This window comes from Burkholderia sp. AU44665 (assembly GCF_030504405.1).
In the GTDB taxonomy this organism is placed as follows: Bacteria; Pseudomonadota; Gammaproteobacteria; order Burkholderiales; family Burkholderiaceae; genus Burkholderia; species Burkholderia semiarida.
Window position 1 is genome coordinate 1 of record NZ_JAUJRI010000026.1, and the last position, 56,800, is coordinate 56,800.

The following is a 56,800-nucleotide window of genomic DNA, read 5'->3' on the forward strand; positions in this document are numbered from 1 at the left end:
CAGGGTTCTCGTCACTGTCGACGTCGACCGCTCAAACGGTCAGCAGCCTGTCAACCGGCGCGGCCAGCGCGATCGGTTCGTTATCGACCGGGACCGCGCAGGCTGTCACGTCGCTGTCGACGGGCCTTGCAAGCAACACGGCCAGCATCACGAGCCTGTCGAGCAGCTCGGCATCGGGCTTGGGATCGCTCTCAACCGGTCTGTCCGATATCGGCACGACGGTCGCGAGCTTGTCGACGAGCACGGCTGCAGGGCTCTCGTCACTGTCGACGTCGACCGCTCAAACGATCGGAAGTCTGTCGACAGGCACGGTCAGCGCGATTGCTACGTTGTCGACTACGACAAGCCGATCGATCTCGTCTCTTTCGACTGGCCTGGCTGACGACGGCGCGACACTCTCGGCAATGCAGTCCGGTCTGGCTGCAGGGACCGTTGGTCTGGTTCAGCAAGCAGGCGGTGCCGGCACGGGCGCGATTACGATCGGCGCCGGTACCGGCGGTACGATGCTCAACGTCGCCGGCAACGCGGGCGCGCGGCAGGTCAAGGGCGTTGCCGCGGGCACCGACGGCACCGATGCGGTCAACCTGCAGCAGCTGCAGAGCGTGGCGGGCCAGACGGGCGCGATCGGCGCGAGCGCGGTTAGCTATGACGATGCGTCGCATACCCGCGTCACGCTCGGCGCATCAGGTTCGCCCGTGACCCTGACCAATCTCGCGGACGCCTCGTTGAACGCGAGCAGCACCGACGCTGTCACGGGTCGGCAGCTCTATGCTGCCCAGCGGGCGACGAACGCAAACGTCGGCGCGATCGCTGCCCTGTCCACGTCAACGCTGGCGGCAGCGTCCTCGCTTTCCACGGGCATCGCCAGCAACGTCGTCTCGATCGCAAGCCTGTCGACCAGCGCGACCACGGCGCTTTCTTCCCTCTCGACCGGCGTCTCCCATGGCCTGGCGTCGCTGTCGACCGGCTTGTCCTCGGCCAACGCCGGCGTTTCAGCCCTCGCGTCCAGTCTTGGCGTCGGGACAGTCGGGCTGGTTCAGCAGTCCGGCGGCGCCAGCGCCGGCACGATTACGATCGGCGGCAGCACCGGCGGCACCGCGCTCGACGTCGGCGGAACTGCGGGCGCGCGGCAGATCAAGGGCGTAGCCGCGGGCACGAGCGCCACCGACGCAGTCAACCTCCAGCAACTACAGGGCGTAACGGCCGCTGTGGGTGCCGTGGGCGCCGGCGCAGTCTCCTATGATGACCCGACGCATTCGCGCGTCACGCTCGGCGTCCCCGGCACAGGCTCGCCCGTCCTGCTCACCAACGTCGCAGACGCGGCACTGACGGCCACCAGCACGGACGCGGTGTCTGGTCGGCAGCTCTACACCGCCAACCAGGCGATCAGCGCCAACGCGGTCTCGATCGCAACGCTGTCAACGTCGACGGGCTTCGCCGTGGCCTCGTTGTCCACCAGCGTCGCCAACGGCGGGGCGACGCTTGCCGCGCTTCAGTCTGGACTGACGGCCGGCACGATTGGCCTGGTGCAGCAAGCCGGCGGTGCCGGCACCGGCACGATTACGATCGGCGCCGGCACCGGTGGCACCGCGCTCGACGTCGCCGGCACCGCGGGCGCGCGCCAGATCAAAGGCGTGGCCGCCGGCACGGACGCCACCGATGCGATCAACCTCCAGCAGCTGCAGGGCGTGGTGTCTCAGGCCGGGGCGCTCGGCGCGAGCGCGGTCGTCTACGACGATGCCTCGCATACGCGCGTCACCTTCGGCGCGGCAGGTGCGCCCGTCACCCTGACCAACGTCGCTGATGCGGCCTTGACGGCGAGCAGCACCGACGCGGTCTCGGGCCGGCAACTGTATGCGACGAACCAGAGCGTCTCCGCCCTGGCTGGCCAGCTCGCAACGGGTACCGTCGGGCTCGTGCAGCAACACGGCGGCTCGAGCGCCGGCGCCATTACGATCGGTGCCGGCACAGGCGGCACCAACATCGACGTCAGCGGCCTGGCTGGCGCGCGCCGCATCTCCGGCGTGGCAGCGGGTGTGAACGCCACCGACGCGGCCAATGTCGGCCAGTTGAACCAGGTGATCGGTACGGTCAATACGATCGCCGGTAACGCACTGTCTTACGACGATCCCACGAAGCTCAGCGTGACGCTTGGAGGGCTCGGAGCCGGGGCGGCCGTCACCATCCATAACCTAGCGCCCGGCGCGTTATCAGCAACGAGCGCCGATGCGGTCAACGGGGCTCAGCTCTTCGCCACGAATGCGAACGTCGCCGCCAATACCAGCGCGATTGATGCACTTTCTGCCCGACTTGGCGCGATCCTTCCGTCGAGGTTTAGCCAGAGCCTCCCCGAGCCCGGCCAGGGCAGCCTCAAATATGCTGCGTTCAACAGCACCGGCGCCGGTTCAGTTGCAACCGGCGCGGATGCGACGGCTATCGGCAGCAATGCGGTGGCCACCGGCGATCGCAGTGTTGCACTCGGTGTGGGTGCCGTTGCCCAAGGCAGCGGCTCGATCGCGGTCGGCAGCGGTGCGAGCACAACCGGCGCCAATGCCGTGGCGCTGGGCGCCGGTTCAGTGGCTGATCGCGACGATTCGGTGTCGATCGGCAACTCGGCGACCGGTACGACACGAACACTGGCCAATGTCTCGGCCGGAACGGCCCCGACCGATGCCGTCAACGTCCAGCAGCTGAACGACTCTGTGACGAACCTGAGCAACCGCATCGAACACGACCGACGTGACGCCAATGGCGGCATCGCCGCGGCTGTCGCGATCGCCAGTCTGCCCCAGGCGCCGGCGCCGGGAAAGAGCATGGTGGCCATCGGGGGCGGGACGTACGGCGGGCAGTCCGCCATGGCGCTCGGCATTTCAACGTATGCCGGCCACTGGATTCTGAAGGCGAACGGCTCGACCGATACGCGCGGCACCGTGGCCGCCGGCGTAGGCGCGGGATTTGTCTGGTAACCAAGGAGACCACGATGAATTCGAAGCTTCCTGCTGGACCGGACGTGGCAACGGGCATCGGTCTGCGCAATCCCGACGGGTCGATCGCGTTCGAGCGCGCGCTGCAGGCTCGCGTCGACTACGCGATGGCGATCTGCACCACCGATGAAGGATCCGAAGCGCGGGACGCACTCCTGAAACGGGCACGCTATGGGGCGAGCGATCTTGGCCGAGACCTCGTCTTGGTCGGGGCCGACGACCTCGGTTGCTCGCCGTTGCTCGCCGACGTGCCTGTGTTGCGAGACGCGTTCGAAAGTGCCGTCAACTGGGCCCATGTCGACCAAGCCAACGCGGAAGCTGAGCTGGCTGAGGCCTTGGCTGAAGCCGAGAACGAGCTGGCGCGAGAGAAAGCGGCCGACGAGCGACGTGCCAAAACGAAGGCGGCAATCGAAGCCGGCGATTGGCCGGCGCTGGATCTTCCAACGCCCGAAGCGTTCGTGCACGCGCTGACCGCGGGCAAATCGGTCGACGTCGACGGCCACTCGTTCGACTTCGTCAGCGGCGAAGGTCTGTGGTGTACGAATCCGTATGGCGTCGATGCCTATTTCGGAGACGCCATACCGTCGGTTACATACGCCCGTGAACTGCTCGGTGCGATCGCGCTCGGCACCGTATTCGGCGACGTCCCGCCCGACAGCGATTGAGCCACCCCCATCCCCATACCGGAGCTACCCATGACCGATCAGGTGTTTCGAAGTGGCAAACCCGTGACCGCACACAGCATCGTGTCGGCGGCGATCGCCGGCGACATGACGGCCGACGAGGCCGTGGAACTCGTCCAGTTGCTGATCGAGGCCCGCGCGCGCGGCCTGGATGTCCGAGAGGCGGAGCCCCGCTCTGCCAAAGCGCCCTCGAGGGGCTTGGCGAAGCGCTCAGCCGCCGTTTAAACCAGGAGATCTGGCATGCAGAACTTTGAATTGGACGGGTTGGAATATGAGGCGGGAAGCAATAGTTTCCTTGCGAAGCTGCCAGCTGCGCACGAGGCGAAGACACGTCCGCTCTGCCTGTGCTCGACCCCGCCGATTCCGATGTACATCGCACGCTTCGAGGGGCGCTATCAGGTCAAGCGTATGCCTGGTACCGGCGCGAAGCACAAGCTCGGCTGCGACTCGTACGAAACGCCGCCCGGCCTGAGCGGTTATGGCGATGTAGAGGGATCGGCCATCGTCGAGGATCCGGAGTCCGGGGAGGTCACCCTTAAGTTCGGTTTCGCGTTGGCGAAAGGCGCGGCGCGGGAGATGCCGGAGCCCTCTGGCGACGAGCCTGACAGCATCAAGACGGATGGCAAGAAGTTGACCTTACGGGGTTTGCTGCACTACCTCTGGGAACAGGCCGGTCTGAATCGCTGGTCGCCGGCCATGGCCGGCAAGCGGAACTGGTCGGTGATCCGCAAGTATCTGCTGTTGGCCGCTGCGGGCAAGAACGCGAAGAAGATGAGCCTCGAGGACATGCTGTACGTCCCCGAGATGTTCGTCGGCGACCAGAAGGACCGCATTGCCCAGCGACGCACGGAGCATCTCGCCCGGATTTCTGTTTCCGAGTCCGGGAAGCCGCGCTTCGTGCTGGTGATCGGTGAGCTCAAGGAAATCGCAACCGCTCGCTTTGGCTTCAAGCTGGTCATCAAGCATCTACCCGACTATGGCCTGATGGTCGACGAGAAGACCAAGAAGCGGATCGAGAAAGTCTTCGCGTCGGAGCTCGAGATCTGGGCGGCCACGGAAGGCACCCACCTCATGGTCATCGCCACCGCGAGCCTGTCAGCGGCCGGTATCGCCACCGCCCAGGAGGTATCGATGATGCTGACCAACGAATCGTGGATCCCGTTCGAATCGCTCGCCGATATCACGCTGCTGAAGGCCTTGGCCACTCGTCGGTACCAGAAGTGCCTGCGGTACAACCAGACCGCGAAGCATCCAATCGCCACGGCGTTGTTGACCGACGCCGAGCGCGGTACGGCGCTCTACGTTGTGCCGGCCGACGTGTCGTCCGCCTACCAGTCTGAGCTCGACGCGCTTATCGCGGAGTCGGAGCTGGATTCATGGATCTGGCGGCCGGGGACCGAAGTGATGCCCCCGCTTCCCCTGACCGCCTTCGACGCGGCACGCAAGGCCCAACGGCAACCGCGGCCGCTCGCATTGTCACCGGCCACCAATGCCGTAGCGGCACCGAGGCCCGCGACTGCGCGCGAGCCCGAAAACAGAACGCCCGCGGCGGTTAAGGCGCCCGAAACGGAGCCGGATTCGACTCGGCTGTTCGCCGAGCCTCCGGTCGTCGATGAGCCGCCCCCGATGTTCGATGAAGATCCGCCCTATACCGATGAGGATCGTCCGGCGAACTGGTTGTGAGTGCAACTGGTTATGGAGTTGCCCGGTTCCGCTGGACTGAAAGCGATTCTTTTGGAATGTTGTGTATCGCTAACAAATACGGAGGAGTGGGTAGACAAGCCAAAAAAACGCCCCGATTGCACTCGGGGCGCGACTAAGACGACGTACGACAGGGACCTTCAGCGTCGCAGGCGTCACACGAGAAGTTTCGGATTCTAGAACAGAAGCGTGCCCTGTCAAGCGTCATCTATGTGACAGCAACTTAACGAATCAGCACATCAGATGATGATCCAGAACAACATTGGCCGTATTGCCGGTGAGGCATTGAAAACAGATGCAACGGCGCTGCCGCTCCGCTCCGTGGTAGCGGCCGGCGTCGACCCGGATAACCAAAATTCGAGGGTATCGGGTACGGACTGAACCAGCTCATGACTCGGCTGATTCCCGGTAAGTCGCCGATTCTGGCGCACGCTCCGATGAATCCGACCTGTCCAGCCGCCAGCGACGACTGGATGGCTGCGCCTACGCACGCCCCCAGTCGACGCATGGCGCTGCCTGCGCGCGTTTGGCCGGCGGATATTCCGTGTCCGGCGCCAGCGAACAGCCCTCGGCTGCTGCGCGAGTTGAAGTTGCGCCTCGGCCGATATCTCGAAACGCCGCAGGCCTGGTTGCCGGCCCTGAACGCGGCCAACGGAAGCCGCCGCCAGCAGCGCAGCGAGCGCCGCATCGCGTGCGTGCAACTGGTGCGAGCGCTCGTCAAATTTTGTGACGTCTCGACGTTGCGTATCGCAGTGCCGGCGCGGAGCGGTTGGGTGGATTTCACCCTGCCTTACCTGGCCGAGCAGGCGGGTCTCTCGGTGCGCCGTGCCGAGCGCGCGCTGCGCGACCTGGTCACCGCACGGCTGGTGAAGAGCCGGCCACAATGCGAGGTTGAGGTCAGCGACGAAGGGCCGCGCTATCGCGGGTTGGCGGCGATTCGATACGTCACGCCCGCGTTATTCGAACAATTCGGCCTGGGCAAGTGGTTGCGGCACGAGCGCACACGTGCTCACTTGCGCATGCAGCGCCGGCGGGACGCCGCGCGCAAGCGGGAGCGGAAGGTAGGCGCCGGTGGGGGCCAACTGCTCGCGCAGCTCACCGACACGCTTGCGGCCGCTCGGGCTAAGGCTGCCGCCCGAGGGACGCTCTCCGAGAGTGACCGTCGCGCCGAGCTCGAGCGCGCGGTCATGATCCGCGCCGGCGAACTCAAAGCTACCTATCCCGACTGGGATCGCGACCGATGTTTCCGGGTCGCGCGTAACCAGCTCGCTCCACCCGCCTAGCACCTAAGCGGTTCCCTCTCTCTCTCCATCGCTACCGCGAGGCCCGCGCTCGTGGGAATCGTGGGCAATGGCGTTTGTCGCTGGTGTTTTGTAGCGGATGGGCGGGCTTGCGGCACTGATTCTGGCGACGCGGCGCTGTGCTACCACCTACAGCTGTGAATAAGTGCATTTATCTGTCGGGACGGCTCGCCGTTAAGTGTCGGGGCTTAGTCAGGACCTATCTCTACCTATACCCCATATCGACCCGCGGCAAGCCGCGGCTTCACGCGGGCCTTGCCCGCTTGCCTGACTAACCCCACCGAACCATACACGCTGTCCTCCGGCAGGCCGTAAGCGCTACGGCGGCCGACGGCCGCCGCACCGCTAACGGCGCGACAAAAGATTTCGGGGCGCGTCAAAGCCGCACCCCGAAATCAGCGCGCGCGCGTGCGCGCCCGGCTGCCCGCAAGCACCATCGACTATCCTCTGCAGCTTAGCTTTCAGAGAGGGGGCAATCCATAAATGCAACTAACGGTCAAGCGTATCACCTCCGCCAAAAATTACCCCCGTGCCACTCCACACCCCCATGTCTACAAGAACGAGGCCGCCCGCCAACCCTAGTGGAATCCGCACAACTCCTGTTCGGCCCGTGCCCGAGCGCGATACTCTGTCGAAAGACCAACGGTTATGGGAGACGACGATGTGCTACTCGGCCAAGATCCAGGCGAACTATCGAGAGTACGTCCGGCGTTACGGCGCCGACATGGACATCGACACATTCCGCCGCCTGTTCTTCGCGCGCGCGGCCGGGAACGACATCAAAATCCCGAAGGCAGTCGACGCGGCGTTCGCCGGTGTCGAAGACGACATCTCGGCGGCGATCGCCGCGTATCGAAGCCAGCGAACTCGAAAGCTGGAGACGGATCTGTTCGAGCAGCGCACGCGGCTCGCCGGGGCCGAGAAGAAGCTCGCCGTAAAGATCACGAAGAAGGCCAGCGAGGACGTCCGGATCGCCGCCGACAAGATCGCCGCCGCGACGCGCGGGCTCGACGATCTGCATCGGCGCGACCTGCAGGAAGGCGATTCGCGGATCTTCCCCGGCTGGTATGCCCCCGTGCTGATCGAGCTCGGCGGCAAGCGCCTGGTCGTGCCCATGCGCTATCGCTGCCGGATTCCCGGGTGGACCGAGGCGGACGAAAAACAGAAGCCGTCGACGTACAACGCGCGCTCCGACTCGCTCGCCACGGCCTGGCGCAAGGTCTTCGGCTTCACGCACGGAATCATGCTCGCCGACTCGTTCTTCGAGCACGTCGACCGAGACGGGAAGGACGTCGTACTGCGTTTCGATCCAACGCCACCGCAGCAGATGCAGCTCGCGTGCTTGTGGACGCGCACCGAGATTCCGGGTACCGATGACCTCTGGTCGTTTGCGGCGATTACCGACGATCCGCCGCCCGAAGTCTCGGCCGCAGGGCACGATCGGTGTGTGATTCCGCTGAAATCCTCGAACGTCGACGCATGGCTGGCGCCGGATCCTTCCCGGCGTGCGCAGCTGCGCGAGATCCTGGCGGACCACGAGCGGCCGTACTACGAGCACCAGCTCGCAGCGTAAACGCGGGGGTTGGAGGGGCGGTTATCTCTGTCATATGTCGCGGTAGGAATGCCCATCACTGGACACCCCCCGCACAGATCCCGGCGTGCGCGATTCGCGCACCGGGCTCCTGCCTCGGGTGTTTGGCGTCAAACCGCACGACCGGCCAGGGGTGAAGGATGCGAGCCTTGGGTATCCACTGCTTCGCGAGCCGTTGCATCTTTGCCCACGTGGTGTCGTCCTTTTGGCTGCGGCGCCGAAGCGCCAGCCTCCAGAGGTCGATCACGCGCGCGCGGAAGGCCTGCAACGCAGTGAAGTTGGTCGGCACCGCGTGGTAGTTGCAGTAGCCTTGGACCACGCGGCGTAGCCAGTCCCCTTGCTCGGGAATCGACTGGTGCCATCTGTGCCGCAACTCATCCTTGATCCCCTTCAGCGCTGTGCGAAGTCGGTCGCTCCGCGTCTTGCGCATGAGCATGAATCTGCCGTCTTTGGCACGGCCACTGATGTGGGTGAATCCAAGGAAGTTGAACGTCTCGGGTTTGCCCAGCCCTCGGCTAGCCCGGTTCCGGGCCGCAAAGCGCCCGAACTCGATCAGCCGGGTTTTCTCCGGGTGTACCGACAGCCCAAACTGCTCCAGTCGTTGTTGCATGGCCCGCCTGAACCGCTTCGCATCGTGTGGTTTATCGAATCCAACCACGACGTCGTCGGCGTATCGGACGATCACGACGTTTCCCTCGGCATGGCGCTTGCGCCATTGATTTGCCCAGAGGTCGAAGACGTAATGCAGGTAGATGTTCGCCAGCAGCGGCGAGATGACAGACCCTTGCGGCGTCCCCTCGTCAGTGGGCTCGATCACCCCGTCTTCCATCGCTCCCGCCTTCAGCCATTTGCGGATCAGTCGGATCACGCGCTGGTCGCCTATGCGATGCTCCACGAAGCGGATCAACCAATCGTGGTCGACCGTATCGAAGAACCTGCTGATGTCGGCGTCCAGTATCCAGCTCACGCTCGTGCGAGCGATTCCCGTCGCAAGTGCATCCAGCGCATCGTGCTGGCTGCGTCGCGGTCGGAAACCGTATGAGAATCCCATGAAGTCCGTCTCGTAGACAGCATTGAGTACCGCCACCAGTGCACGCTGGACGATCTTGTCTTCCAGCGCAGCAATGCCCAGCGGTCGCTGTTTGCCATCCGCCTTCGGTATGTACCGCCTGCGACTGGGCAGCGCCCGGTAGGCCTGCCGGCGGAGTCTGCCATGCAGGTCTTCGAGATTTCGATCAAGGTCTTGCTCATAGTCGTGCCACGTCATGCCGTCAACCCCAGCCGCCGCCTTCCGTTTCAGCCAGAAGAACGCCGTCGCCAGAAGATCGAGGTCGATCAAGTGGTACAACGCCGTGAACTTCTCCTTCTTCCTTTGCCTTGCGGCTTGGCGCACACGGTCCAGCCTCTGGGACACGCTTATCCGGCTCTGCGTCCGGCGCGTGCGCGACCATTCCGTGTTCCCCTTGGCCCCGCCCCTTCGCTCCACCGACTCCGCGTCCGGTTGCCCGGATTTGTTCGCCAGCTTCTTCGCTACTATGGGCGAGTCCGACTTCTCCCATCCGTTCGTCATCGGCTTCGGCTCCTCGCCTTCCCGATGCGGACCGCGTGGCGACACCTCCGTCCGCGGCCAAATGGGAGATCTCCCGGTTCCCGTGTAGAGATCGTACTGACATGCCAGGGTCTTAGACCGCGCCGAGTCCACAGAGCGCTTGCGATGGCGCGCCCTGTGGTGTTGCCTTCCGCATACAGTAGTACGTCAGCACTCGGGAATGTATCCATTTCGTGGCTCAATGGCTGGCCTATCAGCACCCCTGTCAACGCTTCGCAGCCCGCCTCGCGGCTGACCACGCATGACTCGGGGACATCGTGAATCGCTAGTTCTTGCGATGTCGGGGACTTTCACCCCTTGATCTCTACCGGTCTCCCGGCGCACACTGTACAAACATACAGTGTTTTGCGTAACCGACCCCATGCACCCCGCCCTCGCCCATCCTGAAGCCATACATCCGGCCCTTTGGCGCTCCAGTCAGCTGGCGCGCTCGAGCGTGCGCGGCGTCGACACGGGCCATCCGAAACTGACGGCCGAACTGCCCGGCGGCGGCTGGCCGGCCGGCGCGTTGATCGAACTGCTCGCGCCGCAGCCTGGAATCGGCGAGCTGCGGCTGCTGGCGCCGGTGCTCGCGCGCGCGGCCGGCAAGCCGGTCATGCTGATCCAGCCGCCGCATGCTCTGCAACCGTTGGCGCTCGCGTATTGGGGCATCGACTCGTCCGGGTTCGTGACGCTGCCGGCGCCGCGCACGGCTGACGCGCTGTGGGCCGCCGAACAGGCGCTGCGCGCCGGCACGTGCGCTGCCGTGCTGCTCTGGCAGTCGCATATCCGTACGGACGCATTGCGGCGGCTCAACCTGGCCGCACAAAGCTGCCAGGCGCTGTTTTACGTCTTCCGGCCGGCGGCCGCCGCGCGCGACGCGTCGCCGGCACCCTTGCGGCTCGCGCTGGCGCCCAAGCGCGACGGCATCGACGTCACGTTCGTGAAGCGCCGCGGACCGGCACGCGACACGCCGCTGTTCGTTCCCCTGTCCCCCTCGCCGATTTTGTTGAACCGCCATGCAAGTTTGGATCGGCGTGCTGCTGCCCCACGTCAACAAAGAAGTGTTCCGTCCGCGATCGCCGGCGCCGTCGCCTGACGATGCGCGCGGGCTCGTCGTGCTCGAGGGCGGCCGCGTCGTGGCGCTCGATCCCGCCGCGCGCGCGCTCGGCGTGGTCGCCGGCATGCGCCGCGGTGGCGTGCTGTCCCTCGCTCCGGAGGCGCAGATCCGCGAGCGCGACGCCGCGCGCGAGCGCGAGCTCGTGCTCGGGGTTGCATATGCGCTCCTTCAATTTACGCCGTGCGTCGTCGACGCCGACGAAGCCGTGGTGTTGCTCGACGTGACGGCGAGCCTGCGCCTGTTCCACGGCATCCGCGCGCTGCGCCATCGCGTGCGCGACGTCGTCGCGTCGTTCGGCGTCACCGCGGCGATATCCGTGGCATCGTCGGGCCCGGCGGCGTGGATGGTCGCCCGCGGCCTGCGCGGCGGCCTCGCGCTGTCCGCGCGATCGCTGCGCCGCGCGCTCGCGCGCGTGCCGCTCGTCGTGGCGCCGGACGCCCGGCGCTACGCGAACTGGTTTGAGGATCTCGGCTGCGAAACGCTGGCCGATCTGCAGCGCTTGCCGCGCGCCGGATTGAAGAAGCGCTGCGGCACGCAGCTGCTCGACTGGCTCGACCAGGTCGCCGGCACCGCGCCGGCCGCCTACGACTGGCTCGAAATGCCGCCGTCGTTCGACACGCGCGTTGAACTGATGGACCGCGTCGAGCACGCCGAGGCGTAGACCAAAGCAAAGTTGTCACCGTTTGCGAAGTAAAAATGTCACTTCGCCGATCGGCATCGACTGGGAAACGGAAAACTGCCGCAAATTCATCGGCTTGAGTGTCGCGCAATAAAGTCGTCACCGGTCCCGGCGTTGCGAAGACAGGTGTCACCTCGCCCGGGACGCACTTGCACCGCCGGCAGTCGCGGTCACGCGTTCCACGGAGCCCGAGTTTGACTGGGCAGTCATGCTGTCGTGATAAGAAGGCTTATCTCGTTACCAGGACGTTCGGCGAGGTCGGCAAACAAGCCCGTGCGCCGTCGAGCGGCCGTTCTGGAGCCGTGCGAGAGGCGCTTCGCGACCCACTGCAGCCCTTCGACGCCGCCTGAATCAACGGCAGCTTGCGAGGTACAACGGCTATTCCCGCCATCGTCCACACCGGCGAAAGTTGGGACCTTACCTGCGGTTCACGCCTTCGTGATAATCATCCAACTTCCGAGCCGAACCCCGGAAGTGAGATGAGCGAAACTGACCGAAAGGAAGCCCTTGGCTTGCAGGCACCTCGGAAGGCCGCCAGACGACAAACCGGTTGAGAACCGCTTGAAGTTTTTGCAGGCGCCGAGTTGTCTGGGGTCAACGCGTCAATCGCCCCGCCTCTTGATACCGCCGGTCAACAATGAGATCGCGGTACCCAGTAGATCGTCGATGTGATCGACATCCAGTCGAAGGCTATCGGGGCGCCACATCAGGCTGATAACGCCATTCATCATGGCCCACAGCGCCGTCGAGGCGTGTTCCGGCTCAACGTCTGCATGCACCCACCCTTCGTCGATACCTCGGCTGAGCAATGTGGCCAATTTGGCGTTTTGCTGTCTGATCAGGGCAGCGATGCGCGCGAGCGCCTCCGGCTCATTCGGTGGTTCGACAAGGATACGGAACTGGTGCGGGCGCTCCTTGGCGAACCGCGCGTAAGCAGCTGCCACGCAACGCAGTTTCGTCTCGACATCGCCCTCGGACGCATAGGCCACGTCCATGTACTCGCGGTTTTCTTCCAACGCGCGCTCTGCCACGGCAATGAGCAGTGCGGAACGGCCACCGACACGGTTATAGAGCGTCTGCACTGCGACATCCGCCCGGGTCGCCACCGCTTCAGGCGTGACCGCCGCTAGTCCGCCCTCCGTCAGCAAAGTCTCGGCGGCTTGCAGGATCGCCAGGCGGGTCGCGGCAGCCCGACGCTGAGTTCTCGATTCCATACGGGGGTTTACCTCACTAGATGGATCGCATTACAAAGTTAGAATGCGTTACAACATTGGATCGAAATCTATTCTCGCACACCTTGGGGGACACATGGCCGGGCGAAAAAATGTCGAGTTCGTAGCAGGCGGCCGCGGAGAACATTGCCGTGGCTGGCTGTACGAGCCTCGCGGGACGGGCCCGTTTCCTGTCATCGTGATGGCGCACGGGCTGGGTGGAATCAAGGAAATGCGGCTCGATGCCTATGCGCAACGCTTTTGCGCGGAGGGCTACGCGTGCCTCGTGTTCGACTATCGACATTTCGGTGCGAGCGACGGCTCCCCTCGTCAATTGCTCGATATCGATCGGCAACTGGAGGACTGGTCGGGTGCGATCGCTTTTGCACGCGGGAACCGCAATCTCCGGCCGGATCAGGTGGTCCTGTGGGGGACCTCCTTCGGCGGCGGTCATGTGATTCTCTCCGCAGCACGCGACCGGACTCTTGCCGCGGCCATCGCGCAATGCCCGTTCACGGACGGCGTCGCATCGTTGTTCGCGTTGAACTGGCGTAGCGCGCTCAAGGTCACCGCGCTCGCGCTATGCGATGTCCTGCTATCCCTCGTCGGCAGGGCGCCGGTGATGGTGCCGACGGCGGGTACTCCTGGTTCTGCCGCGTTGATGACTGCACCGGATGCCCTGGATGGCTATCTCGCGCTTGTCCCTGACGGTACTGCATTTCGCAACCACGTCGCGGCACGCTTCGGCCTGAACATCGTTCGGTACCGCCCCGGTCGCAAGGCAGCCGACATTTCCTGCCCGATTTTGTTCTGCGTTTGCGAAGCCGACTCCGTCGCTCCGGCGGGGCCGACGAAACGGTATGCCAGGCGCGCTCCCAAAGGGGAAGTGCACGCGTATCAGGCAGGCCACTTCGATATCTATGTGGGCAAGGACTTCGAACAGGTGGTCGCCGACCAGCTGGCATTTCTGCACCGTCACGTTCCAGCGAAGCAAGGAGACGCGCATGTCGACTTATAAGCTGGCAAACAAGGTGGTGGCCATTACCGGTTCCACCGGCGGCCTGGGATCGGCCTTGGCCGAAGCGCTGCACGCACGGGGCGCGCGTCTCGCACTTTTCGACCTGGATGCAGACAGACTCACGGCACAGACTCGCAGCTTCGGCCGCCCCTCGGACGTTCTTGGCTGGACCGCCGACGTCCGCGATTTCGAAAGCATCGAAGCCGCAATGGCCAAGGCGGCGTATCACTTCGGTCAGATCGACGTGGTCATCGCAAACGCTGGCATCGACACCATGGCCCCGATGGCCACCCTCGACCCGGCCGCGTTTGATCGTGTCATCGACATCAACCTCAACGGCGTGTGGCGTACGTTCCGTGCCGGCTTGCCATTCGTCCAGCAACAGCGCGGGTACATGCTGGCGATTTCGTCAATGGCCGCGTTTGTACATTCGCCGCTACAGGCGTCCTATACGGCAAGCAAGGCGGGCGTGTGGGCGATGTGCGACAGCATCCGTCTGGAGCTTCGTCATCTGGGTATCGGGGTCGGCAGTGCGCACCCGACGTTCTTCCCGACGCCACTGATGGACGATGTCGTTGCCGATCCGGCTGGCCAGGCATTGTGGGGAGGCAACGATCGCGGCTTGTGGAAGATGATCCCGCGCGAGCAGGTCGTTCGGGACATCGTGGCCGGCATCGAGCGACGCGCGGACATGATCGTCGTACCAAAGATCAACACGATCGTGGCCAAGGCGCCGGGCTTCTTCAGGCGCTTCGTCGAACGCGCCGGCTTTCGCGGCGAGGACATTGAACGCGCCATCAGTCTGGCGTCGGCAACTGGCTGGAACGATTCGGCCGCGAACGCTCCAGCGAAATGAATGGCAATCCGGTGGCCGCGGGAACCGATCGGCTTCGCATGATCAGCGGACCCAATGGCCCGGCATCCATCGCCCCTCGTTTGCGCAGCAATGGAAATCCAATAGCAGAGGAGCAGTACAAAGTGGCTTACGATCTTCAGGAAAAAGTCGTGCTTATCACGGGTGCTGCAGGCGGCATTGGCGCTGCGACCGCGCGTGCGTTGCATGCATGTGGAGCACGACTCGTTCTAACCGATGTGACGCAGGCTTCAGTGGACCGCCTCGCCGCGGAGTTTGACGCCGAGCGCACGCTCGCCCTGGCGCTCGATGTCACCGATGCTGCCGCCACCAAGGCGGTCGTGCAACGCGCCGTCGATAGATTCGGTCGCCTCGACATTGCGTTCGCCAATGCTGGCATCTCGTGGCACGATCTACCCGCCACCATGTACAGCTGCGATGAACAGGAGTTCGAGCGAATCGTCGAGGTCGATCTGCTCGGGGTTTGGCGCACGGTCAAGGCCGCATTGCCGGAGATCCTGCGCAATCGAGGCCAGGTCCTGGTAACCTCCTCGGCCTACGCGTTCGTGAATGGCATGGTCAACGCGCCTTACGCAGCGTCCAAAGCCGCAGTCGAGATGCTCGGACGTTCACTCCGCGCCGAACTTGGCGGCACCGGGTCGACGGCAAGCGTGCTCTATCCGGGATGGGTGGCTACAGCGATTGCCAAGGTCGGCTTTGGCGGCAATGCGCTCGCGACGAAATTAATTGAAAAAGGGTTTCCTGCACCGTTGCGTCGACCGATACAACCCGATGAAGTCGCCAAGGCCGTCATCAAAGGGCTGCGAGCCCGCCAACCGCGCATCGTTGTCCCGTTCCGATGGGCACCGTTTTCGTGGACGCGAGGCTTCTTCAACATCGTGACAGACTGGCATCTCGGGCGACAACATGAAATGCACAAGTTGATGCGCGAGCTTGAGCGCTGTCGGGACCGACAAAGCTAGCGCACGTTGTGAGCGGCATGTTGGGTGCGCCGGCGAACCGCTATCCGTCTGAAAGAATGGCTGTTGCGCGCTAGCGTAAGACTCCCGGCAACCGAGAGGATCGGATTGCTTCCAAATGGCCGATTGCTAGCGCGGAACGGACGTCCAAGCGCCCGAGTGGCCGTGCCGGGGACTGACGCCTCATGGCCGACATCTGCCCGACGCGATCGGCCGTCCCCGACCCTCTCCGATCATAAGTGGCGGCGTTGGCACGACGGCCGTATCCAGCGCACAGCGGCCATCCGCGCTGTGCTGCCGACTGCTCCTTACCCAGTCCTACCGGCTATCCGTAGTGCCGGTGTTGCCTGATTGATCGCGCACGCATTATCTCAGCCGCCGGAGGACCACCTCGGCCGTACCGCCGCTCGAAGCAGGCGTCATCCACTTGAGTTGGTCTCCATTGATGGTGAATGGTCGCTTCTGCTCGACGCCGTTCCAGTTCGGAAACGAACTGGTGGCGACATGGAAAGTGATTGTCTTGTCGGCCTCGTTCACTGTGTAGGTGCCGAAGTGAGCGATCATTCCTTGCACGACTGCCTTGTTTTCCTCGGGCGTGCCCTCCGTCCGGTTGGCGGACGCAAACTTTGCAATATCGGCGCGAGATGTCATCAGGATATAGTGACCACTCCCATCGAACACCGCGAGCCCTTGCGGATTGGTGCCGTACATGGGTTTCCGACTGCCGTCCGGTCGCACGGTATCGACCGAAACGTAGGCCCACGTTCCGACGACCTGTTCCTTCAGCGTCCCTGTTTGAGCAGCCACGTCCGTGTATGAAATCGCCATGCCCAGCAACACCGCCAAAGCATGACCGGCAAAAATTCTCATTTGTCTCATCACGCCTCTCCACTAGCGGAATTTTGAACACGGTTCGCCGCGCCGCGCTATCGAATTGTTTCGGATACGGAAAGTCCGCTTGGCGATTTCTCCAGAAGGTTACTTTGCAACATGTCCAGCGACTAGGCTCGTTTTCCTGCATTAATGTGAGCGTTCGATGAGCCTGCCATCCAGCGCCTGCTTGGCGCTCTACGCGCACGCGCGGTCATTCGCTGCGCACGGAACGCAACCGACGCGAAGACCGCAGTGACCGAGGACTCGCCTACCGTGATCGGCCGGCGAAAGTCCGTTGTCTCGCGCGAATCCGACGTTCGAATGTCGGTCACCGTCCAAGGTCGACTGACCGGTTATGGCGGAAGCCGTCAGTAGCGGCTGAGCCGCCACCGCCCATGCAGTCCTCCAGGGCGTGTCCGGGGCGGGGCGTCGCGACTGAACGATTCGCATACCGAGAATCGTATATAAATCATGCCTCTACGGTCGTTCAGGGCAGCGTACGACGCGAATTGACGACTTTGCTTCGGACATAGACGAAGTGACGACATTATTTCGGTGAGATTGTCGATAATGTCGTCAACTCGGGCGCGAAGAGCCACGTGCGACGGACACCTCGAATTGACATCTTTGCTTTGCTCTACGCGAGGCGCTGCTGTTCGTCGCGCGGCGCCTCATCCTGCAGTTGACCGGCTGGTTGACCGCGAAGCAGCTGGACGTCGGCGCGTTCGCGCTGCTGCTCGAGCACGAGCGCGGCCGCGACGCGATCGCGCCGACCGAGATCGAGATCGCCTTGGGCGCCCCCACCAGATTCGAGGAACACCTCACGCGGCTCGTCAAGGAGCGGCTCGGCCATGTCGAGCTCGCCGGCCCTGTGATCGCCGTGCGGCTCGTCGCCCGTCGCGTGCAGGAAGCGGCCGCACCGAGCGACTCGCTGTTTCCCGAGCCCGGCGGCACGCCGCAGGATCACGCGCGGCTGCTCGAACTGCTGACTGCGCGGCTCGGCGCCGAGAACGTGCTCGTCCCGGCTCCCATGGCCGACTACCGTCCGGAGCCGGCCGCCCGATGGGTGCCGATGCGCGACGCGCCGAAGCCGGCGCCGCTGCCGGCGGATCTGCCACGCCCGGCCTGGCTGCTTGCCAAGCCGGTGCCGCTGCTCACGCGCCAGCATCGACCGTTCTACGGCACGCCGCTGCGCATTGTGTCGCCCGGCGAGCGCATCGAAGGCGGCTGGCATGACGGGCAAACCGTGACGCGCGACTACTTCGTCGCAGAGGACAGCCACGGCGTGTGCTACTGGATCTACAAGGAGCGGCCAACGGCCAGCGACGAGAGCGAAGCGCGCTTTTTCCTTCACGGCCTCTTCGGCTGATCGTCATGGACGCCGGCAGTTTCGGCGCCCTGCCCGCGTACGCGGAACTTCAGGTCGCCTCCGATTTCTCGTTCCTGCACGGTGCGTCGCGTGCGGAGGAGTACGTCGCGCGCGCGGCGCAGCTCGGCTACAGCGCGATCGCGATCACCGACGAATGCTCGCTCGCTGGCGTCGTGCGCGCGCACGTCGAAGCGAAGGCGGCGAACATGCCGCTGATCATCGGCTCGCACTTCCGGCTGACGGCCGCCGACGGCTCGCCCGCGCTCGCCTTCACCGCGCTGGCGATGAATCGCGACGGTTACGGCAATCTCTGCGAGTTCATTTCGCTCGGTCGCATGCGCGGTAAGAAGGGTTCGTATCGACTCGCGCCGCTCGACGTCGACCATCCCGAAACACCATACGAACACCTGCGCGGCTTGCCAGATTGCCTGGCGATCCTGTCGCCTGACTTCCCCGCCAACGAGCAACGCCTCGACGCACAGGTCGAATGGTTCGCGCGCGCGTTCGGCGATCGCGCATGGGTCGCGCTGACACTACACGCTCGCGCGATGGACGACATTCATCGCGGCGTGGTCGAGCGCGTCGCCGCGCGCCACGGCGTGCCGGTGGTGGCCACCAGTTGGCCGCTGATGCACGTGCGATCGCGCAAGCCGCTGCAGGACGTGTTGACGGGAATTCGCGTCGGCCGACCGGTAACGGAGTGCGGGTACGAGCTCGCGCCGAACGCGGAGCGTCACCTGCGATCGCGTCTGCGCCTGGCCAACCTCTATCCCGCCGGCGCGCTCGAGGAAACAGTGCGTGTCGCGCGGCGCTGCACGTTCTCGCTCGACGACCTGAAGTACGAATATCCCGACGAAGTTGTCCCGGCCGGCCACGATCCGATGACGTATCTGCGTGAGCAGACGTACATCGGCGCGCGCGAACGTTACCCCGCCGGCATTCCGGTTGACGTCCAGGCGCAGATCGAGCACGAGCTCGAATTGATCGATGAGCTGAATTACGCGCCCTACTTCCTGACCGTCTACGACATTGTGCAATTCGCGCGCAGCAACGGCATTCTCTGCCAGGGGCGTGGCTCCGCCGCGAACAGTGCGACGTGTTTCTGCCTTCACATCTCTTCCGTCGATCCCGCTCGCTCCAACCTCCTGTTCGAGCGCTTCATCAGTCGGGAACGCAACGAGGCGCCCGATATTGATTTGGACACGGCTAACGATCGCCGCGAAGAGATCGTCCAATATCTGTATCGCAAGTACGGGCGCGATCGCGCCGCGCTCGCGGCGGCAGTCACGACCTACCGGCCGCGCAGCGCACTGCGCGAGGCTGGCAAGGCGCTCGGCGTCGATCCGGCGATCGTCGACCGGGTCGCGAAAAGTCACCATTGGTTCGACTCGCGCGCGGAGCTGCTGAAACGCTTTGCCGAAGCCGGGCTCGATCCCGACGCGCCGCTCAATCAGCAGTGGGCCGCGTTCGCCGCTCAGCTGCTCGGCTACCCGCGTCATCTGTCGCAACATCCCTGCGGTTTCGTACTCAGTCGCGGCAAGCTCACACGACTGGTGCCAATCGAGAATGCCGCGATGGAGAACCGAAGCTGCATCCAGTGGGACAAGGACGATCTCGAAGCGCTTGGCCTGATGAAGGTAGACGTGCTCGCGCTTGGTATGCTCGCGGCGCTCGATCGGGCCTTCGCGATGATCTCCGAAAAGCGCGGCGAGACATTTGAATTGCAGGACATTCCGGCCGAGGACAAGGCGACCTACGACATGCTCTGCGACGGGGATAGTATGGGCGTGTTCCAGGTCGAATCGCGCGCGCAGATGTCGATGCTTCCGCGCCTGCGGCCGCAGTGCTTCTACGACCTGGTGATCGAAGTGGCGATCGTGCGGCCGGGCCCAGTGCAAGGCGGTATGGTTCACCCGTTCCTGCGCCGGCGCCAGGGGGTGGAACCCGTCACCTATCCGTCGCCGGACATCGCCACCGCGCTCGAGCGCACGCTCGGCGTGCCGATCTTCCAGGAACAGGTGATGCAGGTCGCGATGCTGGCGGCCGGTTTCTCCGCCGGCGAGGCCGACCAGCTGCGCCGCGCGATGGCGGCTTGGAAGCGGAAGGGCGGCTTGGAGCCGTATCACGAGCGCCTGGTAAGCGGCATGCTCGAACGCGGCTACGACCGCGACTTCGCCGAGGCGATCTTCGCGCAGATCAAGGGCTTTGGAGATTACGGCTTTCCGGAAAGCCACGCGGCCAGCTTTGCCCTGCTCGTCTATGCGAGCGCCTGGCTGCGCCGGCACGAGCCGGCCGTGTTCCTCACCGCCCTGCTCAACAGCCAGCCGATGGGGTTCTATACGCCATCGCAGCTGCTGCAGGACGCGCAACGTCGCGGCGTCGAGGTGCTGCCGGTCGACGTGACCGTGAGCGGATGGGATTCCGTGATCGAAGGGCCGACGACATCGGCACCAGTGCGCCTGGGCTTTTCGTTACTGCGCGGCATGCGCGCCGATGCGGCCGGCCGCATCGAGCTCGCGCGCTCGGTACGACCATTTGTCGACGTCGCGGACCTAGCGCGCCGAGCGCGGCTCGATCGGCACGACCTGGAGGTGCTCGCGCGCGCGAATGCACTTCGCTCGCTCGCCGGCAATAACCGACGCGACGCGCTCTGGCTGGCTTCTGCCGCGGTGCCTGATCGAGATCTGCTGCGCGGCACCGAACGTGACGACGCGGTGCCGGCATTGCCTCAGGCATCGGAGGGTCACGAGATCGTGACTGACTATCGCGCGATGGGCTTCACGCTTGGCCGGCATCCGCTGGCGCTGCTGCGCGATCGCCTCGCGCTGGATCACCTGCAGTCGGCCGAGCAGCTGGCGACGTTGCGCAGCGGCCAGCTCGCGCGCGCGTGCGGACTGGTGACGGTACGGCAGAGGCCGGGCACGGCGAATGGCGTGCTCTTCATGACGCTCGAGGACGAGACCGGCCAGGTCAACGTGATTCTCTGGCCTGGTCTGTTGGAGAAGTTTCGGAAGGAAGCCCTCGGCGCTGCGCTGCTGGCTGTGTACGGCGTATGGCAGGCTGAAGGGAAAGTGCGACACCTGATCGCGAGCAAGCTCGTCGACAGGACCGAATTGCTCGGCGCATTACCGACGACGTCGCGGGAATTCTGCTAATAAATTGTCACCAAACTAGAAGTCGCCTCACTGGCCGACGAACACCGCCTCTATTTCAGGCCGCAATCGCGCCACGCGACGACGCACGCACGACATGCACCAGGTCGTTCTTGTCAATCGTCCAGCTGACCAAGAAGCCCTCTTTCACGAGTTCGTCGAGCGCCTTCTTCAAGTTCGCGCGAAAGTGGAACAACTCTTTCGTCTGCGAACCGCACTGACGATGAAGGAAACGTACAGAATGCGCGAAAGGCACTGCATGGGTGTGGTAGTACGTATGCAACCATTTCGACAACTCGTATCGCAGTCGCTGACGCTGCTCGCGCGCCAGCCGCGTGTAGTCGTCGTCAGAGAATAGCGCGACGATTTCCGGTTCGACGTACGCCACCCACCGCGTCTTGCCGTCAGTTCCCGTTTCGGTGCCTTCCTTCCACAGGAATTTACGGATCAACGACCCGACGAACCCCTTTTTGTTGCCCGTGAAGCGAACCTTGACTTGCCCCGCTTGCAACCGCTCCAGCGTCGTCACGAGCCTGTCGTAACACTTTACCGACGTGCCCCAGCCAAGCGACTTCAACACGCTGTAGCCTGTGAATTCCACCTTCTCGTTCAGCTGAGTATCACGGGCCAGGTGAAGCACTTCAAGAAAGACGTCCGCGTCGTCCTGTCTAAGCTCTTCCCCGCTAAATGAAATCTCGACGCCGTCAACGCTTGCGATCAGCGCCTTCTCCATTCGGCTACGCGGCGCATTCGATTTGTTCACGTTGAACAGTGCCGAGCGCGCGAGTGCGTTTGGCATCCCGCGAACGTTCGCCGGCCACAGTGGAATCTGTGTTGGATGAGATTGCGTTTCCACACCCGCGCTGCTAGCGCGCGCTGCGATCGCTTTCACCTGGTCGACGATGGAATTTGCCATGTGAGAAGTATAAGTACGTGAATTTCGCCATCAAGACCCTCGTCTCGTCTCTCCAGCGATGGTTCAGCAAAAAAGCTACGGGACTATCGTTCCTCCAGCGAGGTATCACGGTGCATTCGTCACTGCAGCGATGTTCCTCGTTCCTCCAGCGTGATACCCCTATCGTGCTTCCAACGTGGTCAATCGTGCCTCCAGCGAGGGAACCCTCGTATCGCCAGCGATGCCACTATCGTTCTTCCAGCGAGCGAGCCTTGCAAAAAACATCTTTGTAATCAATCGGCTACCGCTGTTGTCCACAGCGCCTAATCTTCTTTTAATCTTTTTCTAATCGACCTATCCATCGTTGTAAGCACGATACCTCCGCGCCAACAGAGCCGCGTCGGAACGGCGAATCATCGCTGGATGAACGACAGTGCTGGACATAGTGGTCCTCCCAACCATCGCTGGAGAGACGACCCCGCCCTGTCAGCATCGCTGGAAGAACGAGACAATACCGTCAGGCTGCCGCGTTGCAAGGTGAGTACCCACTCTCGCGCTCGTGCCCGCCCTGTATAGATCATCGCTGGAAGAACGTCACCCTCCATCGCTCCAGAGACGAGTCCAAGCTACTAGGCGACGCTAGCTTCCATCGCTGCATAAACGATAGTCGTGTACCCTGCTCGGTCGCGTGAGCAATGTCCTCCTGCGTCATCCAGGGGACACCCCGATATCGACTCCAACTCGCTTCGCGCTCTAACAGCCACGCTATTCCTTCGGAAAGAGAGCCAAAATCTTTTCGCTGATTTCTGCCGCGACGTCCGGCGCCAACCCCTTCAGCTTCAACTCGATCCGGCCATCTTCTTCAAACGATTTAAACTCGCCCTTCGCTCCGCGGAAGGTCAGTTGCTCACGCGTCGACCTGGGCCGGCGAACCGTCCCTTTCGCAGCAGCTTTACGGCGAGCAGCGACATCGCGATAACCCATTCCACTTTTGGCCGCTTCGGAGATAAGGTCGAGGGTCTCATCTTCCCCTTTCACTTCCCAGAATTCTCGAATTGCGTTCAGCATTTTGAGAGAAAGAAGTTCGGGATATTCAGCCGCGGCTTGAACTATCTTGCTCGGCAATTGAGCAAGCGACAGAGTCCGGCTTACATGATCTTCCCCGAGCTTCAACGCTTTGGCGAGAGCCGCTTGCGTCGGATAGATCTTCCGCGATATCAATTCCTTCCATTTGATCGCGTCATCGAGGGCGCTCTGATCCTTGCGCTCTACGTTAGCAGCGCGGGCTTCCTCATACAGTTCCCGCTCACTGGCTGGTTTGGGGCGAATCTCAAGCCGCAGCGTAGGAAGACCTGCTGTTCGCGCCCCGCGAAGGCGCCTCTCTCCGTCAATTAGTACGAGGTCGCCCGCTTCATCCTGATAGGCACTCGCGGACTGCCCCTGCCCCCGGGCCGCGAGCGACTCCGCCATCTCAGATACAGAAGAGGCTGTATAGATGGCCCTTGGATTGACAGAATTTGATTTAATTTTGCCAACCGGAACTTCATACGTCTGCCCAATTTCGTATTTAGCCGGCTCTTGGCTCGAGCCAACCTCGCCCGCCCGAAGCCGGGAGACGGTTGCCACCGACGGCGCCATGCGAGGATCCCCCACGATCGGAGCCAACGAAGCTGCATCCTCCACCGCCGCAACCCGTTCCACCGCTACTGCTTTTTTCCTGAAAGTAGCCATTACTTGACCTCCGTACCATTGATCCGTTCGATGATTTCCCGATAGACCGCCTCCATCTCATCGATCGCTTTCTTCGACCGATCCCGGCCCTTCAACTCATGAACGGCCCGCCCGGTCTTGCCTGTCGCACGCCAAGCCTCTCTCTGCGGAATCTGTGAATCGAAAAGTCGAATGTCTTCGCTTTTCAAATATGCTCGCAATTCCGCAGTCGCCTTCGATCCTTCGACCGGCGACACCCGAGTGAGCACCACATATGCAGGGATCTCACCGCTTTCATGCCGCGGCCCCATGTCTTTAAGGGTCGCGAAGACATTCAGGGTCGACTCCACCTCTTGTTGATCAGGACCGCACGGGACCAGCACAAGATCGGATAAGAGTGCGCACTCGAGCATCGTCCGGTAGTTCTGCGCACCGATGTCCACCACGACGAGGGTGTACTTGTTGGCGAGATTTGCCAGCTCTCGGGCTGGATTTGCAGGAAGGGCCAGCACTGGAATGGCTGGTGTAACGCCCTCCTCGTTTCGAATTCGCGACCAACTCATCGCAGAACCTTGCTTATCAGTATCGAGAAGAACAACGTCCACTTCTTCCGCTGCAGCCAGGGCTGCTATGTGCGTTGCTAACCGTGTCTTAGCAACACCTCCTTTTTCCGCCCCAATCGTGATGACCATTTCACCTCCACCTGAAAGTGTTCGTTTCGACGTTCGGAGTTTTATTCTTCAGCCAAAATAAGTCAATAAAATCGCTATATTTCTTTGTGATTTTTATGGAATGTGGTCAAGTAGCAACGATTCAGAACGAAAATGCCACGTGCTTGGCCCGAACCAAGATCGCTGGTCCGATGTTGAACGGTCTGCTATGAACCTCGCTTCTAAACGGTCTTGGCTCGAGCCAAGACCGGTTTCCATAGGGAGTCACACAAGATGTCCAAGAGTTGGCTCGAGCCAAGATCCGGCGGAAGCAGCTCACTGAGATTCTGATGGTTACGATCGCCACCAATACTGAACAGCGAATTTACTCTCTGGACCGCCGGTCTTGGCTCGAGCCAAGACCGGCCTGGCCTAGTCAAACGCCCCAGACAACGGGCATATCGATTGCCCACATACCTGCAAAGCGAGGAGGGCATATGGGGGGTGGACAAGTGAGCGTGGCATCCGTGCCCGGACGCGAGTAGCCAGAAATGGAAGCATGCCGGAATTCATCGAGCCGTCGCTTGCCGTGCTTACTGAAGAACCCCCAACGACGGGAGAGTGGGGATATGAGATCAAATTCGACGGCTACCGGATGCTCGCGCGGATCGACGCTGGTGACGTTCGAATCTTCAACAGGAACGGCCACGACTGGACCGCCCGACTGCCGCACCTAAGGTCCGTCCTTGAACGATTGCCGGTCAACCGTGCGTGGCTTGACGCGGAGGCCGTTTGGTTCGATCCAGAAGGGCGGCCAAACTTCAACGGCCTGCAGAATGCGTTTGATAGACGTCGAACTGCAGGAATTTCGCTTGTCGTCTTCGACCTGATGTGGCTTAACAACAATGATCTCCGGCCGCGGACGTGGCGTGAACGCCGCGCCACGCTAACGAAGCTCGTTGCCGAAATTCTCGGGGACGAGGTGCGCCTCTCTGCGGCGATCGATGCCGACCCCGACGCCATGCTGGCCTCGGCGTGTGCCCTCGGACTAAAGGGAATCATGGGCAAGCGGGTGGACGCGCCGTATCGCTCGGGAAGATCGGACAGCTGGATTAAACTCAAATGCAGAAAACGCCAGGAGTTCGTCATTGGCGGATTTTCGCGCCGTAAGGGCGCCACCGTGGGCGTGCGAGAGGTTCTGCTCGGCGTGTACGAGGAGGGCGGACAGCTGCGTTACGTCGGGCACGTCGCGCCGCGCTTCGCGCCTCGCCAGGCACGGGAATTCGAAGACCGCCTTGCAGCCTTGGGCCGCAAGCGCTCGCCGTTCGTCCGCGCGCCGGAACCCGAAGCCGATCGCGAGTTCCACTGGCTGAAGCCGGTGCTTGTTGCCGAAGTAGCGTTTCTCGAGTGGACGCCGACCGGACAGTTGCGTCACCCGTCGTTTCGCGGGCTGCGCGCCGACAAGCCTGCACGGAGCGTAAGCCGCGAAGACCCACTTGAACCGAAACGGGCCCGCAACAGCAAGTGATTTACTCCGAGCAGAAAGACCGATCGATCGATGCGCCGACATGGACATGAGTGCATTGCGAATTCGCGTCGGCTTGTATATGCTGTGGCATATGCCATCCCGATTGAATTGGAGGTACCCCATGCCAACCCATGACACCCGCCACGCGCGCCTGTTTCGCAACGGGCGAAGCCAAGCCGTGCGGATTCCGCGCGAATTCGAATTGCCGGTCTCGGAGGTCACCATCCACCGGGAAGGCCGGCGCCTGATCATCGAGCCCGTAGAGGCCGCGCCCTTGCGCGAGCTGTTCGCCCAATGGACCCCGCTGGACGAGACCTTTCCGGACATCGTGGATCTTCCGCCTGAACCGGTCGACATCGAATGACGCTGTACCTGCTCGATACAAACATTTTGTCGAACGTGATCCGCGACCCGCGCGGCGCATGCGCCACTCGGATCGGAGAAACCCCGCCGGAGCAAGTGTGCACCTCGATCGTCGTTGCGGCGGAACTGCGGTTCGGCGTCTGGAAGCGTGGCTCGTCGACGCTCGCGCAGCGCGTCGAGCAGCTGCTCGCGAGCCTGACCGTGTTGCCGCTGCAGCCCGACGCGGACCGCTGCTACGGGCGGTTGCGGGCCGAGCTCGAAAAGCAAGGCCAGTTGATCGGCGCCAACGACATGCTGATCGCCGCGCATGCGCTGGCTGTCGACGCGGTCCTGGTTACGGACAACACGGCTGAATTTACCCGTGTCGCCGGGTTGCCGGTCGAAAACTGGCTGCGATCTGCGACGTAACGCGGCGTGGCGGCCGCCGGCGGCACGATGGGAGCCACCGACGCACGACAGCGTGACTGAGAACAGAAAAGGAGCGGGGGATGAACGGGTTCGGCGGTGCGGCGATTTTTGCCTTTTCATTGACTGTCGGCTGCCTCGCGCTCGGCTGGAGCGTACCGGCGGTTGTAACGTTCGCCGCGTGCATCGTGTGCACGGTCAACGCGTCCCGGGGCGAGCAATAAGCGCCGGCCGACCGCGGGCGCATCAGGTATCCCGATCGCCGTGCCGCAATACGTGGGCGTAGCGAAGGAGATGGCGAAGTGACAATGCCGATGACGGCTGTCCAGCAGATGTTCCTCGAGTGGTGCATCGGCTACATGAAATTCCGGATCGCCGACGCGATGTCGGTCGGTCTGATGTCCCTCGAGGCCGAGCGCTACGATGCTCTGTGGACCATGCTGCAAAAGGGGCGGTACGGCTTCCTCTGCGACGACATGATCGAGACCGGCCGACGCCTCTTTCCGGACGCGCCAAACGCATCGGAGGGTTCCGGGCTCGACGCGGCCTACGAGCTTGTGTGTACGGCCCTCGACGACTGGTTGCCCAGCTTCATCATCCCGCCTGGCCAGGTATCGTTCCTGCCGGACCCCGAACCGCCGGAGGACGAGCCCGCTGCGTGAGACGCCGGCCCGGGAAGTAGAGCGCGAAAATCGAGAACAGAAGCGGGTCGGGCGATCCGGCACGATATATAAGATCCGGCTAAGGTATCGTTAATGATTTGATTGACATGTGAAAAGCGGCCCGTATAATCGTCGAAAACATCCCAGATGGAGGGCGAAATGCCGCTGAATAAGGATTACCTGCAGGGCGCGTACGACGCGTTTGTCAACAGCGCGATCCAACGGGTGGCCCGTTCGGGCGACCAGGTTTACCACTTCAATATCCCGGCGAACGAGCTGAAGGATGCGTTTGGCCTCGAGCGCTTGCGCGACGAGACCGTCACGGAAGTGCGCAACTTCTTCGCGCGCAAGGGCGTGGACGCCGACTATGAACAGGGCGAGGGCTTCGACATCACGCTGGACCTGAATCGCGCGTCGTTGAAACCGGCCAATGCGCGCGACTTGGCGATCGCACTCGAGATCGAAAGCGCTCGCTGACCGAACCTGACCCGGCTGCGGCCGGGTTTTTGTGGTGCGCGGTCAATGCCGATAACTCCCATTATCGGCATTGCGTTTAATGCATCAAAACCCTGAAGGGCGGTTTATAACATCACTTGACACGACAAAATGTCGTGCTATGCTGATCTACACGACGTTATGTCGGCCTTCATGGAGCCCCTGATGCAACAAGACACGACCGACGTGCTGTACGCGATCCGCTGCGGCGCATGCGGGTACCGCGGCGACACGCGCCGGCCGGACGGCACTTATCACGGCGAAGCCGTGCTGTGCCCGCGCTGCGGCGAGGCCACCGCACTGGAATGGGACGAGAGCGCGGCGCTCGCCGGCGAGTCGCTCGGCCCCGGCGCGACGCATCCGGCCGACAAGGGGCCGGCGCCAACTGCGGAGGCGCTGCGCCAGCTGCGCCAGCGCCACGGTCGCACGCAGGTCGACGTCGCCGCGTGCGTGGGTGTCACCGAGCGCCAGGTGCAGCGGTGGGAGGCCGGCCAGGGGAGCATGCCGACCGCGTCGTGGCACCTGCTACGTCGTGTATGGGGCAGCCGCTTTACCGAGGACTTCGCGCCGGCGCCGGCGCTCACCCGAGGCTGGGATACTCAGCGCGACGCTGTGCGCGACACGATCGAGCGCGGCGACGTGGTCGAGCTGCAACCGCGCAGCGGGCCGCGCCTGCGTGCGATCGTGGCCGCCACGTCGAGCCACGTGATGCCCGAGGGCGACGGCTACAGGGCGATCGTCATCGAGTTTGTCGACGCGCCCGGCGCGGAGGAATTTGCCGGGTTCTGCCTCGGCGAGCGCGTCCAGTTCACGCGCGCGAACGTGATCCACCTCGAGCAGCGGGTGCCGCCGGCGGCCGCGCGTTCAACCGACTAACGGAGACTGGTGATGGCAACAACTTGGCTGCTTGCTTTGGTGGCGATCGACGGCGATCGCACGCCTGCCACCCAACCCTGAACGGAGTCACCATGCCGGAAGTCAACCGCTACAACTCAGGTCTCGCCATACAGGGCGAGCGTTTCCGCGTCACGATCCAACCGTGTTCCAGCCACCTCGAACCCACCGAATCCCATGCCACGCTGCTGGTCACCGTCGACGCGCGTTCGCCGTCCTGGGGCGACGAGTGGGCCCGGGTGAGTGGCGATATCGAGATCCCGGCGCGGCCGGAGGATGTCCGCGTGACGCAGACCGCCGGGATCCTCGACGTACTGCAGGTGCTGCCGCCGAACCACAAGGATCTGCCGGAGTTTCGGACGGGCTTCACATTGACGCTCGAGCCGGGCATGCGCGAGGCGATCCTCGCTGCACTCCCGCGCGTGGAACGCGTCGCGCAGCTGACTATCGCGGTCGGCGAGGTCGCCGAGTCGTTGCTCGGCCGCACGCGTGACCCCTACGCGCAAACCACGTTGAAGTGGTATGAGATCGTCGCCATCGAGTCGGTTGCGGCCAGCATCGTGCTCGGCGAAAAGCCTGTCGACGACGCGATCAAGTGGTCCGTGCTGCTGCCGCCGGAATACACGACCTGGGCCTTCGGCGACGATGGTGACCAACCGCATTACGAGGCGCTTGGCGCCGCGCTGCGCCGGCCGGAAGTGCAAGCGGTCCTGGCTGAAGCCGGCCGCGATCTTGCTGCGTGACGGCCGAGCCGCCGCGCATGCGATACCAACTTTTTGAGGTGCACGATGAGTCTGAAAGCACTCGAGCAACCGATCCTGACCACGGGCCTCACGACCGGTACGCTGTACCGCGCATTCGTCGTGCTGCCGGATGCGCTGTGCCTAACGCGAGGCTCGTACGGGGAACGAACCGTGTTCTTCGAAGCACCACGCGGCAAAGACGAGGCCGCCCACCTTGAACAATTGCTGGCGCACGCGTGGTGCGTCGACACGCGAGGCTGGGCAGAGGATGGCGCCATCTACAACATCTACAGCGCCGCCGAGCTCTATGCGGACAAAACGGATCCAGCCTTCGATCTGCGGCTGCTCGATATCGGTGGTGGCCCGGATGGTGTCGGACCGACCAAGGCGTATTACGCGCGCACACCCGACGTGGATCTGTTCGTGACGCCGCGCGTTGCTGCACGTCTGCGCGAGCTGCTCGCGATCGTCGACGCGTTCTACACGAAGGCCGGCCAGACCACGGCGAAGTGATCAAGGAAGGGCAGGTTGATCGTGCTGCCCGAGCACGACTACCAGGTGTTACGGCGCAGGGGCGACGATCAATACGGATTTTGATCCACGGGGAGGAAAGGTCTATGTCGATATTCGAGATTGCGAGTTGGATTGCCTTGGGGACAGTGCCGATTACGGCGCTGGTTACGGTCGTGCGGTCGGTCTACACCGGGAACTGGCTATGGACGCGATTCCTGTTGCTGCCCGTCATCCTGACGGCATTGCTTCTATGTTTTGATATGACGCGCCGACAACCCGTGGCAATAGTCAACCTGATCGCTGCACTCCCGTTCCTTCTGGCCGCATTTTGCTTAGTTAACATGTTGGCGGGTTTGTGCACGGGTGGCTTGCCGGAGACGGAGACGATCGAATGAAAACGACTGCCCGCTACACTAAAGGCCGCGGAGACGCGTCGGTCCATGCCCGCACGCGCGTGTTCGCGTGGGAGGACCACCAGCTGATCGAGCTCGATGTGGTCGGCATGCTCGACAGTGAACAGCATTTCCGGATCCTCGCGACGGCCGATGAGGCGCAGGCGCTTGCGCAGCAGCTACTCGATGCGGCTGCAAAGATCCGGGCCGCGGCACCCTCCGTTTCCGCCAACCTCAACACCTGAAAATTCAACGTGCACGACTACACCATCCCGTACCTCGAACTGACCGCATCCGCCGAAAGGCACATCCGCGACTATATGATGCTCGCCGTAGCCGCCGGCGACGAAGCAGAGCGCGCGTCATTGCGTGCGTCTGCCGTTAGCGTGTTCGCGTACTGGCTTGGCTTCGTGAATGCGGCGCGGAAAACCGTCGACGGCACGGGAAGGGAAGTGCTGCAGCGTGATGAGCACCGGCTGCTGGATCTGGTCAGGGCCGCGGCCGCACCGTCCGGCAGTACCACATCGGACCACCGCGCACCATGAACGCTGCCTTCGACCGTAACGCCGCACTGGCCGCTGTGAAGTTGTCGCTCGCCGACGCGATCGCGCGCGACTATGCGAATGCCCTGTCGATTGACCGTTACGCGGGCGCCGGCGCGCTGGCGCACTGGCCGCCCAATCCCCATCACTGCCACGAGCAGGTCGCGCGCTGGCTGCAGTCGCACCCCGGCGACACACCGATACGCGGCTGGCTCGCGGACGGGGGCGACGGGGTGCAACAACGCTTCGTGTCCCACTCGTTGATCCGCAGCGCGTCGGGCGCGCTCCTGGATGTCGCGTTCGCGCGGCCGCCGTATGTGCAGCGTTTCATCGAACACCCGGCGGCGGCCGGTGATTTCCTCGCGCTGGTCCTCGGCGAGCCGCCCGTGCCGGAACTCTACGTCTCGATCCCCTGCAGGAGTTAAATACATGGCTCGCTCTTCCACGAAAAAGCCGCCAGCCAGGCCGGCGCCGAAGTACGTCAACGGTGTGGTGTTCACGCTCGCCATGCGGACAGGCGATGTCGAGGTGATCGGCATACCGTTCGAGCACCGCGGACGGACCTGGGCCGTTCATGCCGTCGTCGGGCTCGATGACGTTGCGTGTTACGCAGTATCCGATGTTCTCTTGGGAATGCACGTACCGAAGAGTGAGGCATCGACCATCGACGCGTCGCGTACGGCGGCGATTGCCACGCTCGACGGGATCACCGACGAGAGTTGGGCCAAAGCCTTCGGGTCCGCCCAGACCGCGACGGCCGAGTGAAGATCCGTCACGTCAGGCACCCGGAGAGCTTTCCGATGCGTTACCCGAACCGCGCCGCAGCGCCTGTCGAGCTGCAGACGAAAACCCGGCTGAAGCAGGCACGGCGCAATCTGGCCGCTGGCCAGGCACCGGTAGCGCACTACTGGCAGGGCCATACGTGGGTCGCGCTTTACGATCCTGCGTCGACGGTGCCGATGCGCGCGGCTCGCGCGCCGAGCCCCGCCCAAGCGGCGGCGCTCGCGGCCGGCCGGGCGCTGGCAGGTACCCGGCCATGCGCGATATGCCGCACGCGCACGGCGATCGAGTGGCTGGAACGATACGGATGCTGCGACGCGTGTCGAGAGAACGTCGCTCGCGAGAAGCGCGACGATGCGGCCCGCTGCCTGCACGTCACCGCGAACGAATGGCTGGCCGCCGATCCGCTGTTCATCGACACCGAAACGACCGGCCTCGATCTCCGGGCGGCGATCGTCGAGATCGCGATTCTCGATCGCGCCGGCGCCGTGCTGATCGACACGCTCGTGAGGCCTGCGATGCCGATACCGGCGGCCGCGACGGAGATCCACGGGATCACTGACGCGGACGTCGCCGGCGCGCCCGACTGGACCACGATCGGTCCGCAGGTGGTCAATCTGCTCGCGGGCCGGCTGCTGATCGCCCACAATGGGGCATTTGACGAGCGCCTGTTGTACCAAACATCACGATCCCACGGCGTGACGTTGCCGGCGCTGCGCGTTGAATGCACGATGGAATTGCTGAACGGCTGGGCCGGTCGCTGGCTCAATCTGGCCGACGCCGCATTGATGCTAGGCGCTGGCGCGCCCGCGACCCGTCATCGGGCTTGCGCAGACGCCGAGCAATGCCGGCAGATCGTGCTCGCTGCGGCGCGTGCAGCCCCCGTTTCTACTCAGACCTGAAATCGATCGGCAATTGCAACAGGATCCGTAATCATGATGTCGTATCCGCAGTTCACGGAATTCGCCGAGTGGCAGATTCGCGATTACTGCGCATTGTCGAATCCGGTATATGGAAACGCGGCAGTCGCGCCAGACGTCGCAAAGTCCATTGCACGTGGCGCGTTCAACCTGTGGCGCGAGGTCGCCCTGCAGGGATTTGCTGCCGCCGAGCGGCCGACCTATGAGGCGGACGTGGTGCGCCTGGCCGCCGCGGTCGACGCTTCCTTTCCCGACAAATCCTGAGTATGCGAAAAGCCACCACCCGTAACCGCCGGCCGCTGACCCGCGCGCAGCTGCTGCCGATCCCGGCCGCCGAATTGCGCCGCATCCAGCTGAAGCATCACGTTGCGCTGGCTGCAATGCGCAACGCGCACGACGACGTCGCGCAGCTGGCCACGCTCTTGAATGCGATCTACCTCGCGTACTTCCTCGACCCGGTCGAGCCGGGACCGTATCGACGGGCCGAGGCAGCCCTCCAGGACTGCGCCGATCGCGCCGTGCGTGGCCAATCGGGCAGGCTGACCGACCTCGAGCGTGCTGCTGTCGAGCACGTGCTCGCGCACCTGGATGCGCAGCTGGCCGCGGTACCGATGCACCGCTATGTCGCCGCGTTCGAGCAGCTGCAGCGCGTGACCACGGCCGACACGGTCGTATCCCCCATTCCTGCAGGCTGAACCATGGCGAACCGCCCCCAGCAGCTGGCCCAGATGCCGTTGCGCAGTTACAGCCGTACCGAATTCACGGCGCTTCGCGCGCGCGTGAAAGGCTTGCCGCTCGAGACGATCGAGCGCCTGTACTTCGACCGCGATGCAGCTGAGCCGGTCGATGTCGCGCAGCTGCTGCGCACGATGCGCGACGACCTGGTCGCGGCCGCGCTGCGCGATGGGTCGCCGGTATTGAAATCCCACCTGCAGGCGGCGATCGACAAATATGGCGAGCCGCGCCTGACGCCCGTGTCGCTGCAGCTGATCGAGCAGGTCGCCGCGCAATGGGCGATCGCGGCGCCACAGGCCGAACATCCGGTCGGCCGCTGGTTCCGGCCACTGGTCGCCGCGCGCCTGGCGGGCGAGGGCATCCATACGCTCGGCGAGCTCGTCGCGTTCGTGAATCGCCGCGGCGGGCAGTGGTGGCGATCGGTGCCGCGCATCGGCGTCGGTCGCGCCCGGGTGCTGGTCGCTTGGCTCAAGCGTCACGCAGCGTCGATCTGCGCGGCCGTCGCGGTCGACGTCGACGCCGGCGACGCACTCGCGCCGACGTCGGCGAGCGTCACCGCCGGCGTCGACCACCTGGCCCCGCTCGAGCGCCTGACACTTCCCGTCGAGTTGTCGGGCGCCAACGGGGCAAACCGCGCCCCTGTGTTCGCGTATCTCGGCGCGGCGCACGACTTGGACGCGGTGCGGGCGTACCTGCATCGATACGACGACCGGCCTGCGACGCAGCGGGTCTACAGGAAGGAGCTCGAGCGCCTGGTGCTGTGGTGCGTGGCAGAGCGCGGCGTCGCGCTGTCGTCGATGCGGGTCGAGGATTGCGAGGCATACAAGGCGTTTCTCGCCGCGCCGGGCGAGCGCTTTACGGGGCCGCCGGTCGCGCGCACGAGTCGCCAGTGGCGACCGTTCGCACCCGGCGGCCTGTCGCCGGAAAGCCAGCGCTACGCGGTGCGCACGATTCGCGCGGCATTCACTTGGCTGGTGGCGGTGCGATACCTGGCTGGCAATCCTTGGGCGGCGGTCTCCGATCCGAGCATCATCAGGCGCGTGCGCAAGCTGCAGGTCGAGCGGGCGCTACCGCTCGACCTCTGGACGCGAGTGCGCGCAACGCTGGCCGAACGGAGTGAGCTGCAGGGTCCAAGCGGGCCGCGCTGGCGCGCCGCGCGAGCGCTGATGCTGCTGATGGGGGATGGTGGGCTGCGGATCGCCGAGGCGGCCGCTGCGACGCGTGCCGAGCTCGTCTGGATGCCGGCGGAGGACGACACGCCGGCCAGCTGGTTACTCGAGGTGATCGGCAAGGGCAACAAGCAACGCTACGTGCCGATCAGCGACGAATGCGTCGACGCGCTGCGCGCGCACTGGCAAGATCGCGGCCAGGATCTCGACGCGGCGGCTGCGGCGAAGCCGCCCGGGTTGCCGCTGGTGGCGCCGCTGGTCATCCCGCCGACGCCGCGGGCCCGCGAGAAATTCGGCGACCCCGTCGACAGTGAGGAAGAGGGTGCCGGCACCGCATCAGGAGGGGGATACTCCGTGCGCGGCGCGCGCGGACTCACGCAATGGGCGATCGCGCAGCTGCTCGAAGTGATGTCGGACCTGAGTGAATCGGAGCGGCGCAAGATGGCCAGCACGTCGCCCCATGCATTTCGGCACACGGTCGGCACGCAGATGTTGGCCGCCGGCGTCGCGCTCGAGGTCGTACAGCGTACGCTCGGTCACGCGTCGCTCGGCACCACGTCGATTTATGTGTCGCCGGAAGAGGCGCGGATGCGCCGCGAGGCGGCGAAGTACCATGCGCGGCTAACCCGCGACACCTGAATCGCACATGTAGGTGATCATGTTGGGTGCAACTCGGGCTTCCGTCGGGCAGCGCGTGCCTGATGCAAAGCCGCCAGGCGGTGACTTGCGCTCGGGTTCGGACCGTTCAGGCTGTTGCAGTGCACGATCTCGACGTCTTCCCAAAACCACGCGACGGCATCGACGAAGTCCCGCAGCCATTGCCGTGGCACAACAATGCGGTCGAACGTTGGCGAACCGCCGTACACGTACGGCTCCGCTTGCCCCGGCAAAATCATCGGCATTGGGGGCCAGTCCTGCCACAACTCCGGGTGGCGCTTAAATAGGCGGGAGGCGGAATCGCCGTCCCCGTGGCGGCACGCGTTCGCCAGCAGTTGAAGCCGCTGGAGGTCAGCATAGCTGTCGAAGGTGCTCAGCGGAATGCCTCGTACTTCCTTAAGCAGAATGCTCATGACGTTCAGGTTGCCGTTTTGCGCGCGCTCGATTCGCTCCTTGGAATGGGCGAAGGCGCATACGCACCCCGCTAGCCACCGGCGGATCTGCCGCTCGAATAGGGAATGGATCGCTAGGCAGAACGCCTCCGTGGTCGATCGCAGCAACTCTTTCGCGTCCTGATGGGCGAAGGGTGCTCCGCCTTCGGTTATGTTGGCCCAGCGATCAATGTCTGCGTCCAACGCGGCCAAGGCCGGCTCCACGACGTCTCGCAGGAAGGCACGCACCCGCAGAGCGTTGCCCGCGGATTCGATATCGGCGAGGCAGAACGTCCAGCGGACATCATCAAGGTTCGGCATGAGCGGGGCAAATTGGTGATCGCGTTCCGGAAAATATAGCGAATGCCGTCCGCCGAAGTAATGTTTGAACTATTCGCGAACCAAATTTTGATCTTTCCTGAAAGCCAGAGTTGGATGGCAGTATGCAGGATTTCTGTTTCAATAAAATCAAAGCAGATGACGGGCCTTCGTCGGTCCGAGCCCCTGTAATGACGGGGCGGACAAAGGGAATTTCGAAAGCCGGGATTGGACCGGCCAGCTAGCTGTGGTTAGCGCTGAGCGGGCCCTGAAAATCGACTGCCCGGTGACGCGACTATGACCGGACCATAAAAAGGGGCCGATAACGCCGAGGCGCACCCGTATAATTTGATGGCATCCAGCTGTGGGCCTGACAGCAGCGAGCGTCGGCACGCATAAAAAAGCCCCGCTTTAGGCGGGGCTTCGAACAACTGGGGGCTTGAGCCTTTCGGATTCGGCAGTCGAGACTGCTTGCACCAATTGGGTCGCGCCCCACTAGACTGTAGACCAGCACTGCTACTGGCCGAACACATACACTAGTCGAAATGTTCAACCTTGTCAACCAGCCCGAACGAATCGCCTTGGCACGGCTCGCCGAATTTTTCACTGATCGCAAGCATTGGTATCGCTCGCTCTGGGGTATCGGCACCACGCTTTCCATGGACGAGTTGTTTGAGGCCTGTTCCGTGATGAGGCAGGGACATCTGAGCGAGCCCGCGGTTAAGCGCATCGCGTCATCATTACAAAGACGGGTCGGCGGACACCCAGGATTCACTAGGGAAGAAAAGGCATTCCTGCGCGAACAGGTGCAACAGGTGCCGCGTGCTGAGGGCGTTGCGCATTATGCGATCCGCGAGCTTTCCGAACGCGTCTCACGCGACTATCTCGCGCGATGGGCTGCTGCGGTTCAGCGAGGCGATTTTCGCGCGGAACACTTCGCACGGCACGTTGGCGCCCATCTGCTCGACAGCGGATTTTCCGGCCAGTATCTGCGCGCTTTGATCACTTCCACGCAGGAATCGCCCGAGGCCGTGACCCTGGCAGAGTTTTGCGAACAGCTGCAGGGCGAAGTGCAGACGGCCGTTCCGCGGCAGTTTGAGGTGATGCTTGCGTTCAGGACCGCCCCTTGGGTTCGGCGCGGGCTCCCCGACATCTGGCTGACCGGGGCTGCGATTACGGGATGGTTGTCGGCAAACGGCTTCGACACCACGGGTGTTCGAGCGGCGGCCGCCATGATCATTACCGTTCGCGCGCGTGACGAGGTTGGCGCTGCAGATGCCGCTCGCAATGAAGCCGAGCGCTATTCAGCGCGGGCGCTCCTTGGAACCGGCCAACCGCTCGCATACCTTCCCCACCTGTGGGTCCGTGGTAGCGCGGCCGCCGCCCCCATGACTGCTAGTGCCCGGGGCGTTGCGGTCAGAGAGCTGTTTCGCGAGGACCGGGTATTCGCTACAGACGTCAGCCAGGACGTCGATGCCGCACTCGAGCTACTGGCCCACCTAGAAGGGAGTTCGCCGCCGGCCGCAGTCGCGGGCGGCTGGGGCGCAATCGAGGGCTTACTCGCGGATCCGAGTGATCGCTCTTCTGCGGCGGATAACTTGGCGACACTGGTAACCTGCTCGTTCCCGCGTGCCGAACTCACCGCACTTTCCCATCGCGTCGAGCGCATCATGCCGGCCGAATTTGCCGAGCTTTCTGGTGTGGACGTCAATCGAGAGCGTTGCCGAATTCTGGCTGCTATGATTCGCGACGATCGTATCCCCGTGCTGCCTAGCGTCGCGGACCAGGCCGCCGTTGCACGAATCCGAAAACTGCTTGCCGATCCTCGTCTTGAACTTCATACGATCAAAGACATGATCGGTGACTCCTTCCACCGGCTCTATCGCCAGCGAAATCTGATACTGCATGGGGGGCGACTCGATAGCGTTGCGCTTACCGCCAGCCTTCGCACCGTGGCAAAGCTCGCCGGTGCCGGGATGGACAGGATTACTCATGGTCACTACGTACAACGTCTTCGACCACTCGAACTCGTCGCGAAAGCCAATATGGCTTTGTCTCTCGTTGGGCGGGATGATCCTCTGGGATGTGTCGACTTGCTTGAGGTGGATTAACCAGCACCCGCTAGACTAGAGAACCCCTGCCAGGCCGACGGCTGATCGTACGGTCCTGGATAGACTGTCTGACGCTGCGTTGCCGGAGCGACGATCAGCAAAGCTTATAAGCAAACCGGAGATCAAGAATGACCGAGATTGGGCTTACGCCTGGCACAAAGGTTCGTGAGCGGGGCAAGCGGCAGGTAATGATAGTGAAGGGCCATGTTGGCCTGGCGGTAGCTGGGAGTAGCATCGGGCGCAAGCCGCTGAGTGTCGCCCACAAGGTCGTGTGAGAATGGCGAACGGCCAAGGGATCCCTTCGCAGTAGGGGCTTTCTCGTCTCGGCGCTCGAAGTCGTGGACAGCGATCAATAGCCGCGCAACCGAGAATGCAGCGGGAGCAATGGTGGACGGCAGCTGCCCGGTCCGCACGTATCGATCCCATGTGGTATCCACGGAGCACAACGATGAAGGCAACCACGACGGTGAACCTGTGGGGCACCTACCTCTGGCCGATTAACGAGGCACCGGCGGAGCCTATCCAGTGGCACGGGATAGATCTGTCCGACGTGCTCGACGGACCACTCCCTGGTTTTTGCGCTTATTACGGGCACCGTGCGCGCCATGCCGTAAGCGCCGACCATCAGCGTGCGTTTCCGAGCGGAGGGGGCGGTCGAAAAAAAGGCGAGCGCCCAACTCGGGCAATCGCAACGATCGAGGTCGATGTCGCGTTGACGAATCCGGTGCCTGGTAGCACGAATTCTATAGATCGGTGGAAGCACGCTGACACGCCGGTACTTGATCTGCGGCAGGACCGCTATCCTCACGACTTGCTGCCGATGCTCGAGGCGAGATTTGCGGCCAAGCGCCGCCGGGGTGTATGCGCCGTGCTGAGCGCGTCACCGGATCGGGCACGTGAACTCCTGATCGATCTTCCTCATCTGGAAGCCGTCGTCTTGCCCCTGAACTGCAACGACGATACGTATCGTATCGTGATGTGGGTGGTCAATCCCGAAAAGTCCGTTACGCGCCTCGTCTCGCCATACTCCGGGATGTCCTTTTCCCTACCCGCGCACGATAATTTAGCAATGCGATGAGACGGCCGCATGTGACCTACACGCGATATTGATGGAGCAACTGGCGCAAGCGCCATATGATCAGATTGGCGGTGCAGCGAGCAGACAGAACCGTCGGCGTGCACGTCAGCCGCAATCGGGCAAGTGTGAGGCGCGATGTAACACGGCATTCAACAGGAGAGCGCCGCGATGACTCAGCTGATTCAAATAGCTCCGGGCGTCTTGTTTTCGTCCGATGTCCTGAGCCCGGAATGGGGCCGCACGCGCCAACGGAAGAACGGATCGCGCATGTTCATTCTCGCGACCATTATTCCCCATCGTGTCGCCGTTCTTCCGCGGGCAAGTTTGGGCGAATTGCACACGCCCCGAAAGTTGCTTCTGGCGGCGTTAGTTCAACGCCGGTCGAATTAGCCGCGCCCTGACGTGGGCATGGACGAGATCAGTACGGCGCCGCACGAAGTCTTATGGCCGTCGAACGACGCAAAACTTCCCTCGACATTGAAGTCCGAATCACCTTCCACGATTACACACTCGCCGTGGATCGGGCATATGCAGCGATCGCCGATCCGTGCGACCGCGCGCCCCATGACCTCACTGTTCGCGGCGCCTGACTCAACGCGGCCGCCGTGACTGTGTACATCACCTACCCGAATAATGCCACGCATGGAAGTTTACGCTCTTGATTCATCGTCGACACAAAATCACACTGACTTCCGGCTGTCTAAACAGTGCGCGCCGTGCAGCTACATCGCCTCAAGAGCGCTCTTTGAATCGCTTGACGAGCCCTACGGCGATCAGAATGAGCCCCACGAACGCCATAAGAATGGGCACGGAGAAATAAAACAGCACCTGACCTTCGCTTTGAATATGCCACTGGTCGAATGCGCCAATGGCGAGAAACACGATAAGGACAGGCAGAAGCCCCACACCTACAACAATCAGCCCAGCTCCCCACCCGAAAAAATAACGATAGCGAGACGGCCTATACGCTCCCGGTTCCATAAAGGCGCCTTTCATCCAGTTACACAATCGCGCTCACCAGTGCTTCGCGCACGGTGAGCGATCTCTCGCAACATTCGCATTCTCAGAAGCTATAGCCTTGCCCGTACTGGCTGTAGTCGACATCGTGGCGCTTGCCCCACCACGGCAGATAGGCATTGCCTTCGCCAGCCGCACGGAACCACGGCTTCTTCGGATCGACGGGATTCAGCTTCGCCGGCGGCACCACGACGACGGCAGTAGGGTGTTCCGCATCTGTGGTGCCGGCCACCAGCGTGTTGCCACCGAGATGGTTCGCTCGACTGATCGCCAGAGCTACGTCCGTCAGCGCGGTACCGGCACCCATCTCGCCGAGGAGCGCCGGCGTGTTGAACGTCTGGGTCTTGTAGTCATATTCCGGCAGCACCTCGGTCAACGTCTGCGACAAAGCGCCAAGGCGAGCGGACGCGTCGTCGCTCCCCTTGCCGGCGTCGTGGACCACATAATGCAGGTCGGTCGTCGCGACACCGGCATTGTGCGCGGCTTGGTCGATCGTCGATTTCCAGGCCTGAACTGCGCGGGTCGTGCCGGACTTCTTTTCGAAGTCGTTCACGTTGCCGACGGCGGCTCGTCCAATCCAGGCAAGCGGTTCTCGCCCCGTCTCAAAGGCCGGGCCCGTCAGAACGAGCAGCACCATGTTCTCGTTCATCTGGTTGTCCTTCGGCGGAAAGCTCGGCGCGTCCCAGTTCATCACCCATACGCTTTGATCAGGATGAGCTTGCAGATAGTCGAGTGCGCGATTCAGCGAAGTAAAGCCTGCGTTCGGGCCGCCCGGCGTGATATGGACATCTGGCGGGGTGTCTTTACTCCAAAGAGTAGGTGCGTCCACGTTTCCGATCTCGAACGCAGACGTAAAGTCCTTCACAAGGAATTTTCGTGATGCTTCCGGATCGAGCCGTTTCTCAGGAATTGCGAACTCGATATGCATGCCTGCGAGTTCTCGCCAATTCTTCCTGTCCTTGGAATGCACGTTGTAGAAGTACGATGGATTCGTGACGTAAGTCTCGCCGAACAAAACGAGCAGCTGTTCAACATATTTCTCGTAGAAGCCATCGAACGTTTCACGGCCATCATTACCGTACGCGATTCCAGCAACCGGTTGAACGGTGGTGAAGCCCTTCGGGTCCTCTTTCACCATGTCGTCGTGCTCGTTGGGCTTGGCAAGGCCCATCGTCCAAAGCAACTGCCATTCGGTTGGATAGTCGCGCCGCTGGAGCGGGTTTAGCCATGCCAGTCCGACGACTTGTGCACGGAACGGTCGGTCAGGGACGGCAGCTGCCGCTGCAACACTTGTCGCAGTGGCCGTCGTTGCCGCCGCAGCCCTTTCCACGCCGGATTTCCGAAGTCCCGCCCAGAGCGCCAATACGGCGACCACAACCAGGAGCGGCAACACAATCAATCGTTTCATCCATTCCTCAACCGAGAGCGGCTGCGTCGCAGCCTGCTGAGCATGATACGTCCACGTGGCCGTTACTGCGACAGACAAGAGCAGAACGGCGAGCGCGACGCCAACGCGTCGCGGCCAAGTCGAGAGAAGGGTATTCATAGGGCGTGCGTCGCACTGAGGATCATCCCGCCATCTCGCTCGTCAACGATCTTCTTCGGCATGTGTGCTTCGGGGTCCGATTTTACCCAGCGTGATAGGAATTGCCCGTTCATTCTTCCCCAAACGAAATACTCCGCATACTTCTGGTGCGGATTGCTCTTGTCGAGTCCCTTAACGAAGCGCCAGTCCGCCTCGATGCGCAGATCCTTCCAGTCTTCTGGCGTCAGTTTGCACACGCCGATTGCGACGTCGTACGCGAGAGCGTGCTCCGCGTGCATCGCGTTCGTCATGATCGTCGAATGGTTCGTCGGATTGTTCTTTTCCGTCGCACCAAGGTAGGCTGTCACCGTGGATGACGAATACTGCCTCGCCTTGCCATCGGCATTTGAACCGGGTTGCTCCGACGTGACGTTTCCACTCGCGTCAATGAGCGCGCCGTTGCCTTGCTCACGTTGGCGGACGGTCTGTCGCACGACCGCGTGCAATTCGTACCGCATATCTGCTTCGCTATCCTCGTTACCAAGTGGCGTGGCGCCCTTGTAGTTGTCGATCGCATCTCCGGGCATTTTGTCAGCAGCAGCCTTGTTTTTGTCGCGAGCGGCCGCGACCGGATCATTGCCCTCATTGAAGAGACTGGTGGCTCCCGGACCGTCATGTACAGGCGCGATCGGACTACCAAATTTCATTGCAACAGGAGTGAACGGATGATCCAGCTTTGGCGCGTCAATTGGAATTGCCCACCAGTCTGGCGGCGTCGCATTGACCGCCGGTCGTGCGAGGTTGACGAGCGAGCCGATACCTCGCATCTGCCAGATCCCCCACATGTCGTGAAGAGTCGTACGGTTCTGCAACGACTTGATGATCGAAAATCGCGCCTCGGGCGATGGGGGATACCAGAAGCCTTTCGTCTTTCCCTTCTTGTAGCGCCAGTCATTCTTCGTGTAATCGTAATACTCGCCGGGTTTCTGGCCTACAAGGTAGCCCGAGGCGAATACCCGCTGCGTGAAGCAATCAGCACCACCCGTGACTTCGATTTCATAAGCGGTCAAGCCACGCCAGCCGATCCCCTGCACGGTTGTTGCCGAGATTACTTGATCATGCGGGCAGCAGTAGAGCGTGACGCGGCCATATGTGCGGTACGTGTTTCCGTAGCCCGTCGGCCCCATTGACGTCTTGCCCCAAACCTGAAGGCCATGGGCCTCGCGATCAGCGGCAGCAGTGTACGGCTTGCCCTTCGACGACGTGCACACGTTTGACATCTCTGGATCGATATCGCCAGGCATAGGTTCGAGGGCTGCGCGCGCGCGGATGATGTCGAAGAAGTTCGAGAGGGTATGGACCCGGGCCTCCCATGTCTCTCGCCCGCGTCGACCCTCTGAATCTTTTGCACCGCGTTGAGTCCAGGAATCGGCCAGGTTGCTGCCAACCAAGCTGTAAGGTGCGTTTGCCAATACATATGCGTCGGCGACGCAACGGCCGGATTTCCCCTCGCCATCCTTCACGTCCGGCAATTGGTCGCCCAGAAACGCTGCTGTGAGCCCGACCATGTTGCCTTGACTATGGCAAACCACGGTGATTGGACAATCAGCCTGCTTCTTCCTGATCGACTCGATCAGTTTCGCGAGGCGCAGCGCAGCCATCACGCCGTATTGACGGTTTGGTGTCGAGTACACCATGCGAGCGTCAACGGGATTCAGATCCTGGACCGATAGCCAGAGGAACAGTCGGTCGTTGACCCCGATGTTCCACAAATCCGGGAGACTCGAGCACCCATTTGCAAATGGCCCACCACCCCAGTAGTTTTGTTCATTCAGAAAGATGTTGCCGCCAAACTCCTGCAGTTCTTCCTTATTCGCCTTGTGTCCCCACCGGAAATGGATAACCGGTGACCACGACGGGTCGGGCTGCACGTAGGTTTGCGGCGTCATTTTCGGATTGATGAAGCCGTCCTTCGTGAGGAACTTGATGTACTTGGCCGGCGTGAGTTGTCCACCGTCCGGTCCTTTGAACATCATCTGGTCGTCGAGCCGCCCAAGGCGCCGGTTCAATCCGCGGCAGAGACCCTCTTCGGCTGGACCGAACCACTCGCCCTCGGAGTTGACGCCGTGGACGAAAATCACGACGCCAGGTAGCGGCATGGGTTTGACCGCGATGAGTTCCTTCTTCTTGTTCGGCAGCACCGTACCCTTGGCGGTTGCTGCTGGAGTGCGTTGTGTTGTCGACATACCCCGTGCCCTGTCTCTCAGTTATGCGTCTTTCTTGAAGAACTTCACGACCACCTGTTCGAACTGGTTGTGGTCGATCGGAGCCATCGTGCCCGCGCTGTCAGTCTGGCCATTCACGATCTCGCCCGACGATTTGTGAACCTCGCCGACGTACCCTTCGATTGGGTTACCGTCGGAGGCTCGCACCAGCTTCGGCACGCGTCCGAGCGGCGCATGATCGAACTTCGGCATGTCCGTGCTCATGCTTGCCGGCCCCTGCCATGAATGGCCGGCCGACTTCACGGTGAAGTTGCCCGGGCAACCGAGCTCGATGTCGCTGCCGTGCAGTTTCAGATAGGCACCGCCAGACGTCGTGAAGACCACCTGGTCGTTCGCCATGCCGGTGATCTTCCCGTCAGCGGCCGTGAACTGGATGTTCTTCGCTGAATCGATCTGCGTGTCGTCGTTTTGGCTCTGCAGCGTGACCTTGCCCTGGTTCGCGATCGCCGACACCCCGTCGCTGTGAGCAAACATTGCGACACCGCGACCGCCATGGAGGTTGATCCTCTGGCCGCTGGTCAGTTGGACGTGCTGCTGCGCGACCTGATCGATGTTTTCGCCCGCATACGTGACGTGCGTCTTCGGGGTGATCGCGACTGAACCAGCCTGTGCGCCGAACGCCAGCAGCGCCTGTGCCCCAGCCGCGGCGCCGGTACCCGTGGCCGACGCGCTGCTACTGGGCGTCCAGCCCTTGAACGCTTCGGCAACTGCCTGCTGACCAGCAGTATCGGTTGCCTGCCCACCGTGCTGACCGGCATAGTCGCCCAACGACTTGAATAGCTCGGTACACTCCCCGAGCAGCCGCAGCAGCTCATCGCGATCGAGCTGACCACCGCTCGCCTGCGAGCGTGCGTAGGTCGTTAGCAGAATCCCCTGTGCGGCCCGCAACGCGGCAGCCGCGTCGGTGCGCAATTCAGCGCCCTCGCCACGATCCTGGCCCTGGCCGTCCTGACGCGGCTGCGTCAGATACCCGAGATTCAGCTGCGAATGCGCATGCTCGCTGGCCAGTTGGCTTGAAATTTGGCCAGGCGTATCGTCGAGACGCAGTTGGTTATACCGGCGTCCCTTGATTTCCTTGGTCTTGATGCCCGACACGTATCGATTGCCGGGGAGGGTGCCGACGTGGGTGAACGTCGCAGGCGGGTTCGCTCCGTTGCTCAGGACGTTGATGATGACCAGGCGGTCAGGATCACCGCCGAGACAGCCGATCAAGACCTCCATGCCGACGCGCGGCAGGAAGAGGGCGCCGAAACTCCCGCCCGCCAAGCTCGCCCCGACACGAATCGGCGCGCTGTCGCCTGCGTTGTCGTTCGTGCCAGCACCCTGGGCGTGCGCGTGGTCCGCCGGATCGAGGCCGTGGATGCGCACCCGCACCCGTCCGTCCGCATCGCAGAATACTTCCTCGCCTTCCTGGCCGACGATGGTGCCGGTCAACAGGTGCGTCGGCGGCAGGTCGATGCGCGGATCGTATGCCGGCGTTAAAGGCACACCGCGGCGGACACAGGTGAAGCGGTTCTCGTAGCGCGTATCGGGTTCTTCGGCGGCCGCCGATGCCTGGAGCGGCGAAGGGTAGGCGAGATGCCGGCTCGCCGCGAAAAGCGCCTGGACGCGCTCGGTCAGCCCCTTTGGAAGGTTGTTCCAGACGTCATGCTCGATCGCCGTGATCACGAACTGCCGCTTGTCCGTGGTCTGCATGTCCAATTCCGGGTCGCCGGTCAGCGTGATCCATGCACCCACGGCCAGATCGCGTACGCTGCTTACGCCATCGTAGCGTTCAGCCTCGAATTGATGCGCGAGCATGCGCGCACGCGTGAGGCGCTCGTGATCGTTCCACGAGTCACCCGCATGCGGAATGTCGATCGCGACGTCTGTCAGGAGTTGCGCCAGATCGTTGCCAGCGTCGCCTTGATCCAGACTGGTGGACACCATCGACTCGTCGATCCTTGCCTTTTTGTAGTCCCATGAAGGCCTCCCGGCCTTGCCGGGCGTGAGCCGCTGGTGCAGGGCGAACAACGTCACCGTGTCTCGCTCTTCGGTAGCGGCGTCGCGCGGATGCAGGCGGACGGAACCCGCCGGTGCTTCTGGCAGCGAAGCGGGGTCGTCGCAGCACACGAGCGTGTGAACAGGCGTCTCATCGTGGCCGTTCCGCGCTGTGGCAGCTGCCCCAGCTCTGGCAAACACCGTTATCCCTTCGCGCCGCAGCAGCCGCCGCACGAACCTCGCGTCCGATTCGTTGATCTGGCGGGTGAGCTCGCGCGCCGGGTAGCGGTCGCGGTGAAGCCCGGAAAGGTCGAATTCGAAAGCAGCGGCCAGTGCAGGGCTACGTTGACGCCATTCATTGAACAGCGTCCCGAGGATGTCGACGACGCTCAGCTGGCGGAACACGCGGGAGTTGGTGCGCTTGTCCATCAACGACAGCGCGTCGCAGACCGTCAACTGGTACACGCACAATTCGCCGTCGCTTTGGCCGATCTGGACGTCCCGAACGATTGCGTTGACGAAGTGCAACTGGCCACGGTCGGTAACGAGTCGCATCGAGATCGGCACGCCGAGAAATAGCTGCGGCGGCAGGTTATGGCGCGTCGACACGCAGGTTAGATGGCCCTGGATGCCGGACATCAATCCCTCGTGCACGTGGGCGTGCTGCAGGGCGAGCAGGTGCCCCAACGCCCCTTGCGCCTTACCGAAATTCAATGCTACCGGCCGGCGGTTCCAGTCGACCGCCCCGGATGCGAAGCTGCTGAGTGTTTCGCTGATACTCACTTCGGCCCTCAGATTTTTGTTTGAATCTTCCGAATTTCAACGTTTGCGCGACAGGTCAAACAATCAATTCACGCGGCACGAAGTGCCAACAACCCGCTTCAGGGTCATACAGTGCCAACTGTTCAGCGCGGTCGGCCGGCACCACGATTGGCTCGATCGAGCCGAGTGCCGCAACCGCCCGGTGTAGCGCGGCTTCCGCAGCCGCCGGCGTGTCCAACCACCGGCGCGAGATCTCCAGCGTATCGCGCCAGGCGAACAGGCCGGCCTGTTCATGCAGCCGGTCGAGTACCGCCCAAGTTCCGCTTTCGATCGACATCGTTTCCGGGATGCGGTGCCGCACCCGCCATTGCGCGGATTGCTCCCGCGCTATCCGGATCAAACGGCCGTCGTCTGCCGTCACCAATCGTTGCCCATGTGCGAGCCACGCCACGTGCAGCACGAGTGGCCGCTGCCGGAGCCAACTCGAATAAAAAATCTCAGGGGGCAACCGGTTCGAACGCACCACGGCCTCGATCGCGTTCGGATCGAGCCTCCGCAAGAACAGCATGTCCAACAATGCATCGAACGGAGAGAGGAAGCAGCGTACCGCCGGACCCCACCGGGTAGCATCGGCCAGAACCGACGCGGTATCCTCGCGCGTCGGCGTGGTCAGGGCGAATACAGGTTGCGCCTGCTCTCGCGCCAGCGCCTCGGCGAACGGATCGACCGCGGAAGTCATCGGGAAATTGCGGAATTCGTCTATTAGATCATATGACGATTAGGTTAACCCATTCTAGGCGGTCGCCTCGAGACAGAACGTCAATGATTGTTACGCCGTAGAGTCGGGCCGCCGATACTTGTGCCGTGAGGCATTCCTGCATCGAGGTTTTGTCGAACCCATCCCAGAAGCAGGGGGCAGGGAGGCATATCGAGATGCCGTAGGTGGATTCGGCAAGCTTAAGCGCAAATCAAATATCGCGATCCGATAGAGTGCTTTTATTGCAGTAAGAGAGCACGGACTGTGATTCTCAAGCTGCGTTGGGAGCGAATCGGATTCGCAGAGGACGGAGAATGGCATCTCCGCGGGTTCATTGTCACCTCGCAGGTGTGGGCGGCTCGCGAATGGTCTCAGGTATATTCAGGGGGTTCTTATCCTCACGGTATCCGTGCAATGGAATCAAGACGCAAGACAGTGGGCGTCGTCGCGCCCGCAGGTGTGCCCGATCGGCAAGGAATCGAGCACGGCATCGCGCTCGTCGAAAGTGGGGCTTCAAGGTCACGACGGGCGCGCATCTTGGCAGCCGGTACCGCTATTTCGCCGGTACCGCCGGGGAGCGCGCGGATGATCTGCGGCGCGCCTTGATGGATCCGTCGATCGATATCGTCTGGCTCGCGCGAGGGGGATTCGGTTGCGCGCATCTGCTCGAGCACCTGCCCGACGAGATCGCGACGCCGAAGACGATCATCGGTTTTTCCGACGCGACGTCGCTGTTCTGCGCGCTCGCCGACCGGCCCGGCGTGCGCTTGTTGCATGGTCCGACATTCCACAGCCTGGCGACCAAGGTCGACGACGCGACGCGTGCCGACATGCGCACCGTGCTGACCGGTGGCCAACGCGCTGCGCTGAGCCTGCGGCATTTGTCCGGCGCCCCTGGTGCGGTGCGGGGACGTCTGTGCGGCGGCAACGTGACGGTGCTCGCGAGCGTCGCGGGTACACGCTGGTCGCTTCGCTCACGCGACGCGATCGTCCTGTTGGAGGACGTGACGGAATTCGGCTACCGGCTCGACCGTAGCCTGACACAACTGCGTCTGAGCGGCGCGTTCGACGGGGCCCGCGCGTTCGTGCTCGGGCAATTCACGCGCTGCCCGATCCCGGACGGCGCGGATTTCACGCTCGAGCAGATGCTTGTCGATGTGCTGGGCGGCTTCGGCCTGCCGATCTACTCGGGTCTGCCGATCGGACATGAACACCGCAACATCACTTGGCAATACGGCAACCAGGCTGCCATAGAGAACAGCGCGATCCGGTTCGTCGCGTAGCGTCGAATCTAGAAGGACAGGAACGCGTATTCAAAGGTGGCTCTCCCGGGCACAGGCACAAGGTCCGATGTCCGGTCGAATACCGGAAGGGTCTCGGAATTGCGGCATATACCAGTACCATCTACGGAACTCAGTGGTGCGCCGAAATGGCCGATCCACGGCTTAGGACGCAACACATTCCAAATTGGAGCGGCCCCACGTATCTGAGGACACGAGGACTCTCTTAAAATAAGGGATAGTCTTGTGCCTATCAGTAAGCCTAGTCATTACGTGGAAAGCATCGAAATTCTGACCGAGCCGGAGCGCCGTCGTCGGCGCACGGCGCAAGAAAAAATCGCCATCGTGCAGGAAACATTGGAGCCGGGAGCGTCGGTGTCGGCCGTTGCACGTCGGCACGGCGTCAACGCCAACCAAGTGTTCGGCTGGCGCAAGCAATACCAGGAAGGCAGTCTGACGGCGGTGAAGGCAGGCGAAACCGTTGTGCCGGCATCTGAGCTGGCCGCCGCCATCAAGGAAATCAAGGAACTGCAACGGCTACTTGGGAAGAAGACGCTGGAGGTCGAAATCCTGAAAGAAGCCGTGGAATGGGGCCGTTCAAAAAACCTGATTGCGCGCTCGCCCTTGCTGCCGGGGGACGACCGATGAAGACGGTCTGCGAAGTTCTCGGCGTGGCGCGCTCTGCCGTGGCGGTGAAGCGAGCTCGCTCGTCCGACTGGCGCGATGGTCGCCGTGCCCGCGTGACCAACGATGCCGGGCTGGTCGAGGAGATTCAGGCCCATGTGGCGCACCTTCCCACCTACGGCTACCGCCGTGTCTGGGCGCTGCTGCGCCGCAGTCGGGAGCAGAGCGGTGCGCCGTGCATCAACGTCAAGCGCGTGTATCGGGTCATGCGGGAGCATCAGTTGCTGCTGCGCCGCCCTGGCATGCGGCGAGATAAGCGGCGACATGACGGTCGCGTTGCGGTGGACCGCAGCAACACCCGCTGGTGCTCCGATGGCTTCGAGTTTCGGTGCGACGATGGTACGCCGCTGCGCGTGACGTTTGCGCTGGACTGCTGCGACCGCGAGGCGATTAGCTGGGCAGCAACGACCGGCGGGCATAGCGGTGATGTGGTGCGCGACGTGATGCTGGCCGCCGTCGAACAGCGCTTCGGCACCACGCAGGCCGCGCAGCCCATTGAATGGCTGACGGACAACGGCTCGGCCTACATCGACCACCGCACACGCAGCTTCGCTCGCGAACTGGGTCTTGAGCCGCTGACCACACCGGTCCGTTCGCCGCAGAGCAATGGCATGGCGGAATCGTTCGTGAAGACCATGAAGGACAATTACGTCGCCTATATGGACAAGTCTGACGCACCAACAGCGCTCTCGCGTCTGGCTATCGCGTTTGAACACTACAATGAGCGCCACCCGCACAAAGCCCTGAAATACCGCTCGCCTCGCGAGTTCAGGCGTAATGCGGTGTCATCAACCTAACGGTGTCCGCGTGTCCTGAGTTACAGGGGCAACTCCACAAATATGCCAGTCACGACGTTAGTTATCTGTTATGTAAAGTAGTTTCGAGTGCTTATAAACGGGAGGGCGTCCCCATGGAACCTTTTGGCATGTTCGCACCCGGTGTCAACCTACGATCCGTTCTCGGCTGTGGGGTTCTCACCATCGCTGTAGCAGTGTTGCGACCGAGGCGAAAATCACGCAGCAAGCCCGCATTACGATCACGCTCGACCTGCCGCTGCCGTTTGACGCGCAAGCCGCCGCAAAGATCGGCGGATTGGTCATTGTGATCTCAGGCGCCTCTTGTCGTCATGCTCACTTTGGCACTGGGCGGCTGTTGAAATTCGGAGCGGAGACCTGGCCCACTCGATCAATCGCGCTGGCTGCGCGTTTTAGGTAGCATGCCGTGGAAGCAATGAAAAAGGGCTCCAACGGCATAAGCGATGGTCGCTTCACTGCCGCTGGAGCCCGTTCAGGGCCAGCCAGTTACTGGCCTGCGGCCAGTGCCTTAACCCTCTCGGTTGTTAGTGCGTTGCCGGCAATGCCCCAGTCACCGCTCTTTACTTCTTCAACGATAACCCAGGTAACGGGCCGCATGCTTTCGCCCTCGATCGACACCATGGCGTCGGTAAGGGTAGAAATGATCTTTTCCTTGTCGGCTGCGGAGAAAACGCCTTCGATGACTTTTACGTTAATGAGCGGCATAAGTGTTCCTTTGGTTCGTTTGAATTGATGCTGCTGTCTTGCCTTACGTCGGCTTGATTCAATGGTATTGCTTCACAATTGCATCTCGGATTCGTTCGAGGGACAGCCGAAGCTGCGCCCGCGGACACGCAAGATTGAGTCGCACTCTACGGTCGCCGTTCTCGACGAACATCTCTCCGCCTTCCAGAACGACGCCTGATTTTTCAAGAAAGAAACGCGTGAGGTTGACTGAATCGTCGAAATAGGTCCGTAGGTCGATCCACGCCAGATAAGTCGCTTCCGGAACGCGAAATTTTGCTTTTGGCAAGTGTTCGCTCAGAAAGCGTTGAGTCAGGGCGAAGTTCTCGTCCAGATACAGCCGCAGCGCATCCAACCACGGAGCGCCATCGCGGTACGCACCGATGGCGGCGGCGAGACTGAGCGGGTTCACGAACGGGTAGTGGCGCCGTTTCCATTCTGAGCGCAATTCCGGATCCGGGATGATGACGGTCGCGATCATCATTCCTGCCAGATTGAACGTCTTGCTAACGGCCATGCACGTGATGATGTCCGGGCTACCCGGGAACAACTTCGCCAACGGCGTGTGTGCATTTCCGGTTCTTAGCAAGTCGCAATGGATCTCGTCAGAAACAATCTTCACACCGTTTGCGATGCAGAGTTCACCCATTCGGCGCAGCTCGTCGCTTGTCCAGATCCGGCCGGTCGGATTGTGAGGGTGGCAGAGGAAAAAGAGCTTCACCGCTGGATCGCTAACTTTCGCTTCGAAGTCCTCAAAGTCGATCGAGTACTTGCCGTCGTCGGATGCGAGCATGCGTGACGTCACGAATTCGCGATCGCGCTGAAGCGCCGCGTGTTTGAAGTATCCATAGGCCGGCGTCAGACTAAGCACTTTGTCGCCGGGGCGGCACACATATTCTACGAGTGCGAAGAGGGCTGGTATGACGCCGAGTGAGACCTGCATTTCCTCGCGAGCGAAATGCCAGCTGTATCGTTGCGCACACCAGGAGTGGAAAGCCTGATAGAGCTGCTCGTCCAGGTCCGCCGTGTAGCCGAAGATGGGATGTTTGAGGCGCTCGGTAATGGCATCGATGGCGGCATCGGGGGCGGCGAATTGCATGTCGGCGACCCACATCGATATCAGCTCTTCTCTCGGCATCTCGAGTGCAAGTGCAGGTGCATCCGCTCCGAACAGATAATTCGCGAAACCTTCCTCCGCCATTGCATTTGTGTTGCGGCGGGAGATCGAGCGATCAAAGTTATAGCCCATACTGGATTCTCCATGTACGAAATCAAGCATTCAACGAGCCTCGCGCGATGCAGCTGTTGGTCTATCGCACCGACGGACGACGGCATATCCGCTTGACCTTTCGGTCCCATGACGCGCAACAGTTTCGAAGGCCTGCATTGACGTCGATGGGGAGTCTGAATGTGGCATGCAACCTGAGGCGACGCGTTGACCGGCCCGGATCACGGTCGGCCGGCCAAGTTTCGCCAGATCTTCTGATGCTATTAAATGCCGATGGGAAGCACTTCGAACGACTTGGAAAAGTTGATTCGGAGACTTCCCATGCAAGCAGTCCGAGGCCGCCGTACCTCATCTCGCGTTCATGTCGGGGACCGGAATGATGCGTCGGCATTTCAGTCCGATTACGCGGTTTCCTGCTCGAAAGTCGGATAATCGGTGTAGCCCTTGGCACCAATGACGCCATAGAAGGTCGACCGATCGGGCTCCGTGAGCGGCCAACCGTTCTTCATCCGCTCCACCAAATCGGGATTGGAAATGAAGGCCGTGCCGAACGCGATCAGGTCAAGTTCTCCCTTCGCCAGTTCGGCTTCGGCGAGCTCCTGCGTGAAGCCGCCGGCGCCGATCAGCGTGCCTTGGTAGGCCTTGCGAAAGGCCGCACCAAAGCCATCCGGAGTACCTGCTGCAGAAATGGTCGTCTGATAGTTCAGGTGCACGAACGCCAGCTTCCGTTCGTTCAAGGCCGAGGCCATGCTCGCCCACGCATCCGCTTCCCCTTCGAAGGCCTCCATATCGTAGATGCGCCCGAACGGCGAGACCCGCACGCCCACCTTTTCACCGCCAATGGCGTCTGCCAGGGCGTCGATCGTCTCCAGCAAAAAGCGCTGACGATTAGCGATGGAACCACCATATTGGTCGGTGCGGGTGTTCAGCGCGCTGCTCAGGAACTGGTCGAACAGGAAGGCATTGGCCGCCATCACTTCCACGCCGTCGAAGCCTGCGTCCATCGCCCGACGCGCGGATGCAACGAAGTCCTGAGTGACACGTTGCACTTCGTCCGTGGTCAGCGCACGCGGCACACTCGGGAGGACCGGGCCCTCCTTGCCGGGTTCTACCCACGCGTAGACCATGGTCGTGGTCGCCGGCACTTCGCCCGACGACACCGGAGCCGCATTGCCAGGCTGGATGGAAACGTGGGACAGCCGGCCAACGTGCCAGAGCTGGGCAAAGATTTTGCCGCCCTTTTTGTGCACGGCGTCGGTGACCTTCCGCCATCCTTCCGTCTGCTCGTCGGTGTACAGACCCGGCGTATACAGATAGCCTCGGCCCTCTTCGGACACCGGAAGACCTTCGGTGATGATCAAGCCGGCGGAAGCACGCTGCGCGTAGTAGAGCGCGGTGAGATCGTTGGGAATGTTATCGGGCGTACGCGTGCGCGTCATCGGTGCCATGACGACGCGGTTGGCGAGCTGCGTCCCGGAGAGATCGTAGGGCGTAAACAATTTACTCATCATGTTGCTCAAAATGTAGGTGCGCCAGGGCGCTGGTGAGTGTCGGGTTAAATGCGAAATGAAACGGATGGCTATCTAACAGCCGGGAATCTGCTTCACGCGCATTTCGGTCAGTCCGGAAAGAATCGATACCTTGTGAATGGGGGGCTGCCTGCCTAGTGAGCGCACCCGTCAATGCTGCAGCTCATGCCTCCGGTGTCTTCGCTTTCGTCCGGTACGTTCTCGGCGGAGTCGAACAACGCTTTTTCGAACACGGCAACTTCACGTGCGCCTGAGAGGTACGTTCGGTTGTTGAAGACAAACAGCGGAACGCCATTTGCGATTCGATTTGCCTCTGCTTCATCTCGCGCGATTTCGGACACCATCTCGCGATCGTCGAAGGAGAGCGACGCAGCAGAAATGCCGATGCTCTTCGCAAGGTCGATGAGCGCGGCTCTATCGAAGATGTCAATCCCGTCGGTCGTCGCGGCCCGGTAGATCGCTTCGATCATCCGTTGTTTGTCTTCGGACGTTTGGACACTTTTGACGAGTAGGTGCGCGTCGCTCGTATCGCCAAAGCGCATGGTCTCGAATCGGTAGTTCAGACCTTCCTGGGCTCCGGCCGAGCACACCGCATCCATCATTCTTTGCGCTGCTGTCGCGTTTCCGAACTTGGCATAAAGCGCGTCTGTAAAGCCGGTCGGAACCATGCCTCGCGCAAGACGGTAGGACTTGTGTGTCACGACCACGTCGACGTGCTGCGTCACGCCTTCTATCGCTTTTTCCAGGCGTCGTTTTGCGATCCAGCACCAGGGGCAGACAAAGTCCGACCACACTTCTACATTGACCCGCTTCATGTTTCATCCTCAGCTAGAAATTGCTGCCTCGTGGCGCTCCGCTCGCAGCGGTAGCGCCGGGTAGGACATTTACTCGCGACCGAGATGGTCCAGCGCGTCGAGGACATGAGTGCTATAGACCACAGCGGCGCCGGCATTGAGATTGATGGCGACACCAAGTGCTTCTGCGACTTCTTCCTTCGTCACACCGAGCTTGTTGGCTTCTGCCGCGTGAAAAGCGATGCAGCCGTCGCAGCGTGTTGTGACAGCGACTGCCAACGCAATCAGCTCTCGCGTTTTTGCGTCGAGATGATTTGTCTTGGCGCCGGCGGCACCGAGCAAACCAACGCCTTTGAGCGTGTCCGGGGTGTACCGTGCGAGTTCATGCACGCGACGGGTGACGGCGCCGATTGTTTCAGTCCAGTTTTCCATGGTTTTCTCCAAATAACAACCAACTAGTTGGTAGGGTAAATACTCAAATAAAAGAGCCATGTTCACGCGGAAAACGGCTCTGGCGCTGGGTGCAACGATGAATCGTTTGGGGAAGCGATCCCCTTTTTATGCTGCGGAGACGATGAGTCGAATGATGCCGCGGTCGAGCGTTTCGCCGTTCTTCATGGCCCACTCGACAAAGCTGGCTCCCTCTAGAACGCTCAATACCTGATACGCCTTCTGGCAGCTCCCCACACCGGCGGGGATCTCACCGTCGCTGATGCCCTTGTCGATGACCCTGGTCAGCCAGCGCAGTTGCAGCTCGAAAAACCGGTGCGTGAGCTTCTGCAGTTCGGGCGGCAAAGCAGCCATCTCGGCGGCAAGCGCACCGCAGAGCGGGAGCAGGCTTCCATCACTGCTGGCGCGAAAGGTATCGAAAAATCCGTTCAAGCGGCCCCAGAAGTCCTCATTCTCGCGGTCGATTCGCTCGAACGCTTCCACCACTCTCGCGACATAGGCTTCCACAATCGCAACGCCCAGATCTTCCTTCGTCGGGAAGTGATGGTGAATGCTTGCCTTCCGGATGCCAACGGTTTCGGCCAGATCCGCATAACTGAAGGCGGCATAACCCCTCGAGCGCATCAGGCCTTCTGCAGCTTGAACCAACGCGTCGCGCGTACCTACTGCCATGCATCCTCCGGCACACTGCCATCTTCAATTGAACGAACCCAGCGAATCACTGCAAGCGCAGTCTACCTACTAGTTGGTTTTTTGTCAAGCATGACGGCGCATCTCGTCTTCGCAGCGGGCCAACCTTGCAGGGACGCCCCGCAAGCAGATGGTAGAGGAACGTGTCCCCAATTGCACTAACCGACCTCGTGCATTTTTTCATTGAGCGGGCAGCGCGGCAAATTCGTCCGATCAATCTCGAAGGAGCGTCACGACTACAAGGACGAGAAATGCCCTTGTGAAGCTACCAACTAGATGGTAGGCTTGCCGCGTGTTTGAACTTTTCCCTGCGCGAGAGCGCTCCTAGGAGGACCAGCAGATGACTACCCACCCGAACGGAATCGATGTGCCGGCTTTGCAGCAATTCGCGCAAGAAGTCGCCACGGACCCCACGAAGCGAAACGCGCGCTTCAACGTCAAGACGAAATGGGAACACCAGACGCGTTCCGTGGCGACTGTCAGCCACTATGAGCTGGGCGGGGTGACTCACCAGCGGCATTTCGAAATCGCAGCGGACGAACCCACCCAGCTTTTGGGCATGAATAGCGCGCCTAATCCGCAAGAGCTGCTCATGGCCGCGCTCAACGCTTGTTTGACGGTCGGATACGTGGTCAACGCCGCCGCGATGGGGATCACTGTCCACAGTCTGGAAATCGAGACCGATGGTGAGCTGGACTTGCGCGGTTTCCTCGGGCTCGACGAGAGCGTGAACCCGGGATACGACGAAGTGAGCTATGTCGTTCGCCTGCACACGGACGCTTCGCGCGAGCGTGTCGAGGAGTTGCACCGGGTCGTGACGAAAACTTCGGTCAACCTCGCGAATTTCTCGAAGGCGATCCGCATGGTCTCGACTCTCGAAGTCCGCGAAGGCTAACCAGCGGAGGTGCTTGCGAAACCGGCCGCGTTCTGCGTTCTCCGCGAGGCGAGCTGATTCATGGACGCGGCAAGACGAGTAATGTCCGCGTTGGCGCGGCCGCGCATGCGGAACTGATCCAGACATTTAAATTAAGGAAGCCAAAATGAACGATTTTTCCGGTAAGAAACTTCTTGTCGTCGGTGGCACCAGCGGTATCGGGCTCGCAACGGCCAAACAAGTGCTGAAAAGCGGCGGTAGCGTCGTCTTGACGGGAAACAGGAAAGACAAAGCTGAAGCGGTCCGTGCCGAA

General features: G+C 62.3%; 55 protein-coding genes and 3 pseudogenes (1 of these 58 cut by a window edge). 39 read left to right on the plus strand and 19 right to left on the minus strand.

Features of this window, described 5'->3' with window-relative positions; genetic code table 11:
* Positions 1-8: 8 nt before the first annotated feature.
* From QZM15_RS29770 to QZM15_RS29800, 7 genes and pseudogenes are all read left to right on the plus strand, one after another.
* Positions 9-2,966 (plus strand): annotated as a pseudogene (locus QZM15_RS29770) (YadA-like family protein); the annotation flags it as partial.
* A 14-nt stretch (positions 2,967-2,980) separates the two neighbouring features.
* A complete protein-coding gene (locus QZM15_RS29775; protein ID WP_109343293.1) occupies positions 2,981-3,649 on the plus strand; it encodes a hypothetical protein in 669 nt (222 codons plus the stop codon).
* Between the two features lie 30 nt (positions 3,650-3,679).
* Positions 3,680-3,892 (plus strand): hypothetical protein, encoded by a 213-nt coding sequence (locus QZM15_RS29780; RefSeq protein ID WP_058904043.1) that lies wholly within the window; start codon positions 3,680-3,682, stop codon positions 3,890-3,892.
* 15 nt (positions 3,893-3,907) lie between these two features.
* Positions 3,908-5,350 (plus strand): DUF1173 domain-containing protein, encoded by a 1,443-nt coding sequence (locus QZM15_RS29785; protein WP_109343292.1) that lies wholly within the window; start codon positions 3,908-3,910, stop codon positions 5,348-5,350.
* A gap of 261 nt (positions 5,351-5,611) precedes the next feature.
* Entirely contained in the window at positions 5,612-5,749 is a 138-nt protein-coding gene (locus QZM15_RS29790; protein WP_163125982.1) for a hypothetical protein, read from the plus strand.
* A gap of 8 nt (positions 5,750-5,757) precedes the next feature.
* On the plus strand, positions 5,758-6,651 hold the full coding sequence (locus QZM15_RS29795) for a Crp/Fnr family transcriptional regulator (RefSeq protein ID WP_109343291.1): 894 nt from the start codon (positions 5,758-5,760) through the stop codon (positions 6,649-6,651).
* A 679-nt stretch (positions 6,652-7,330) separates the two neighbouring features.
* The gene (locus QZM15_RS29800; RefSeq protein WP_163125986.1) at positions 7,331-8,242 is read left to right on the plus strand and encodes an SOS response-associated peptidase family protein; all 912 of its coding nucleotides are present in this window, start codon (positions 7,331-7,333) and stop codon (positions 8,240-8,242) included.
* Positions 8,243-8,297: 55 nt separating this feature from the next.
* Here QZM15_RS29800 and ltrA read toward each other — a convergent pair whose 3' ends face one another.
* The gene (gene ltrA / locus QZM15_RS29805) at positions 8,298-9,830 is read right to left on the minus strand and encodes a group II intron reverse transcriptase/maturase (RefSeq protein ID WP_175709264.1); all 1,533 of its coding nucleotides are present in this window, start codon (positions 9,828-9,830) and stop codon (positions 8,298-8,300) included.
* 400 nt (positions 9,831-10,230) lie between these two features.
* On the opposite strand from ltrA, the gene imuA reads away from it, so the two are divergent.
* Positions 10,231-10,947, plus strand: coding sequence for a translesion DNA synthesis-associated protein ImuA (gene imuA / locus QZM15_RS29810; protein ID WP_109343289.1), 717 nt, complete (start codon positions 10,231-10,233; stop codon positions 10,945-10,947).
* Positions 10,868-11,626 (plus strand): annotated as a pseudogene (locus tag QZM15_RS29815) (DNA polymerase Y family protein); the annotation flags it as partial. The gene imuA and the pseudogene QZM15_RS29815, both read left to right, overlap by 80 nt.
* Positions 11,627-12,249: 623 nt before the next feature.
* On the opposite strand, the gene QZM15_RS29820 reads toward QZM15_RS29815, so the two are convergent.
* Positions 12,250-12,861 (minus strand): TetR/AcrR family transcriptional regulator, encoded by a 612-nt coding sequence (locus QZM15_RS29820; protein WP_109343288.1) that lies wholly within the window; start codon positions 12,859-12,861, stop codon positions 12,250-12,252.
* 43 nt (positions 12,862-12,904) lie between these two features.
* Between QZM15_RS29820 and QZM15_RS29825 the strand changes: the two genes are divergently transcribed.
* The 3 genes from QZM15_RS29825 to QZM15_RS29835 are packed head-to-tail and all read left to right on the plus strand — an operon-like array spanning position 12,905 to position 15,712.
* Entirely contained in the window at positions 12,905-13,876 is a 972-nt protein-coding gene (locus tag QZM15_RS29825; protein WP_224023806.1) for an alpha/beta hydrolase, read from the plus strand.
* On the plus strand, positions 13,863-14,732 hold the full coding sequence (locus QZM15_RS29830) for an SDR family NAD(P)-dependent oxidoreductase (RefSeq protein WP_109343286.1): 870 nt from the start codon (positions 13,863-13,865) through the stop codon (positions 14,730-14,732). Before QZM15_RS29825 ends, QZM15_RS29830 begins: the two co-directional genes overlap by 14 nt.
* Positions 14,729-15,712 (plus strand): SDR family NAD(P)-dependent oxidoreductase, encoded by a 984-nt coding sequence (locus tag QZM15_RS29835; RefSeq protein WP_226094260.1) that lies wholly within the window; start codon positions 14,729-14,731, stop codon positions 15,710-15,712. Before QZM15_RS29830 ends, QZM15_RS29835 begins: the two co-directional genes overlap by 4 nt.
* A gap of 363 nt (positions 15,713-16,075) precedes the next feature.
* Here the strand turns inward: QZM15_RS29835 and QZM15_RS29840 are convergent, their stop codons facing one another.
* Positions 16,076-16,588 (minus strand): lipocalin-like domain-containing protein, encoded by a 513-nt coding sequence (locus QZM15_RS29840; RefSeq protein ID WP_224023810.1) that lies wholly within the window; start codon positions 16,586-16,588, stop codon positions 16,076-16,078.
* 637 nt (positions 16,589-17,225) lie between these two features.
* On the opposite strand from QZM15_RS29840, the pseudogene QZM15_RS29845 reads away from it, so the two are divergent.
* Positions 17,226-17,951: pseudogene (locus QZM15_RS29845) on the plus strand (DNA polymerase Y family protein); the annotation flags it as partial.
* Between the two features lie 5 nt (positions 17,952-17,956).
* Positions 17,957-21,106, plus strand: a complete 3,150-nt coding sequence (locus QZM15_RS29850) for an error-prone DNA polymerase (protein ID WP_109343283.1) — start codon at positions 17,957-17,959, stop codon at positions 21,104-21,106.
* A 55-nt stretch (positions 21,107-21,161) separates the two neighbouring features.
* On the opposite strand, the gene trfA is transcribed toward QZM15_RS29850, so the two are convergent.
* The 3 genes from trfA to QZM15_RS29865 all read right to left on the minus strand — a co-directional run bounded on the left by trfA (position 21,162) and on the right by QZM15_RS29865 (position 24,400).
* Entirely contained in the window at positions 21,162-22,019 is an 858-nt protein-coding gene (gene trfA, locus QZM15_RS29855) for a plasmid replication initiator TrfA (RefSeq protein ID WP_027813522.1), read from the minus strand.
* A gap of 744 nt (positions 22,020-22,763) precedes the next feature.
* A complete protein-coding gene (locus tag QZM15_RS29860; RefSeq protein ID WP_109343282.1) occupies positions 22,764-23,729 on the minus strand; it encodes a ParB/RepB/Spo0J family partition protein in 966 nt (321 codons plus the stop codon).
* Positions 23,729-24,400 (minus strand): AAA family ATPase, encoded by a 672-nt coding sequence (locus tag QZM15_RS29865; protein ID WP_109343281.1) that lies wholly within the window; start codon positions 24,398-24,400, stop codon positions 23,729-23,731. The genes QZM15_RS29860 and QZM15_RS29865 overlap by 1 nt, the downstream gene beginning before the upstream one ends.
* Before the next feature lie 517 nt (positions 24,401-24,917).
* On the opposite strand from QZM15_RS29865, the gene ligD reads away from it, so the two are divergent.
* The 18 genes from ligD (at position 24,918) to QZM15_RS29955 (ending at position 35,138) form a co-directional block, all read left to right on the plus strand.
* The gene (ligD, locus tag QZM15_RS29870; protein WP_217445147.1) at positions 24,918-25,886 is read left to right on the plus strand and encodes a non-homologous end-joining DNA ligase; all 969 of its coding nucleotides are present in this window, start codon (positions 24,918-24,920) and stop codon (positions 25,884-25,886) included.
* A 121-nt stretch (positions 25,887-26,007) separates the two neighbouring features.
* A complete protein-coding gene (locus QZM15_RS29875; RefSeq protein ID WP_080330903.1) occupies positions 26,008-26,250 on the plus strand; it encodes an antitoxin in 243 nt (80 codons plus the stop codon).
* Positions 26,247-26,657 carry a type II toxin-antitoxin system VapC family toxin gene (locus QZM15_RS29880; RefSeq protein ID WP_011695140.1) on the plus strand — a complete coding sequence of 137 codons (411 nt, stop codon included), beginning with the start codon at positions 26,247-26,249 and terminating at the stop codon, positions 26,655-26,657. Before QZM15_RS29875 ends, QZM15_RS29880 begins: the two co-directional genes overlap by 4 nt.
* A gap of 80 nt (positions 26,658-26,737) precedes the next feature.
* Entirely contained in the window at positions 26,738-26,878 is a 141-nt protein-coding gene (locus QZM15_RS29885; protein WP_174393667.1) for a hypothetical protein, read from the plus strand.
* 84 nt (positions 26,879-26,962) lie between these two features.
* Complete coding sequence (locus QZM15_RS29890; protein WP_224023819.1) at positions 26,963-27,316, plus strand: hypothetical protein; 354 nt, start codon at positions 26,963-26,965, stop codon at positions 27,314-27,316.
* 147 nt (positions 27,317-27,463) lie between these two features.
* On the plus strand, positions 27,464-27,793 hold the full coding sequence (locus tag QZM15_RS29895) for a hypothetical protein (RefSeq protein WP_058904012.1): 330 nt from the start codon (positions 27,464-27,466) through the stop codon (positions 27,791-27,793).
* A 183-nt stretch (positions 27,794-27,976) separates the two neighbouring features.
* Positions 27,977-28,687, plus strand: coding sequence for a DNA-binding transcriptional regulator (locus tag QZM15_RS29900; protein WP_109343279.1), 711 nt, complete (start codon positions 27,977-27,979; stop codon positions 28,685-28,687).
* Positions 28,688-28,779: 92 nt separating this feature from the next.
* Positions 28,780-29,448, plus strand: coding sequence for a hypothetical protein (locus tag QZM15_RS29905; RefSeq protein WP_109343278.1), 669 nt, complete (start codon positions 28,780-28,782; stop codon positions 29,446-29,448).
* 45 nt (positions 29,449-29,493) lie between these two features.
* A complete protein-coding gene (locus tag QZM15_RS29910) occupies positions 29,494-29,961 on the plus strand; it encodes a hypothetical protein (RefSeq protein WP_109343277.1) in 468 nt (155 codons plus the stop codon).
* A 104-nt stretch (positions 29,962-30,065) separates the two neighbouring features.
* On the plus strand, positions 30,066-30,356 hold the full coding sequence (locus tag QZM15_RS29915) for a hypothetical protein (RefSeq protein ID WP_109343276.1): 291 nt from the start codon (positions 30,066-30,068) through the stop codon (positions 30,354-30,356).
* Positions 30,353-30,598, plus strand: coding sequence for a hypothetical protein (locus QZM15_RS29920; protein WP_109343275.1), 246 nt, complete (start codon positions 30,353-30,355; stop codon positions 30,596-30,598). Before QZM15_RS29915 ends, QZM15_RS29920 begins: the two co-directional genes overlap by 4 nt.
* Positions 30,599-30,607: 9 nt before the next feature.
* On the plus strand, positions 30,608-30,898 hold the full coding sequence (locus QZM15_RS29925) for a hypothetical protein (protein ID WP_109343274.1): 291 nt from the start codon (positions 30,608-30,610) through the stop codon (positions 30,896-30,898).
* Complete coding sequence (locus QZM15_RS29930) at positions 30,895-31,320, plus strand: hypothetical protein (RefSeq protein ID WP_109343273.1); 426 nt, start codon at positions 30,895-30,897, stop codon at positions 31,318-31,320. Before QZM15_RS29925 ends, QZM15_RS29930 begins: the two co-directional genes overlap by 4 nt.
* A 4-nt stretch (positions 31,321-31,324) precedes the next feature.
* The gene (locus tag QZM15_RS29935) at positions 31,325-31,660 is read left to right on the plus strand and encodes a hypothetical protein (RefSeq protein WP_109343272.1); all 336 of its coding nucleotides are present in this window, start codon (positions 31,325-31,327) and stop codon (positions 31,658-31,660) included.
* Positions 31,615-32,577, plus strand: coding sequence for a 3'-5' exonuclease (locus QZM15_RS29940; RefSeq protein ID WP_226094261.1), 963 nt, complete (start codon positions 31,615-31,617; stop codon positions 32,575-32,577). Before QZM15_RS29935 ends, QZM15_RS29940 begins: the two co-directional genes overlap by 46 nt.
* A gap of 33 nt (positions 32,578-32,610) precedes the next feature.
* On the plus strand, positions 32,611-32,859 hold the full coding sequence (locus QZM15_RS29945; protein ID WP_109343270.1) for a hypothetical protein: 249 nt from the start codon (positions 32,611-32,613) through the stop codon (positions 32,857-32,859).
* 2 nt (positions 32,860-32,861) lie between these two features.
* The gene (locus QZM15_RS29950) at positions 32,862-33,290 is read left to right on the plus strand and encodes a hypothetical protein (RefSeq protein ID WP_109343269.1); all 429 of its coding nucleotides are present in this window, start codon (positions 32,862-32,864) and stop codon (positions 33,288-33,290) included.
* A 3-nt stretch (positions 33,291-33,293) separates the two neighbouring features.
* A complete protein-coding gene (locus QZM15_RS29955) occupies positions 33,294-35,138 on the plus strand; it encodes a phage integrase family protein (RefSeq protein WP_109343268.1) in 1,845 nt (614 codons plus the stop codon).
* A gap of 17 nt (positions 35,139-35,155) precedes the next feature.
* Here the strand turns inward: QZM15_RS29955 and QZM15_RS29960 are convergent, their stop codons facing one another.
* Positions 35,156-35,908: a hypothetical protein gene (locus tag QZM15_RS29960; RefSeq protein ID WP_109343267.1), complete on the minus strand. Its 753-nt coding sequence runs from the start codon at positions 35,906-35,908 to the stop codon at positions 35,156-35,158.
* Between the two features lie 542 nt (positions 35,909-36,450).
* Here QZM15_RS29960 and QZM15_RS29965 point away from each other — a divergent pair.
* The 3 genes from QZM15_RS29965 to QZM15_RS29975 all read left to right on the plus strand — a co-directional run bounded on the left by QZM15_RS29965 (position 36,451) and on the right by QZM15_RS29975 (position 39,484).
* Complete coding sequence (locus tag QZM15_RS29965) at positions 36,451-38,016, plus strand: integrase (protein WP_109343266.1); 1,566 nt, start codon at positions 36,451-36,453, stop codon at positions 38,014-38,016.
* Between the two features lie 448 nt (positions 38,017-38,464).
* On the plus strand, positions 38,465-39,094 hold the full coding sequence (locus QZM15_RS29970) for a hypothetical protein (RefSeq protein ID WP_146211726.1): 630 nt from the start codon (positions 38,465-38,467) through the stop codon (positions 39,092-39,094).
* Between the two features lie 168 nt (positions 39,095-39,262).
* A complete protein-coding gene (locus tag QZM15_RS29975) occupies positions 39,263-39,484 on the plus strand; it encodes a hypothetical protein (protein WP_146211725.1) in 222 nt (73 codons plus the stop codon).
* On the opposite strand, the gene QZM15_RS29980 is transcribed toward QZM15_RS29975, so the two are convergent.
* The 6 genes from QZM15_RS29980 to QZM15_RS30005 form a co-directional block, all read right to left on the minus strand.
* Complete coding sequence (locus tag QZM15_RS29980) at positions 39,481-39,738, minus strand: PAAR domain-containing protein (protein WP_109343265.1); 258 nt, start codon at positions 39,736-39,738, stop codon at positions 39,481-39,483. The genes QZM15_RS29975 and QZM15_RS29980 overlap by 4 nt on opposite strands.
* A gap of 88 nt (positions 39,739-39,826) precedes the next feature.
* A complete protein-coding gene (locus tag QZM15_RS29985; RefSeq protein WP_146211724.1) occupies positions 39,827-40,090 on the minus strand; it encodes a hypothetical protein in 264 nt (87 codons plus the stop codon).
* 67 nt (positions 40,091-40,157) lie between these two features.
* Positions 40,158-41,657: a virulence factor gene (locus tag QZM15_RS29990; RefSeq protein WP_109343264.1), complete on the minus strand. Its 1,500-nt coding sequence runs from the start codon at positions 41,655-41,657 to the stop codon at positions 40,158-40,160.
* The gene (locus QZM15_RS29995; protein ID WP_226094262.1) at positions 41,654-43,882 is read right to left on the minus strand and encodes a hypothetical protein; all 2,229 of its coding nucleotides are present in this window, start codon (positions 43,880-43,882) and stop codon (positions 41,654-41,656) included. The genes QZM15_RS29990 and QZM15_RS29995 overlap by 4 nt, the downstream gene beginning before the upstream one ends.
* Before the next feature lie 21 nt (positions 43,883-43,903).
* Positions 43,904-46,684: a type VI secretion system Vgr family protein gene (locus QZM15_RS30000; protein ID WP_226094263.1), complete on the minus strand. Its 2,781-nt coding sequence runs from the start codon at positions 46,682-46,684 to the stop codon at positions 43,904-43,906.
* 55 nt (positions 46,685-46,739) lie between these two features.
* On the minus strand, positions 46,740-47,402 hold the full coding sequence (locus QZM15_RS30005; protein WP_109343263.1) for a hypothetical protein: 663 nt from the start codon (positions 47,400-47,402) through the stop codon (positions 46,740-46,742).
* 383 nt (positions 47,403-47,785) lie between these two features.
* On the opposite strand from QZM15_RS30005, the gene QZM15_RS30010 reads away from it, so the two are divergent.
* Positions 47,786-48,703, plus strand: coding sequence for an LD-carboxypeptidase (locus QZM15_RS30010; protein ID WP_224023817.1), 918 nt, complete (start codon positions 47,786-47,788; stop codon positions 48,701-48,703).
* A gap of 279 nt (positions 48,704-48,982) precedes the next feature.
* A protein-coding gene (locus tag QZM15_RS30015; protein WP_171984410.1) for an IS3 family transposase occupies positions 48,983-50,181 on the plus strand; the annotation gives its coding sequence in 2 pieces (ribosomal slippage) (positions 48,983-49,298 and positions 49,298-50,181; 1,200 coding nt in all).
* A 504-nt stretch (positions 50,182-50,685) separates the two neighbouring features.
* Here QZM15_RS30015 and QZM15_RS30020 read toward each other — a convergent pair.
* The 6 genes from QZM15_RS30020 to QZM15_RS30045 form a co-directional block, all read right to left on the minus strand.
* The gene (locus QZM15_RS30020; RefSeq protein ID WP_011548522.1) at positions 50,686-50,904 is read right to left on the minus strand and encodes a 4-oxalocrotonate tautomerase family protein; all 219 of its coding nucleotides are present in this window, start codon (positions 50,902-50,904) and stop codon (positions 50,686-50,688) included.
* 58 nt (positions 50,905-50,962) lie between these two features.
* Complete coding sequence (locus tag QZM15_RS30025; protein ID WP_109343340.1) at positions 50,963-52,171, minus strand: MalY/PatB family protein; 1,209 nt, start codon at positions 52,169-52,171, stop codon at positions 50,963-50,965.
* A gap of 380 nt (positions 52,172-52,551) precedes the next feature.
* A complete protein-coding gene (locus tag QZM15_RS30030; protein WP_011695169.1) occupies positions 52,552-53,661 on the minus strand; it encodes an alkene reductase in 1,110 nt (369 codons plus the stop codon).
* Positions 53,662-53,813: 152 nt separating this feature from the next.
* Positions 53,814-54,494 carry a DsbA family oxidoreductase gene (locus QZM15_RS30035; protein WP_011548519.1) on the minus strand — a complete coding sequence of 227 codons (681 nt, stop codon included), beginning with the start codon at positions 54,492-54,494 and terminating at the stop codon, positions 53,814-53,816.
* Between the two features lie 69 nt (positions 54,495-54,563).
* Entirely contained in the window at positions 54,564-54,905 is a 342-nt protein-coding gene (locus QZM15_RS30040; protein ID WP_011548518.1) for a carboxymuconolactone decarboxylase family protein, read from the minus strand.
* A gap of 126 nt (positions 54,906-55,031) precedes the next feature.
* Positions 55,032-55,595, minus strand: a complete 564-nt coding sequence (locus tag QZM15_RS30045; RefSeq protein WP_011695171.1) for a TetR/AcrR family transcriptional regulator — start codon at positions 55,593-55,595, stop codon at positions 55,032-55,034.
* A 358-nt stretch (positions 55,596-55,953) separates the two neighbouring features.
* Between QZM15_RS30045 and QZM15_RS30050 the strand changes: the two genes are divergently transcribed.
* Complete coding sequence (locus tag QZM15_RS30050) at positions 55,954-56,508, plus strand: OsmC family protein (protein ID WP_011695172.1); 555 nt, start codon at positions 55,954-55,956, stop codon at positions 56,506-56,508.
* Positions 56,509-56,653: 145 nt separating this feature from the next.
* Positions 56,654-56,800 carry the beginning of an SDR family NAD(P)-dependent oxidoreductase gene (locus QZM15_RS30055; RefSeq protein WP_011548515.1) on the plus strand. The gene runs 624 nt beyond the window's last position, so 147 of the gene's 771 nt are visible here — the first part of the coding sequence; it begins with the start codon at positions 56,654-56,656; the stop codon falls past the right edge of the window.

Coding starts and splice junctions, on each gene's coding strand:
- QZM15_RS29990 (WP_109343264.1), bottom strand. CDS start 41,657: ATGAATACCCTTCTCTCGACTTGGCCGCGACGCGTTGGCGTCGCGCTC.
- QZM15_RS29865 (WP_109343281.1), bottom strand. CDS start 24,400: ATGGTCATCACGATTGGGGCGGAAAAAGGAGGTGTTGCTAAGACACGG.
- QZM15_RS30020 (WP_011548522.1), bottom strand. CDS start 50,904: ATGCCGCTCATTAACGTAAAAGTCATCGAAGGCGTTTTCTCCGCAGCC.
- QZM15_RS29895 (WP_058904012.1), top strand. CDS start 27,464: ATGGAGGGCGAAATGCCGCTGAATAAGGATTACCTGCAGGGCGCGTAC.
- QZM15_RS29975 (WP_146211725.1), top strand. CDS start 39,263: ATGACTCAGCTGATTCAAATAGCTCCGGGCGTCTTGTTTTCGTCCGAT.
- ltrA (WP_175709264.1), bottom strand. CDS start 9,830: ATGACGAACGGATGGGAGAAGTCGGACTCGCCCATAGTAGCGAAGAAG.
- imuA (WP_109343289.1), top strand. CDS start 10,231: ATGCACCCCGCCCTCGCCCATCCTGAAGCCATACATCCGGCCCTTTGG.
- QZM15_RS29900 (WP_109343279.1), top strand. CDS start 27,977: ATGCAACAAGACACGACCGACGTGCTGTACGCGATCCGCTGCGGCGCA.
- QZM15_RS29840 (WP_224023810.1), bottom strand. CDS start 16,588: ATGAGACAAATGAGAATTTTTGCCGGTCATGCTTTGGCGGTGTTGCTG.
- QZM15_RS29785 (WP_109343292.1), top strand. CDS start 3,908: ATGCAGAACTTTGAATTGGACGGGTTGGAATATGAGGCGGGAAGCAAT.
- QZM15_RS29930 (WP_109343273.1), top strand. CDS start 30,895: ATGAACGCTGCCTTCGACCGTAACGCCGCACTGGCCGCTGTGAAGTTG.
- QZM15_RS30005 (WP_109343263.1), bottom strand. CDS start 47,402: ATGACTTCCGCGGTCGATCCGTTCGCCGAGGCGCTGGCGCGAGAGCAG.
- QZM15_RS29820 (WP_109343288.1), bottom strand. CDS start 12,861: ATGGAATCGAGAACTCAGCGTCGGGCTGCCGCGACCCGCCTGGCGATC.
- QZM15_RS29860 (WP_109343282.1), bottom strand. CDS start 23,729: ATGGCTACTTTCAGGAAAAAAGCAGTAGCGGTGGAACGGGTTGCGGCG.
- QZM15_RS29935 (WP_109343272.1), top strand. CDS start 31,325: ATGGCTCGCTCTTCCACGAAAAAGCCGCCAGCCAGGCCGGCGCCGAAG.
- QZM15_RS29905 (WP_109343278.1), top strand. CDS start 28,780: ATGCCGGAAGTCAACCGCTACAACTCAGGTCTCGCCATACAGGGCGAG.
- QZM15_RS30030 (WP_011695169.1), bottom strand. CDS start 53,661: ATGATGAGTAAATTGTTTACGCCCTACGATCTCTCCGGGACGCAGCTC.
- ligD (WP_217445147.1), top strand. CDS start 24,918: ATGCCGGAATTCATCGAGCCGTCGCTTGCCGTGCTTACTGAAGAACCC.
- QZM15_RS30035 (WP_011548519.1), bottom strand. CDS start 54,494: ATGAAGCGGGTCAATGTAGAAGTGTGGTCGGACTTTGTCTGCCCCTGG.
- QZM15_RS29830 (WP_109343286.1), top strand. CDS start 13,863: ATGTCGACTTATAAGCTGGCAAACAAGGTGGTGGCCATTACCGGTTCC.
- QZM15_RS29965 (WP_109343266.1), top strand. CDS start 36,451: ATGTTCAACCTTGTCAACCAGCCCGAACGAATCGCCTTGGCACGGCTC.
- QZM15_RS29985 (WP_146211724.1), bottom strand. CDS start 40,090: ATGAAAGGCGCCTTTATGGAACCGGGAGCGTATAGGCCGTCTCGCTAT.
- QZM15_RS29885 (WP_174393667.1), top strand. CDS start 26,738: ATGAACGGGTTCGGCGGTGCGGCGATTTTTGCCTTTTCATTGACTGTC.
- QZM15_RS29915 (WP_109343276.1), top strand. CDS start 30,066: ATGTCGATATTCGAGATTGCGAGTTGGATTGCCTTGGGGACAGTGCCG.
- QZM15_RS29980 (WP_109343265.1), bottom strand. CDS start 39,738: ATGCGTGGCATTATTCGGGTAGGTGATGTACACAGTCACGGCGGCCGC.
- QZM15_RS30025 (WP_109343340.1), bottom strand. CDS start 52,171: ATGGGCTATAACTTTGATCGCTCGATCTCCCGCCGCAACACAAATGCA.
- QZM15_RS29835 (WP_226094260.1), top strand. CDS start 14,729: ATGAATGGCAATCCGGTGGCCGCGGGAACCGATCGGCTTCGCATGATC.
- QZM15_RS29850 (WP_109343283.1), top strand. CDS start 17,957: ATGGACGCCGGCAGTTTCGGCGCCCTGCCCGCGTACGCGGAACTTCAG.
- QZM15_RS29795 (WP_109343291.1), top strand. CDS start 5,758: ATGACTCGGCTGATTCCCGGTAAGTCGCCGATTCTGGCGCACGCTCCG.
- QZM15_RS29875 (WP_080330903.1), top strand. CDS start 26,008: ATGCCAACCCATGACACCCGCCACGCGCGCCTGTTTCGCAACGGGCGA.
- QZM15_RS29955 (WP_109343268.1), top strand. CDS start 33,294: ATGGCGAACCGCCCCCAGCAGCTGGCCCAGATGCCGTTGCGCAGTTAC.
- QZM15_RS29790 (WP_163125982.1), top strand. CDS start 5,612: ATGATGATCCAGAACAACATTGGCCGTATTGCCGGTGAGGCATTGAAA.
- QZM15_RS29945 (WP_109343270.1), top strand. CDS start 32,611: ATGATGTCGTATCCGCAGTTCACGGAATTCGCCGAGTGGCAGATTCGC.
- QZM15_RS29800 (WP_163125986.1), top strand. CDS start 7,331: ATGTGCTACTCGGCCAAGATCCAGGCGAACTATCGAGAGTACGTCCGG.
- QZM15_RS29970 (WP_146211726.1), top strand. CDS start 38,465: ATGAAGGCAACCACGACGGTGAACCTGTGGGGCACCTACCTCTGGCCG.
- QZM15_RS30040 (WP_011548518.1), bottom strand. CDS start 54,905: ATGGAAAACTGGACTGAAACAATCGGCGCCGTCACCCGTCGCGTGCAT.
- QZM15_RS30050 (WP_011695172.1), top strand. CDS start 55,954: ATGACTACCCACCCGAACGGAATCGATGTGCCGGCTTTGCAGCAATTC.
- QZM15_RS29950 (WP_109343269.1), top strand. CDS start 32,862: ATGCGAAAAGCCACCACCCGTAACCGCCGGCCGCTGACCCGCGCGCAG.
- QZM15_RS30010 (WP_224023817.1), top strand. CDS start 47,786: ATGGTCTCAGGTATATTCAGGGGGTTCTTATCCTCACGGTATCCGTGC.
- QZM15_RS29775 (WP_109343293.1), top strand. CDS start 2,981: ATGAATTCGAAGCTTCCTGCTGGACCGGACGTGGCAACGGGCATCGGT.
- QZM15_RS29995 (WP_226094262.1), bottom strand. CDS start 43,882: ATGTCGACAACACAACGCACTCCAGCAGCAACCGCCAAGGGTACGGTG.
- QZM15_RS29890 (WP_224023819.1), top strand. CDS start 26,963: ATGCCGATGACGGCTGTCCAGCAGATGTTCCTCGAGTGGTGCATCGGC.
- QZM15_RS29880 (WP_011695140.1), top strand. CDS start 26,247: ATGACGCTGTACCTGCTCGATACAAACATTTTGTCGAACGTGATCCGC.
- trfA (WP_027813522.1), bottom strand. CDS start 22,019: ATGGCAAATTCCATCGTCGACCAGGTGAAAGCGATCGCAGCGCGCGCT.
- QZM15_RS29780 (WP_058904043.1), top strand. CDS start 3,680: ATGACCGATCAGGTGTTTCGAAGTGGCAAACCCGTGACCGCACACAGC.
- QZM15_RS29825 (WP_224023806.1), top strand. CDS start 12,905: ATGCGTTACAACATTGGATCGAAATCTATTCTCGCACACCTTGGGGGA.
- QZM15_RS29920 (WP_109343275.1), top strand. CDS start 30,353: ATGAAAACGACTGCCCGCTACACTAAAGGCCGCGGAGACGCGTCGGTC.
- QZM15_RS29910 (WP_109343277.1), top strand. CDS start 29,494: ATGAGTCTGAAAGCACTCGAGCAACCGATCCTGACCACGGGCCTCACG.
- QZM15_RS30045 (WP_011695171.1), bottom strand. CDS start 55,595: ATGGCAGTAGGTACGCGCGACGCGTTGGTTCAAGCTGCAGAAGGCCTG.
- QZM15_RS29960 (WP_109343267.1), bottom strand. CDS start 35,908: ATGCCGAACCTTGATGATGTCCGCTGGACGTTCTGCCTCGCCGATATC.